At 59.8% G+C, this 53480-nt stretch carries 48 protein-coding genes, 1 tRNA gene and 2 rRNA genes (1 of these 51 only partly in view); 19 read left to right on the forward strand and 32 right to left on the reverse strand.

Annotated elements, in window-relative coordinates:
- From RNZ50_08945 to RNZ50_08955, 3 genes are all read left to right on the forward strand, one after another.
- Positions 1 to 2301 (forward strand): 23S ribosomal RNA (locus tag RNZ50_08945) (it extends 629 nt beyond the left edge of the window).
- Between the two features lie 186 nt (positions 2302 to 2487).
- A 5S ribosomal RNA gene (gene rrf / locus RNZ50_08950) occupies positions 2488 to 2602 on the forward strand.
- Between the two features lie 70 nt (positions 2603 to 2672).
- A tRNA-Met gene (locus RNZ50_08955) sits at positions 2673 to 2749 on the forward strand.
- 154 nt (positions 2750 to 2903) lie between these two features.
- Here the strand turns inward: RNZ50_08955 and RNZ50_08960 are convergent.
- Positions 2904 to 5018 (reverse strand): UPF0149 family protein, encoded by a 2115-nt coding sequence (locus tag RNZ50_08960; GenBank protein ID MDT8855138.1) that lies wholly within the window; start codon positions 5016 to 5018, stop codon positions 2904 to 2906.
- A 197-nt stretch (positions 5019 to 5215) separates the two neighbouring features.
- Here RNZ50_08960 and RNZ50_08965 point away from each other — a divergent pair, with 197 nt between their 5' ends.
- The 12 genes from RNZ50_08965 to RNZ50_09020 all read left to right on the forward strand — a co-directional run bounded on the left by RNZ50_08965 (position 5216) and on the right by RNZ50_09020 (position 22970).
- Positions 5216 to 6595 carry an exonuclease domain-containing protein gene (locus RNZ50_08965; GenBank protein MDT8855139.1) on the forward strand — a complete coding sequence of 460 codons (1380 nt, stop codon included), beginning with the start codon at positions 5216 to 5218 and terminating at the stop codon, positions 6593 to 6595.
- A gap of 412 nt (positions 6596 to 7007) precedes the next feature.
- Positions 7008 to 7538: a hypothetical protein gene (locus tag RNZ50_08970; GenBank protein MDT8855140.1), complete on the forward strand. Its 531-nt coding sequence runs from the start codon at positions 7008 to 7010 to the stop codon at positions 7536 to 7538.
- Between the two features lie 366 nt (positions 7539 to 7904).
- Positions 7905 to 8780, forward strand: coding sequence for a WYL domain-containing protein (locus RNZ50_08975; GenBank protein ID MDT8855141.1), 876 nt, complete (start codon positions 7905 to 7907; stop codon positions 8778 to 8780).
- On the forward strand, positions 8777 to 9397 hold the full coding sequence (locus RNZ50_08980; GenBank protein ID MDT8855142.1) for a DUF1819 family protein: 621 nt from the start codon (positions 8777 to 8779) through the stop codon (positions 9395 to 9397). The genes RNZ50_08975 and RNZ50_08980 overlap by 4 nt, the downstream gene beginning before the upstream one ends.
- Positions 9394 to 9996 (forward strand): DUF1788 domain-containing protein, encoded by a 603-nt coding sequence (locus tag RNZ50_08985; protein MDT8855143.1) that lies wholly within the window; start codon positions 9394 to 9396, stop codon positions 9994 to 9996. The genes RNZ50_08980 and RNZ50_08985 overlap by 4 nt, the downstream gene beginning before the upstream one ends.
- A 4-nt stretch (positions 9997 to 10000) precedes the next feature.
- Positions 10001 to 13522: a BREX system P-loop protein BrxC gene (brxC, locus tag RNZ50_08990; protein ID MDT8855144.1), complete on the forward strand. Its 3522-nt coding sequence runs from the start codon at positions 10001 to 10003 to the stop codon at positions 13520 to 13522.
- On the forward strand, positions 13522 to 17004 hold the full coding sequence (pglX, locus tag RNZ50_08995; GenBank protein MDT8855145.1) for a BREX-1 system adenine-specific DNA-methyltransferase PglX: 3483 nt from the start codon (positions 13522 to 13524) through the stop codon (positions 17002 to 17004). The genes brxC and pglX overlap by 1 nt, the downstream gene beginning before the upstream one ends.
- On the forward strand, positions 16997 to 19498 hold the full coding sequence (pglZ, locus tag RNZ50_09000; protein MDT8855146.1) for a BREX-1 system phosphatase PglZ type A: 2502 nt from the start codon (positions 16997 to 16999) through the stop codon (positions 19496 to 19498). Before pglX ends, pglZ begins: the two co-directional genes overlap by 8 nt.
- Positions 19499 to 19509: 11 nt before the next feature.
- Entirely contained in the window at positions 19510 to 20067 is a 558-nt protein-coding gene (locus RNZ50_09005; protein MDT8855147.1) for a hypothetical protein, read from the forward strand.
- Positions 19992 to 21617 carry a BREX system Lon protease-like protein BrxL gene (gene brxL, locus RNZ50_09010; GenBank protein ID MDT8855148.1) on the forward strand — a complete coding sequence of 542 codons (1626 nt, stop codon included), beginning with the start codon at positions 19992 to 19994 and terminating at the stop codon, positions 21615 to 21617. Before RNZ50_09005 ends, brxL begins: the two co-directional genes overlap by 76 nt.
- The gene (locus RNZ50_09015) at positions 21614 to 22669 is read left to right on the forward strand and encodes a DUF4236 domain-containing protein (protein ID MDT8855149.1); all 1056 of its coding nucleotides are present in this window, start codon (positions 21614 to 21616) and stop codon (positions 22667 to 22669) included. The genes brxL and RNZ50_09015 overlap by 4 nt, the downstream gene beginning before the upstream one ends.
- 46 nt (positions 22670 to 22715) lie before the next feature.
- The gene (locus RNZ50_09020) at positions 22716 to 22970 is read left to right on the forward strand and encodes a DUF262 domain-containing protein (protein MDT8855150.1); all 255 of its coding nucleotides are present in this window, start codon (positions 22716 to 22718) and stop codon (positions 22968 to 22970) included.
- A gap of 88 nt (positions 22971 to 23058) precedes the next feature.
- On the opposite strand, the gene istB (RNZ50_09025) is transcribed toward RNZ50_09020, so the two are convergent.
- Positions 23059 to 23820, reverse strand: a complete 762-nt coding sequence (gene istB, locus RNZ50_09025; protein ID MDT8855151.1) for an IS21-like element helper ATPase IstB — start codon at positions 23818 to 23820, stop codon at positions 23059 to 23061.
- 12 nt (positions 23821 to 23832) lie between these two features.
- Positions 23833 to 25371, reverse strand: a complete 1539-nt coding sequence (istA, locus tag RNZ50_09030; GenBank protein ID MDT8855152.1) for an IS21 family transposase — start codon at positions 25369 to 25371, stop codon at positions 23833 to 23835.
- A gap of 119 nt (positions 25372 to 25490) precedes the next feature.
- Between istA (RNZ50_09030) and RNZ50_09035 the strand changes: the two genes are divergently transcribed.
- Positions 25491 to 27401: a DUF262 and DUF1524 domain-containing protein gene (locus RNZ50_09035; protein ID MDT8855153.1), complete on the forward strand. Its 1911-nt coding sequence runs from the start codon at positions 25491 to 25493 to the stop codon at positions 27399 to 27401.
- Between the two features lie 12 nt (positions 27402 to 27413).
- Here RNZ50_09035 and RNZ50_09040 read toward each other — a convergent pair whose 3' ends face one another.
- Complete coding sequence (locus RNZ50_09040; GenBank protein MDT8855154.1) at positions 27414 to 27614, reverse strand: hypothetical protein; 201 nt, start codon at positions 27612 to 27614, stop codon at positions 27414 to 27416.
- 506 nt (positions 27615 to 28120) lie between these two features.
- On the opposite strand from RNZ50_09040, the gene istA (RNZ50_09045) reads away from it, so the two are divergent.
- Together istA (RNZ50_09045) and istB (RNZ50_09050) are read left to right on the forward strand one after the other, a co-directional pair.
- The gene (gene istA / locus RNZ50_09045) at positions 28121 to 29659 is read left to right on the forward strand and encodes an IS21 family transposase (GenBank protein MDT8855155.1); all 1539 of its coding nucleotides are present in this window, start codon (positions 28121 to 28123) and stop codon (positions 29657 to 29659) included.
- A gap of 12 nt (positions 29660 to 29671) precedes the next feature.
- A complete protein-coding gene (gene istB / locus RNZ50_09050; GenBank protein MDT8855156.1) occupies positions 29672 to 30433 on the forward strand; it encodes an IS21-like element helper ATPase IstB in 762 nt (253 codons plus the stop codon).
- On the opposite strand, the gene RNZ50_09055 is transcribed toward istB (RNZ50_09050), so the two are convergent.
- The 15 genes from RNZ50_09055 to RNZ50_09125 all read right to left on the reverse strand — a co-directional run bounded on the left by RNZ50_09055 (position 30368) and on the right by RNZ50_09125 (position 42229).
- Positions 30368 to 31756: a radical SAM protein gene (locus RNZ50_09055; GenBank protein ID MDT8855157.1), complete on the reverse strand. Its 1389-nt coding sequence runs from the start codon at positions 31754 to 31756 to the stop codon at positions 30368 to 30370. The genes istB (RNZ50_09050) and RNZ50_09055 overlap by 66 nt on opposite strands.
- Positions 31756 to 32385 carry a hypothetical protein gene (locus RNZ50_09060; protein ID MDT8855158.1) on the reverse strand — a complete coding sequence of 210 codons (630 nt, stop codon included), beginning with the start codon at positions 32383 to 32385 and terminating at the stop codon, positions 31756 to 31758. The genes RNZ50_09055 and RNZ50_09060 overlap by 1 nt, the downstream gene beginning before the upstream one ends.
- A 2-nt stretch (positions 32386 to 32387) precedes the next feature.
- Positions 32388 to 32675: a hypothetical protein gene (locus RNZ50_09065; GenBank protein MDT8855159.1), complete on the reverse strand. Its 288-nt coding sequence runs from the start codon at positions 32673 to 32675 to the stop codon at positions 32388 to 32390.
- Positions 32665 to 33411: a hypothetical protein gene (locus tag RNZ50_09070; GenBank protein ID MDT8855160.1), complete on the reverse strand. Its 747-nt coding sequence runs from the start codon at positions 33409 to 33411 to the stop codon at positions 32665 to 32667. Before RNZ50_09070 ends, RNZ50_09065 begins: the two co-directional genes overlap by 11 nt.
- Entirely contained in the window at positions 33408 to 34313 is a 906-nt protein-coding gene (locus RNZ50_09075; GenBank protein ID MDT8855161.1) for a hypothetical protein, read from the reverse strand. The genes RNZ50_09070 and RNZ50_09075 overlap by 4 nt, the downstream gene beginning before the upstream one ends.
- A complete protein-coding gene (locus tag RNZ50_09080; GenBank protein MDT8855162.1) occupies positions 34310 to 34903 on the reverse strand; it encodes a tail fiber domain-containing protein in 594 nt (197 codons plus the stop codon). Before RNZ50_09080 ends, RNZ50_09075 begins: the two co-directional genes overlap by 4 nt.
- 2 nt (positions 34904 to 34905) lie before the next feature.
- The gene (locus RNZ50_09085) at positions 34906 to 35967 is read right to left on the reverse strand and encodes a head decoration protein (GenBank protein MDT8855163.1); all 1062 of its coding nucleotides are present in this window, start codon (positions 35965 to 35967) and stop codon (positions 34906 to 34908) included.
- 182 nt (positions 35968 to 36149) lie between these two features.
- Positions 36150 to 36377, reverse strand: a complete 228-nt coding sequence (locus RNZ50_09090; protein ID MDT8855164.1) for a hypothetical protein — start codon at positions 36375 to 36377, stop codon at positions 36150 to 36152.
- 4 nt (positions 36378 to 36381) lie between these two features.
- Positions 36382 to 36744 (reverse strand): hypothetical protein, encoded by a 363-nt coding sequence (locus tag RNZ50_09095; GenBank protein MDT8855165.1) that lies wholly within the window; start codon positions 36742 to 36744, stop codon positions 36382 to 36384.
- Positions 36745 to 36876: 132 nt separating this feature from the next.
- Positions 36877 to 37125: a hypothetical protein gene (locus RNZ50_09100; GenBank protein ID MDT8855166.1), complete on the reverse strand. Its 249-nt coding sequence runs from the start codon at positions 37123 to 37125 to the stop codon at positions 36877 to 36879.
- Positions 37122 to 38162 (reverse strand): TIGR02594 family protein, encoded by a 1041-nt coding sequence (locus tag RNZ50_09105; GenBank protein MDT8855167.1) that lies wholly within the window; start codon positions 38160 to 38162, stop codon positions 37122 to 37124. The genes RNZ50_09100 and RNZ50_09105 overlap by 4 nt, the downstream gene beginning before the upstream one ends.
- A gap of 33 nt (positions 38163 to 38195) precedes the next feature.
- Positions 38196 to 38507, reverse strand: a complete 312-nt coding sequence (locus RNZ50_09110) for a phage holin family protein (GenBank protein ID MDT8855168.1) — start codon at positions 38505 to 38507, stop codon at positions 38196 to 38198.
- Positions 38504 to 39160 (reverse strand): tail fiber domain-containing protein, encoded by a 657-nt coding sequence (locus RNZ50_09115; protein MDT8855169.1) that lies wholly within the window; start codon positions 39158 to 39160, stop codon positions 38504 to 38506. The genes RNZ50_09110 and RNZ50_09115 overlap by 4 nt, the downstream gene beginning before the upstream one ends.
- Before the next feature lie 100 nt (positions 39161 to 39260).
- Positions 39261 to 41807 carry a phage tail protein gene (locus RNZ50_09120; protein MDT8855170.1) on the reverse strand — a complete coding sequence of 849 codons (2547 nt, stop codon included), beginning with the start codon at positions 41805 to 41807 and terminating at the stop codon, positions 39261 to 39263.
- 14 nt (positions 41808 to 41821) lie between these two features.
- Entirely contained in the window at positions 41822 to 42229 is a 408-nt protein-coding gene (locus RNZ50_09125) for a hypothetical protein (protein ID MDT8855171.1), read from the reverse strand.
- Positions 42230 to 42273: 44 nt separating this feature from the next.
- On the opposite strand from RNZ50_09125, the gene RNZ50_09130 reads away from it, so the two are divergent.
- A complete protein-coding gene (locus tag RNZ50_09130; GenBank protein MDT8855172.1) occupies positions 42274 to 42531 on the forward strand; it encodes a hypothetical protein in 258 nt (85 codons plus the stop codon).
- On the opposite strand, the gene RNZ50_09135 is transcribed toward RNZ50_09130, so the two are convergent.
- The 13 genes from RNZ50_09135 to RNZ50_09195 form a co-directional block, all read right to left on the reverse strand.
- Positions 42528 to 43088 carry a hypothetical protein gene (locus tag RNZ50_09135; protein ID MDT8855173.1) on the reverse strand — a complete coding sequence of 187 codons (561 nt, stop codon included), beginning with the start codon at positions 43086 to 43088 and terminating at the stop codon, positions 42528 to 42530. The genes RNZ50_09130 and RNZ50_09135 overlap by 4 nt on opposite strands.
- An 18-nt stretch (positions 43089 to 43106) precedes the next feature.
- Entirely contained in the window at positions 43107 to 43682 is a 576-nt protein-coding gene (locus RNZ50_09140; GenBank protein MDT8855174.1) for a hypothetical protein, read from the reverse strand.
- 8 nt (positions 43683 to 43690) lie between these two features.
- The gene (locus RNZ50_09145) at positions 43691 to 46129 is read right to left on the reverse strand and encodes a phage tail tape measure C-terminal domain-containing protein (protein ID MDT8855175.1); all 2439 of its coding nucleotides are present in this window, start codon (positions 46127 to 46129) and stop codon (positions 43691 to 43693) included.
- Positions 46126 to 46320, reverse strand: a complete 195-nt coding sequence (locus RNZ50_09150) for a hypothetical protein (protein ID MDT8855176.1) — start codon at positions 46318 to 46320, stop codon at positions 46126 to 46128. Before RNZ50_09150 ends, RNZ50_09145 begins: the two co-directional genes overlap by 4 nt.
- 41 nt (positions 46321 to 46361) lie before the next feature.
- A complete protein-coding gene (locus tag RNZ50_09155; protein ID MDT8855177.1) occupies positions 46362 to 46799 on the reverse strand; it encodes a hypothetical protein in 438 nt (145 codons plus the stop codon).
- The gene (locus RNZ50_09160) at positions 46796 to 47737 is read right to left on the reverse strand and encodes a phage tail tube protein (GenBank protein ID MDT8855178.1); all 942 of its coding nucleotides are present in this window, start codon (positions 47735 to 47737) and stop codon (positions 46796 to 46798) included. Before RNZ50_09160 ends, RNZ50_09155 begins: the two co-directional genes overlap by 4 nt.
- Positions 47738 to 47763: 26 nt before the next feature.
- Entirely contained in the window at positions 47764 to 48180 is a 417-nt protein-coding gene (locus tag RNZ50_09165) for an acyl-CoA transferase (GenBank protein MDT8855179.1), read from the reverse strand.
- Positions 48180 to 48809, reverse strand: coding sequence for a DUF6441 family protein (locus tag RNZ50_09170; protein MDT8855180.1), 630 nt, complete (start codon positions 48807 to 48809; stop codon positions 48180 to 48182). The genes RNZ50_09165 and RNZ50_09170 overlap by 1 nt, the downstream gene beginning before the upstream one ends.
- On the reverse strand, positions 48806 to 49117 hold the full coding sequence (locus RNZ50_09175) for a hypothetical protein (GenBank protein ID MDT8855181.1): 312 nt from the start codon (positions 49115 to 49117) through the stop codon (positions 48806 to 48808). Before RNZ50_09175 ends, RNZ50_09170 begins: the two co-directional genes overlap by 4 nt.
- 11 nt (positions 49118 to 49128) lie before the next feature.
- Positions 49129 to 50151 carry a major capsid protein gene (locus tag RNZ50_09180; GenBank protein MDT8855182.1) on the reverse strand — a complete coding sequence of 341 codons (1023 nt, stop codon included), beginning with the start codon at positions 50149 to 50151 and terminating at the stop codon, positions 49129 to 49131.
- A gap of 92 nt (positions 50152 to 50243) precedes the next feature.
- Positions 50244 to 50624 (reverse strand): head decoration protein, encoded by a 381-nt coding sequence (locus RNZ50_09185; protein ID MDT8855183.1) that lies wholly within the window; start codon positions 50622 to 50624, stop codon positions 50244 to 50246.
- Positions 50625 to 50725: 101 nt separating this feature from the next.
- The gene (locus RNZ50_09190; protein ID MDT8855184.1) at positions 50726 to 52177 is read right to left on the reverse strand and encodes a S49 family peptidase; all 1452 of its coding nucleotides are present in this window, start codon (positions 52175 to 52177) and stop codon (positions 50726 to 50728) included.
- Positions 52177 to 53480, reverse strand: a 1304-nt coding sequence (locus RNZ50_09195) for a phage portal protein (GenBank protein ID MDT8855185.1), incomplete at its 5' end; no start/stop codon positions are given. The genes RNZ50_09195 and RNZ50_09190, both read right to left, overlap by 1 nt.

The raw sequence follows: 53480 nt of genomic DNA on the forward strand, positions 1-53480 counted from the left end.
TTTGTATAATGGGTCAACGACTTGGTCTCACAAGCAAGCTTAAGCCGATAGGTGTAGGCGCAGCGAAAGCGAGTCTTAAATGGGCGATTGAGTTTGTGGGATCAGACCCGAAACCAGGTGATCTAGCCATGTGCAGGATGAAGGCACGGTAACACGTGCTGGAGGTCCGAACCAACACCCGTTGAAAAGGGTCTGGATGACGTGTGGCTAGGGGTGAAAGGCCAATCAAACCTGGAGATAGCTGGTTCTCCGCGAAAGCTATTTAGGTAGCGCCTCGGACGAATACCATCGGGGGTAGAGCACTGCATGGGTGATGGGGGCCCACAGCCTTACTGAGCCTAAGCAAACTCCGAATACCGATGAGTACTATCCGGGAGACACACGGCGGGTGCTAACGTCCGTCGTGAAGAGGGAAACAACCCTGACCTGCAGCTAAGGCCCCTAATTCGTGGTTAAGTGGGAAAGCATGTGGGACGGCCAAAACAACCAGGAGGTTGGCTTAGAAGCAGCCATCCTTTAAAGATAGCGTAACAGCTCACTGGTCTAGATAAGCTGTCCTGCGGCGAAGATGTAACGGGGCTCAAACCACGAGCCGAAGCTCAGGATGTGCAGCAATGCACGTGGTAGCGGAGCGTTCTGTGATATAGCTCCAGATCTGTTCTATCGATTGTCCGACGTGTGGCGATTGAGGGTGAATGCCCTCAAGTAGCGAAGCGATAGGGCGCGCGGTAGCGCAGATTGGGAGCTTTCTGTGAAGCCGGGCTGTAAGGCATCCGGTGGAGAGATCAGAAGCGAGAATGTTGACATGAGTAGCGACAAACAGGGTGAGAGACCCTGTCGCCGAAAGTCCAAGGGTTCCTGCTTAAAGCTAATCTGAGCAGGGTAAGCCGGCCCCTAAGGCGAGGCCGAAAGGCGTAGTCGATGGGAACCAGGTTAATATTCCTGGGCCGTGAGATGGTGACGGATCTCGAAGGTAGTCTGCCCTTATCGGATTGGGTGGGCTGCTCAGAGGTTCCTGGAAATAGCCTCTCTACAAGACCGTACCCTAAACCGACACAGGTGGACTGGTAGAGAATACCAAGGCGCTTGAGAGAACCACATCAAAGGAACTCGGCAAAATGCCTCCGTAAGTTCGCGAGAAGGAGGCCCCGTCTGTACGCAAGTATGGGCGGGGGGCACAAACCAGGGGGTGGCGACTGTTTACTTAAAACACAGGGCTCTGCGAAGTCGTAAGACGACGTATAGGGTCTGACGCCTGCCCGGTGCTGGAAGGTTAAAAGGAGGGGTGCAAGCTCTGAATTGAAGCCCCAGTAAACGGCGGCCGTAACTATAACGGTCCTAAGGTAGCGAAATTCCTTGTCGGGTAAGTTCCGACCTGCACGAATGGCGTAACGATCTCCCCGCTGTCTCTGATGTGGACTCAGCGAAATTGAACTGTGTGTCAAGATGCACACTTCCCGCGGTTAGACGGAAAGACCCCATGCACCTTTACTCCAGCTTTGCACTGGTATCAGGATTGTGATGTGCAGGATAGGTGGTAGGCATCGAAGCGGGGACGCCAGTTCTCGTGGAGCCTCCCTTGAGATACCACCCTTCGCCATTCTGATATCTAACCGCGGTCCGTCATCCGGATCCGGGACCCTGCATGGTGGGGAGTTTGACTGGGGCGGTCGCCTCCCAAATCGTAACGGAGGCGCGCGAAGGTAGGCTCAGACCGGTCGGAAATCGGTCGTTGAGTGCAATGGCAGAAGCCTGCCTGACTGCAAGACTGACAAGTCGAGCAGAGACGAAAGTCGGTCATAGTGATCCGGTGGTCCCAAGTGGGAGGGCCATCGCTCAACGGATAAAAGGTACGCTGGGGATAACAGGCTGATGATGCCCAAGAGTCCATATCGACGGCATCGTTTGGCACCTCGATGTCGGCTCATCTCATCCTGGGGCTGGAGCAGGTCCCAAGGGTATGGCTGTTCGCCATTTAAAGAGGTACGTGAGCTGGGTTTAGAACGTCGTGAGACAGTTCGGTCCCTATCTGCCGTGGGTGTAGGAGACTTGAGAAGAGTTGCCCCTAGTACGAGAGGACCGGGGTGAACGAACCACTGGTGGACCAGTTATCGTGCCAACGGTAGTGCTGGGTAGCTATGTTCGGACAGGATAACCGCTGAAGGCATCTAAGCGGGAAGCCCCCTTCAAAACAAGGTCTCCCTTGAGGGCCGTGGTAGACCACCACGTCGATAGGCCAGAGGTGTAAGAGCGGCAACGCTTTCAGCTGACTGGTACTAATTGCCCGATAGGCTTGATTTGATCCAGAAACAGCAAGGTTCACAACCGTGAACCCTGCCAGGATCGTCAAAAGCAGCACAAATGGACTTGGAACAAAACCGATGTTGTACACCCCGGAAAAACCGGATCAAACCCCCGCCGAAAAGCAGGGCAAGACCCGAAACCCCGGGGCGGTTGCGCAACAAACGCAACCGGTTTCTTCCTCGGATTGGTGGTCATAGCACGAGCAAAACACCCGATCCCTTCCCGAACTCGGCAGTTAAGTGCCGTCGCGCCAATGGTACTGCATCTCAAGGTGTGGGAGAGTAGGTCACCGCCAATCCTAGAAAGAAACCACAGCCTCTCAAGAAGGATCAAAGACACCAGGACCCAAACAAAAAGGGCCCAACCGTCGCGGGGTGGAGCAGCCCGGTAGCTCGTCAGGCTCATAACCTGAAGGTCGTTGGTTCAAATCCAACTCCCGCAACCAAATTACTTAAACAAAACAAATGCTTACCTTGTGGTATTCCGATACCACAGGGCGTTTTGCGTTTTACATCAACGCCACATCAACACCGGCACCGAAAAACGGCATTCGCACGCATTCGCGTGGATTCGCCGACATTGGGCTGCATTCGCGGGCATCAAGCGCTGGTGTTTTGGGCATGGCGTGCTGCGATCCACTGGCTCAGCAACTTAATTTCAGGTGCGCTGAAGCCCGTGGCGATTGCGTCTGAGACCCGTTCCATCATCGCCCAGTCGTCAGGGCCCGTCGATTTCGCAGGCCAGGACGATCTGAACTGGCCGCAGGCATAGCTGAAGCCTTTCGCCCAGTCGCGCATGGCCAGCTTGCTTGGCTTCGACATGGCGGCAGTAAACTGCGCCGGGTCGTTGGCCTGATCGACACACGCGTTCGCGCGCATCATGATGAGGTCGGCGAAGCGTTGGATCGTGCCGGGCTCAAGGTTTGCCATCGCGTTCCCGAGTATCTCAGGCAACCACCGGTTTGGCGCGATCAGCTTTGGAGCAAGGGTAATTGCCATCAGGAAGCCGTCTATCCAGTCCACTGTCACGGTTGAGCCTTTGACGAGGCGGGCCAATTCCCCCTTGCGTTCGGGCTCGGGTTCTTCTGCCTGATCCACGAACTCTTCGAGCGTGGCGTTCTGATTGACGTCCGGGTCGTCGAAAATCCAAGCTTCAATGGTCTGATCGTGGACATCAGCCATGACCGGTATCTTCTTCAGATCCCGACCTTCCAGCAGCGCCATGGCTGTGGCGGTAAAGCTTGGCGCATCCGAGTGACCGGCGGCCGCAAGAACATCGGCCGCCCGCCCTACCAGACGTGCCCAGAAGTCGCGCCGCGTTTCAAGCCACTTCCAGAGTGCCGTTTCAAGCGTACGCGGGCTGCGCTTGCCCTCTAGCACTTCATGCGCATGGTCGCTCTCCTCGAACCAGCTGCTCACGATTGCGTGGCGATTCCACCAGTCTTCGCTGGCATTGATCAGTTTGCCGCGCGCCTGTGCGGAAAGGCCGCCGATGCGTTCCGTGGCAGGCAAGGCAGCGATCAGAGCTTCTGTTGTCACGGCTTCCGGCCGCAGTTGTGAGAACCCGCACAATTCTACCATTTCGATGAGGCCCGGGACGGGCGGCAGATCGGCGGCAAGACCATCGGCCAGCGCGTGTGACAAGGTGCGTTCAAGCCAAGTGACCGGGACTTTCACCACGCCGGTCTCATCGGTGATGCGTTGAATCAGAGCTTTTTGTTCACGCGCCGAGCTGCACGGGATCGCATAGGCGTCCTTGATGCCGTAACCCTGTTTCAGCAGGAGCATTGCCGTTTTGCGGCTACCGCCGGATTGCAGCGCGATCATTATGCTCTGCGCGCCGCCGCCATCGGGCAGCGTAGCGATGACGCTGTGGATGGTCCATGGCCTGACCGGTGTGCCGTTGGCAGTTCCCGATCGCATGGCAGCCTTTAGGGCCTGATCTACCGCAGCACGTGCGTCGTCATCGGGCATCCAGCTGCGCAGCATCACCATCTTGCCGGTCACGTCGGACGATAGCCCACCCGCATAAGCCCGATCCGCGAGGGCTTTGGCGGCTGCGAGGCGGATTTCTGCTGCGGGATCAAGCAGCCAAAAACACGCCAGCCTGGTGTGGACAGGTTCGGGCCGTTCCACCGACCATGCGATGACATGCACGCGCATCTCGGCTGGCATCGCGGGAAACGTCTCGGTCAGCGCAGCGTGCAGCACGAGTGCATCACCGTCGGACTGCTCGATCAGATTGCGGAACAGGTTGTCCAAAATCTCATTTGCTTCGGCGCGGTCGTTCAGCGCTGGGGCGCTGTTCGCGGCATCGATGTCATCTGCAGTGAGTTCCAGCGCCTCTGGCGCTTTCAGCCCGTTCTGTGCCCAGGCACGCGCAATCACCAGTCGATGGAACGACCTCAGCCGGCCTTGACCGGCAGCCAGTTCGACAGCATCCCCGATGGCCGCCAGAAACGCCTCGCCCCGCTTCTTGCGGTTCTCCTGCGCCATGCGCGCCGCATCCAATACCGAACCCAGCATCTCTGTGAGCGGTTCAAGCTCCGGCGCGTCCTCGTCTGTCGCACAAAGGCGCGCGATCAGTTGCCCGCCCAGCGCGGGCCGGTGAAGCAGGGCAAAGCTTGCGCGATTAAGGACCTCGCGGCGGCCGTCGAAGTCATCGTGAAGCCGGGCGAGTTCCGCCAGTGTTGTTTCAAGCTGTCCCTGTGCCAAGCTGCCCATCCTCTGAATCGCGCTCTTCCGTTCCTGAATACCCTATTCGCCCATCCCGGCATTGTCACCGACCTGAAACACGACTGCAGCGATCACCCATTCTCCGCTCGACTACCCGTGCGCAGGCGAACAAATATTTTGATCTTCACGCAAAATATCGCTGCTGACGCGGGTTGGACCGCAAGCTATGCTTGTCCATGACCTTCGCATTTTACGATCTCGAAACCACCGGCCTTTCGCCCGCCTTCGATCAGCCCCTGCAATTCGCCGCCATTCTGACGGATGATGAATTCAGGGAGATCGAGCGGGTCAATCTACGTTGCCGGATCGCCCCGCATATCATCCCTTCGCCTTGGGCCTTGGCGGTAACTGGCGTGCGCCCAGCGCAGTTGCTGGACGCGGCTCTGCCGACGCTCTTCGAGTTTACGCAAGAGATCGGCGCGCTGATCAATCGCTGGTCGCCTGCGATATGGACTGGATTCAACAGCATCCGCTTTGACGAGGAGATGCTGCGTCAGGCCTTCTACCAAAACTTGCAGCTGGACATCTTCGCCACTCAGTTCAACGGCAATACGCGTTTTGATTTGCTGACCACCCTCTACCCCGTCTGGCATCGCCAACCCGACTTGTTTGAGTGGCCCGTCGATGAAACCGGGCGTGTGCGCTTCAAGCTTGATCTTATCGCGCCCCTGAATGGCTTTGCTGCACACAACGCGCATGACGCTCTTGGCGATGTCGAGGCGACTATCCACATCGCCCGCCAGATCGCACAGCGGGCCCCGTTGCTATGGGCGGAGTTGCTTGCCAATCGCGACAAGGCGGGGGTGCAGGCACGGCTTCAGGCGTTCCAGCCCATGGCGCTGATCGAACGCTTTGGCGGTGGGTTGCCGCGCGCCACGCTTGGCTGCTTCTGCGGCTATTCGGCCAGCAACCCGAACCAGGCGGCATTCTTTGACCTAGAGGTGGCCGATCCTGCCGATTTCCTGACCGCCGATGATGCGACGCTTTTTGCAGCGGTGGACGCCACGCCGAAGATTATCCGTTCCCTTTCGGTCAACAAGACGCCAGCGCTCCTGTCTCTCGCGACATCCACAGATTTGCAGTTGCGCCGTGCCGAGGTCATTGCCAACGCACCCGAGTTCCGCGCGCGTGTCGCACAAGCTCTGGCTGCGCGGTTTCCCGAGGATCCTGCAGCCCCGACGCCTCTGGTCGAGAAGCAGATCTTCGGTGGCTTCTACAGCCACGCCGACAAAGCTCTGCTTACAGACTTCCAGCGCGCGGACTGGCCGCAACGGCAGGAACTCGTGGCGGCGCTGAGTGATCCCCGCTTGCGCCAGCTCGGCCGTCGGCTGGTGGCGTTTCATGCGCCGCAGCTCCTATCCCCCGAAGATCGGGCCCAATTCGAGGATTGGCTAAACGAGCGCTGGTCCGCGCCAGATGCGCCGGAGACCGAGTGGATGACCGCAGACAAGGCCCGGCGCGCCCTTTATGAATTACGCGGCAGCGACGGGCTGGATCAGACGCTGATCAGCGAGATCGAAGTCTACCTGCAATGCTTTGATATAAAAGCGAGCTAGTGTTCCCCACCCGACACAAGATTCCCGATGGAAGCGGGGTATCGGACACGGGTTCAAAATCCCTGAGCGAAACTGTCAGATGACGGCTAGGAACCCTCTTTACCGCGTTTCTGCTATGCAGCTAAGGTCTGCAATCACGAGAGAGCCAAAAACCTTCAACAACGGGATGAGTTTTGAACGGGGTTTGTGGCAGCGTCAATCTGGGTGGTTTGCGCATGTTCCAAAAACGGGGGTTTTTTAACGTATTTCAAGTGTCAGAAATACCGAATTTGCAGACCTCCAACCAAATATGGCCACGAATGCTGTCATTCAGAAGTGGGCATTAGTGTCGGCGGTTTTTAGGAATTTTGGTTTTTTGTTCAGCCCAATTCATGTAGGTAAAGATGGTATCAGGATGCAATGGAGGGGGGCAATGTTAAATACGCAAGATTACAAGGCACAAATCTTAGACGAGATGGCTTGCAGATTTGAGGCCAATCATAACTCTTTGGCAGATGCATACGCACTGATCTGGGCAATAGATGTCTACGCATCGCTCGTGTGGTTCGAGACTGGAAAGAAAGGAAAAGAATGTAAATTCAAGGACGCCATCCAAGCACAATGTGAAGAATTTGGAATCATTCGGAGTGCGTCGAACGCGATCAAGCATATTGAAAGAGGAGATAAAGATGTAGTGGTTTATTCGATGGGAGATATTCGAGCTGGGTCAGGGCCTAGTTTTCACTCTTGGTTCGCAAATGGCGGCAACTCAGAACCCAGCGTGGCAATCACCATGAACTGGGAACACGATCCTGATACGAACGAGTTTAGGGATGGCGCTGGCAAAATCATGGTAGCGCCAGAAAGCCACTGGAAAACGCAGTATCTAAGGCGTCTTTACCGTCCCGCTATTGAAGCAATTGAAGCCAAATTGAAAGAGCTTCAAAAAGTCTGTCCGACATAGCGCTGAGTTTAGGCGTTGCAAAGCCTGCATTCTGCGCATCACTGCCCTTAACGCACATCGCAGCATCGTGCACTTGGCTCACTGCTGCCGTTCTCTGCGCTTGCGAAGGCCTCCCAAAAACGACCGTTTTTGAACTGCTTCCTCAAAACGGACTTTGGTGTACTTGCAGCGAACTCACACTTTGTCCGCATACCGGCCCTTTGGACCTTCATCCGAGCAACTGAGGGCACATCAAAGGCAGACCGGGAACCTTGTGTCAGGTGTCGAACAATAGCGTTCATCGAACGTTCTCTCATCTGAATAATTTTATTGCGAGGGACTACTTTTTAGGTCTATATTCGCTGAAAGTGATCGGAAGGGAAGTGCGTGCCGCAAAAAAAGGTCAAACAGCTGAACTGGGGCGCGGAGCGGCGCAACGCGTTCATCGAGTTTCGGGTGTTCTGGCATGGACGGATCAACCGCTCAGACCTGATGGAGACATTTGGCATTTCGCTTCAGCAGGCCTCGCTCGACTTGAGCGGTTATTCCGAGCAGTGGAAGCGCAACCTCGTCTATGACAAGAGCCAGCGCGCCTATGTCCGGCGCAAGAATTTCACGCCGCATTTCATCACGCCCAGCGCCGAAGATTATTTCGCCCAGTTGCGTGCTGTCGATCAGGGTCTGGTCTCACGTGAACAGAGCTGGATCAGCGTGTTTCCCGGCTATGGTGCGACGCCAACGCCTGCACGCGGTGTTGCGCCAGAGACCCTGCGCGACGTGCTGGCCGCAATCCATGAACCCGCAGCCCTTCAAGTGACCTATCAGTCGATGTCACGACCAGAGCCCAGCGCGCGCTGGATCGAGCCGCATGCGCTGGCCTTCGATGGCTTCCGCTGGCATGCGCGCTCGTTCTGCCAGAACGACCAGGTGTTTAAGGATTTCCTGCTATCGCGGATTGTCGAGATTGGTAAGCGGGGGCCGGTCACCGCCGATCAGCAAAGCGACACAGCGTGGCACAGCGAAGCGGTGCTCGAAATTGGGCCGCATCCAGACCTCTCGCCAACGCAGCGTCGCGCTATCGAGATGGACTACGGCATGCAAGATGGCCGGGCTCAGATTCCCGTGCGCCGTGCACTCCTGTTTTATGCATTAAAACGCCTCGGACTCGACACGGATCCGGCTGCGCGGCGACCTCAGGATCAGCAGATTGTGCTTTTGAACCCCGAAGTGCAGGCGCGTGAAACCACGGTGACTTCTGTATGACGCGCGCCGATCCGTCACACTACAAGATGTCCTTCTCGACAGGCGGTCTCTTCCTGAACGAAACGCTGGCGGTCGCGCGGCTGCACGTGGCAGGTGAGCCTTGGGCTGTAACAATCAGCCGTGCGCTTGCCGAGGGGGCAACCTCGCTGCCCAAGGCGGCCTCTCAGCGCCGCACTCTGCGCGAAATCGTGAATCGCCTTTCGACGCTCACTGACATGGAGCGCGACTACCTTCTCGCCGAGGCGGATCGCGGCGATCAACTCGCCTTGCTTTGGTTGGCCACCTGCCGTGCTTATCGTTTCGTCCGTGAATTCGCGACCGATGTTCTGCGCGAGCGATATCTGTCGTTTCAGCTTGATCTGCCTTTGGAAAGCTTCGACATCCTTTTTGCAGCCAAAGCGGAGTGGGATGATGGCCTGGCGAGCATCAGCCCCTTAACCCGCGCAAAACTTCGGCAAGTTTTGTTTCGGATGATGCGCGAGGCACATGTCATATCGAACGACAGCAGGATCCAGTCTGCCATCGTCTCTTCTCGGCTCAGGGCCATGCTCGAGCAGGACTGCCCTGCTGACCTTGTGCTGTTTCCGGGGCTTGCCCGTGATGGAGGTGCTTCGTGAACAAACCTACCAGCCCAAAAGAGCGTGCAGAACATCTCTTCAAAGTTGTCACCAGCCAGCGGTTTCTGACCAAGCAGGGCCTTGGCAATGAGGTGCCGTTTTTTATCTGCCCCTACCCCGCAGAAGAGGGGCTATCGATGAATGAGGATCGGCTGGATCTGGTGACGCGGATTACACATTCAGGGATCGCCGTGCTGGACCTCAGTCTGTACGATCTTTCTCTCGCCATCTTAGAGGAGCGGGGCATTCTGGATCAGATCCTCGAGATTGAACGCGATACAGACAAGCGTGAGGTTCGGGAACTGCTGCAGTCGGTGCTGGACCCCAAGGCCAATTTGATCCCGAGGATCGCGGAAGCCATTGAGGCAACACCACACGACGTCATCTTTTTGTCGGGCGTTGGCGAGGTCTATCCCTACATCCGGTCGCACAACGTGCTGAACAATCTGCAAAGCACAGCCAAGGACAAGCCGACCGTTCTGTTTTTCCCGGGCAGCTACACTCATGCGCTTGCAACAGGGGCCTCGCTCGATCTCTTTGGGCGCCTGCATGACGACAAGTATTACCGGGCTTTCAACATCCTGAACTACGAGGTTTGATCCTATGACGATTTCGATGCGTGACATTTTTGAAAAGCCCGTCGACCGCGCCATTGACGGCGTCATCAAGGCTGATGATGAGGCGAGCCTTCGGGTTGAACTCGACGAGTATGTCATCACCGGCGAAATCGGGCAGCGGCTCGAACAGTTCCTCGAGGCCTACAATAATTACAAGACTGCTAACGGCGTCTGGATATCTGGGTTCTTTGGCTCGGGTAAATCGCACCTCCTGAAGATGCTTGCCCTGCTTTTGGAGAACAGGGAAGTCGAGGGGGTGAAGGCATTCGACATCTTCGCCGAAAAGCTGAAGGATGAGCCGATGCTGGCCGGCGCGTTGCGCAAGGCCGTTTCGATCCCGTCAAAATCTATCCTGTTCAACATTGACCAGAAGGCTGATGTCATCTCGAAAACTGACGTCGATGCTCTTCTGGCGGTGTTCCAGAAGGTGTTTGACGAGATGTGCGGTTATTATGGCAAGCAGCCCCATATCGCACAGTTTGAGCGCCAGCTGGATGAGCGAAACCAGTTCGAAGCCTTCAAGTCAGCGTTTCAGGAGATCTCTGGCAAGCCTTGGCAGACGCGCGGCCGGGAAGAGGCTCTGCTTGAAGGGCGCAGTATCGCCGCCGCTTTTGCGCAGGCGACAGGTACGGATGCCGCTGATGCCAAGGATATTCTTGCGCAGTACCGCAAGGACACGCGGGTTTCGATCGAGGATTTCGCCAACACGGTAAAAGCCTGGATCGACCGCCAGGTCCCGAACTTCCGCCTGAACTTTTTCGTGGATGAGATTGGGCAGTACATCGCCGAGAACGTCAAGCTTATGACCAATCTGCAGACCATTGCCGAAAGCCTGAACACGAAGTGCAAGGGCCAAGCCTGGGTGATTGTGACGTCGCAGCAGGACATGGAAGCAGTCATCGGGGACGGCAAGGCATTTCAGTCGCAGGATTTCTCCAAGATCATGGCGCGGTTCGGCGTCAAAATGCCCTTGAACTCGGCCGATGTGGCAGAGGTGATCCAGCGCCGACTTCTGTTCAAGAGCGATGCAGCCCAGATCATGCTGGGCAATCTGCATGACAAGGAAGAGAGCAATCTCAAGACATTGTTTGACTTTTCGGATGGCTCGATCCGCTTGAAGAACTACCGGGATCGCAAGCATTTCATCGCGAGCTACCCGTTCCCACCCTATCAATACACGCTGTTCCAGATGGCGATCACATCGCTCTCGCAGCACAATGCATTCGAGGGCAAGCACAGCTCGGTCGGGGAACGCTCAATGCTGGGCGTGTTCCAAGAGGTAGCCAAGGCCCTTGCAGACCGCCCGGTTGGGGGGCTTGCGACCTTCGATCTGATGTTCGAGGGGATCCGCACAGCGCTGAAATCTGCGGTGCAGCAGTCGATCCAGATCGCTGAAAAGAACCTTGATGATCCGTTCGCGGTTCGGGTTCTCAAAGCCCTGTTCCTTGTAAAATACGTCAAGGAATTCAAACCGTCGGTTCGCAACATCAGCATTTTGCTGCTGTCGGAATTCGAAGCCGATCAAGTGGGCCAGCGCCGCAAGATCGAGGAAGCTTTGGGGGTTCTCGAGCGTAACACCTATATCCAGCGCAACGGCGAGGTCTATGAATTCCTGACCAATGAGGAGAAGGACGTCGAGGCCGAGATCAAGGCACTTGATGTCGATCCGACAGAGATCAGCAAGGAGCTGGAAACCATCGCTTTTGACACGATCCTTCGACACCGCAAGATCAAGCATCTGGCCACGGGCTACGAATACGCTTTCAGCCGCAAGCTCGACGATCACCTACTGGGCCGGGAATACGAGCTCTCGATCAACATCATAAGCCCCTTCAATGACGATGCCGCAGCACCCGATGCTGTTCGCATGCGCAACATGGGGCGCGAGGAACTGGCCATCGTGCTGCAGCCAGATGTCCGGTTTATTCGCGATCTGACGCTGTTCCGCCAAACCGACAAGTTCATCCGGCAATCACGCAGTGGCTCGCCACAGCCTGGCCGTGACCGGATCATTCTTGAAAAGGGCGAGCAGAATGGCCGCCGCGCGAAAGACCTTGAATTGCGGCTTCGCAAGCTGATGGCCTCTGCGCGCCTCTTCGTGCGCGGTGACGAACTCGACATCGGAGGTGACGAGCCTCAGGATCGCGTCGTGAAGGCGTTCCAGGCGCTCGTTGACAAGGTTTACGTCAACCTGACGATGTTGCGCGGCGTGAGCTATGTCGAGGCAGACATTGCCAAGGCCGCCAGCCCGACAGGTGGCCTTTTCGGAGGCGCCGGGACTGGTCTGACCGAGGCGGAACAGGATGTTCTAAACCACGTTCAGGGTCAGGCCCGCAACGGGGTAAAGGTATCGGCCAAATACTTGACCGAGCGATTTGGTGCGAAGCCCTATGGCTGGCCCACAGTGGCGACGCTTTGCCTTGCGGCCAGCCTGTCCGGAAAGGGCAAGTGCGAAGCCCGCTCGGACGGCACCTCTTTGGAAGGCGCCGATCTGGCGCGGGCCTTAAACAACAGCCACATGCTGGGCAATGTCCTTCTGACCCCGCAGCTGGAATTCACCTCGTCGCAAATCAAGGCCGCGAAGGACATGTACAAAGAGCTGTTCGGCCTGCCTGCTGACGGGTCGGATGCACGGGTTCTGGGGGCCGAATGGGCGGACAGCATTCGCAAGCTCGCCGATGAACTGAACCAGCGTGTCATCGAAAAGTTCAAGTATCCGTTCCTCGTGGCGCTTGAGCCCTTTCGCGATCAGATCGTCGCCATGATCGGCAAGCCTGCGACCTGGTACATCACCGAACCGGTCAAACAGGAAAATGCGCTGCTCGATGCCAAGGAGGGCATCCTCGACAAGATCCGCAGCTTCATGGGCGGGGCGCAGCTTGAAATCTATGACGATGTCCGCGACTTCTTGCAGACACAGGATGCCAATATCGGCTATGTCGATGCCGCCGCCGGGGAAAAGCTGCGCGCGGCGCTGCGCGATCCCGACTGCTACAAGGGCACCGCGATCCAGTCCCTGAAATCTGACCTATACGCCCTGAAGGACAAGGTCGAACTTGACGTCCTCAAGGAACGCAAGGCGGTGATCACCGCCGTGGATGAGTGCGCCAGTAAGGTGGCCCAAACGGCAGAGTTCCTCGCTCTGACGCCTGATCAGCAGGACACGATCCGCCACCGCTTGGACAACCACCGCGCTGGTCTTGAATCCGTCACCATGATCCCGATCTTGCGGGACCGGGCGAATGGCGCGCGCTCCAGTCTGATGCAGCAGGTGCTGGCGGACATCTCGCGGATGGTACAGGCCACCACGTCACCGTCGCCACCTCCGGGCTCTGACGACCGGCAAGCCCCGGCCCCCAAGCCCCCGAGCTATGTCAACGCGTCCGACATCAAGGTTGCGTACCCGCGAACCTATCTGGCCGAAGAAGCCGATGTCGACGAATACGTGAATGAACTGCGAAAGACCCTGATGGCACAGATCCAGCAGGGCAAGAAGGTGATCGTCTGATGGATACCAACGCTCTCAAGAAGTTTGCGCAATCGGCGCGCAACCTGTCAATCGATCAGGTCACTGCAAAACTGGCCCTTGTCCTTGATCCATCTTCGCCCGTGCGGCGCGAACACGCAGCTGCGATCAAAAAACTGGATGCCGCCATCGCGCAGAATGGCAAGCAGCAGGTCATCGAACAGGTCGCCTATACCTGGTTCAACCGCTTCACCGCCCTGCGCTTCATGGATGCCAACGGCTATACCAACCCGCGCGTCGTCTCGCCCGCCGATGGGGCCACGCGCCCTGAGATTCTGTCCGAGGCGCTGGCGGGCAACCTGCCCGATGGCGCGCCGGATGCCATTGCCGCCCTGCTGTCCGGGCGCACGCCCTCGAACGATCCGCAGGCCGAGGCGTACCGGCTGCTGCTGGTCCATGCCTGCAACCAGTGGCACGGCCCCATGCCGTTTCTGTTTGAGCAGATCGACGACTTCACCGAACTGCTGATGCCCGAGGATCTGCTGTCGCAAACCTCCATCCTGGCCGAGTTGCGCAAGGTGATGACCGAGGGCGCTTGCCGCGATGTCGAGATCATCGGCTGGCTTTATCAGTTCTATATCTCCGAGAAAAAGGATCAGGTCTTCGCGGGCCTGAAAAAGAACATCAAGATCACTGCCGAGAATATCCCCGCCGCGACGCAGCTGTTCACGCCGCATTGGATCGTGCGCTATCTGGTGGAAAACTCGCTGGGGCGGCTGTGGCTGCTGAACCGGCCCGCCAGCACGCTTGCCTCCAGGATGGATTATTACATCGCCCCGGTTGAGGCCGAGACAGACTTTCTGCGCATTGCCCGCCCCGAAGAAATCCGCATCTGCGATCCGGCCTGCGGGTCGGGGCATATGCTGACCTATGCCTTTGATCTGCTCTACGCGATCTATGAGGAAGAAGGGTATGAGGCCGACACGATCCCGGCGCTGATCCTGACCCACAACCTGACAGGGGTAGAGATTGACGACCGCGCGGGTGCGCTGGCGGCGTTTGCGCTGGTGATGAAGGCGGCGGCGAAACTGGGGCGGCGGCGGTTCCTGCGGATGGGGGTGACGCCCGACATCTGCGTGTTGCAGAATGTGAGCTTTACGCCCGCCGAGATGCAGGACGTGGCCGCCGTGGTGGGGCGCGATCTGTTCACGGGGGAATTGCGTGAGACGCTGGGGCAGTTCGAGCAGGCCAAGAACTTCGGTTCGCTGATCGTGCCGAAGCTGCGCGATCCGGCAGAGGCGCTGCGGGTGATCGCGGCGCGCGACTTTGCGGGCGATCTGCTGTTGCGCGACGTGCAGGCGCGTGTTGTGGCCGTGCTGAGCATGGCAGAGGCGTTGTCGTCGAAGTATCATGTGGTCGTGGCTAATCCGCCTTATATGGGCGGAAAAGGTATGAACGGGAAACTTCAGGAGTTCGCAAAGAGAGCTTATCCTGAAAGCCGGTTTGATTTGTTCTCTGCTTTTATTGAGCGTGGGTACATTATCGGCTCCAAACATTCTTACGTGGCGATGGTTACAATGGAGAGCTGGATGTTCCTCTCTTCATTCGAGACGATGCGGTTTAAAATGCTATCAGAAAGTACCATGAACACGATGCTTCACATGCCATACCTCGGCAAAGGCGGGACAAGCATGGGTATTAGTTTTGGCACGGTTGCTTTTGTTTCGCGAAAGTTTGTAGAGCCTGAATTCAAAGGTAGTTTCTTCTGTCTGCGCTATTTTGAATCTGACAAAAATGGAGTGCCTATTGAGTTTCCGCCAATAAACGAAAGAACTTCGAGCGCATGTGCGAAGGATCTGAGCGTCATCCCTGGGAACCCATTCGCCTATTGGGTAAATGACGCAACAACCAGCGCTTTCCAAAGAAAGCTTATTAGAGACTACGGCGACACCAGACGAGGCTTGCAGACAGGCGACAAGGAACGCTTCGTAAGACTTTGGCACGAGGCTTCCGCGGACCGGATCAATTTTAATGCCAACTCGCGCGGAGAATATCTTGCATCGAAAAAGAAATGGGGCCGCCTGAATAGTGGCGGCCCATTCCGGAAGTGGTACGGGAACTTTGACTCAATCATCAACTGGAAGAATAATGGGAGCGAGATCAAGAGTTTCCCCAGATCTATCGTTGCAAGTGAACACCTCTATTTTCAGGAGGCAATATGTTGGGGCAAGGTCACGAGCATCTCGGATACATTTCGAATGCATCCAAGTGGAATAGTTCCGGGTGATCTTTCATCGTTCTACTTCGGCGCCCCTATAGGTGTTTCGCTTTCTTACTTGAATACCAAGGTTTCCCAGTATTTTAAGGCTTTTATCAACCCTACGTTGGCAAACAACGTGGGAGACTTGGCGCGAGTACCTGCTTGGGAGCCTGTTGAGGCAAGGCAGCCAGAGTTCGAAAAAAAGGCCAGCATCTTGATCGAAAATCATCGGTCCGACTGGGACGCCTACGAAACCTCATGGGATTTCACCATGCTCCCGCTGCTCCACCCCGACCACCGCGCCGAGACGCTGGAGGCCAGTTACACCACCCTGCGCACCCATTGGCAGGGCATGACGGATGAGATGCAGCGGCTGGAGGAAGAGAACAACCGCATCTTCATCGACGCCTACGGTTTGCAAGACGAGCTGACCCCCGAGGTGCCGCTGAACGAAATCACCCTCACCTGCAACCCCGCCTATCGCTATGGCGGCAACGCCAGCGACGCCGACCGCGAGACCCGCCTGCGCGCCGATACCGTGGCCGAGTACCTGTCCTATGCCGTGGGCTGCATGTTCGGCCGCTACAGCCTCGACGCCCCCGGCCTGATCCTCGCCAATCAGGGCGAGACGCTGGCCGACTACCTCGCCCGCGTTCCCAACCCCAGCTTCATGCCCGACAAGGACAACGTGATCCCCGTGCTCGACGCCGACTGGTTCGCCGATGACATCACCGACCGCTTCCGCCAGTTCTTGCGCATAAGTTTTGGCGAAGACACCTTCCGCGAAAACCTGCGCTTTATCGAAGACGCGCTGGGCCGCGATATCCGCAAGTATTTCACCAAGGATTTCTATGCCGACCATGTGAAGCGCTATAAAAAGCGCCCGATCTACTGGCAATTCGCCAGCCCCAAGGGCAGCTTTCAGGCGCTGATCTACATGCACCGTTACCGCCCCGACACGGTGTCGGTGCTGCTGAACGAATACCTGCGCGCCTATCTGTCCAAGCTGGAGGCCGAACGCGCGCGGCTGGACCAGTTGGCCGACGACGCCAGCGCCAGCCAGGCCCAGCGCACCAAGGCGCTGAAGGACGCAAGCGCCATCGCCAAGCAATTAGACGAGCTGAACGAATGGGAGCGCGAGGTGGTCTTTCCGCTGGCGCAACAAAAGATGGAGATCGATCTGGATGCCGGGGTCAAGGCGAACTACCCCCTGTTTGGTGCCGCATTGAAGAAGATCCCCGGGCTGGAGGCCACGGATGAGTGAGCGCATCCACGCCAGCCTTGCGCGGATGTTCGACGAGCACCGGCTGGTGTTCTGGTACGACACCGCCCGCGACATGCGCGAGGCGTTCGACAGCTTTGCGTTGGACGGGGTCGAGAAGGTCGAGATTAAAAGCAACGAGTTCGGCCTTAAATTCCGGATGCTGCGGCAGGAACCGAAGCAGCGGTTCCTGATCTACAAAGACGGCCCCGAGCCGCCGATGGCCGATAACTGGCTGCTCGACCTTCAGCTTGCGACGGTGGTGTTCAAGGCCGACCAGGCGGCGATCTGGATGGCCGAACTCGGCCTGCCCACGCAGTTCGAAAGCGTGGTGCGCGAACACACCGAGTTTTACCGTGCCAAGGTCCGGGTCGATGCGCTGAAACGGTTGATGCAGGCGTCGGACACCCAGACGCAGATGCGCCTGCGGATGCTGGCCGTCTGCGCCGGAGCTGAGGGTGGCCTTGATACGGTGATCGAGGCGCTGCTGGGGGAATTGGCAGCGGGCAAGGACGACGCGCTGCGCCTGATCGAGCGATCCGGGCTGACCGAGATATTCTGGACGCAGGTCGGGCAGGCCTATGGTTATCGCTCCCACGAGCCGGATTTCGAGGATTTCGCGATTTCCCTGTTCCAGTCAGCCTATACGCGCGCACTGGCCGAGGATGGACCGCTGAACGCCGAGGCGCTGCTGGTCTTTCGCCGCTGGAAGAACAACCGGCATTGGGCGGGGGCGTTCGAGGAGCTGTCCGCCCGGTATCAGGACCTGCTGAAAATCCCCGCCGACCTGCTGAAACGCGATTTCCGCGGCGTGGTCGCGACCGACCACTTTGAGGAGATCGACCGCCACATCATCCGTCAGATCGTGCAGGCCATGTCGACCCAGACCGTGAGCGCGCCCGAGGTTCTGACATGGGTGCGCGAGCGGCGTCAGAGCCACTGGTATCCGAAGTACGAGGACATCTATCAGGCCATCAGCTTTGCGACCGAATTCCAGCAGGCGATGGCCGAGGCGAACCTTGGAATGACCAGCCCGGCCGAGGGGGTGCGGCGCTATGTGACGAGCTGGTACAAGCTGGACCAGCTGTACCGCAAGTTCATCTACCACATGCAGAAAAGCGGTCAGGCCTCGCTGCTGGCCGATCTGCATGACTCGGTTGAGAACCGCTACACCAACAGCTTCGTTCTGACGGTGAACGATGCCTGGCAGGACCAGATCGCGGGCCTGAGCGAGTGGAAGATCCCCGGCTTTGCCTCGCAGGCCGATTTTTATCGGGATCAGGCCGCTGAGTATCGGCGCAAAGATCAGAAAGTTGCGGTCATCATATCGGACGCGCTGCGTTTTGAGGTGGCCGAGGAATGCCTGCGCCGCATCCGCGCGCTGGATCGGTTCGATGCAGAACTGAAGCCGATGATCAGTTCGCTGCCCAGCTATACCCAGCTCGGCATGGCCGCGCTATTGCCACATAACGGACTGGCGATGGCAGAGGACGGTAGTGGCGATATCTTGGCGGGTGGTGAGAACACCAAGGGCACCGCCGCGCGAGAAAGGCTGCTTGCGGCTGGTCGGAAGGGCGACAGTGCCAAGGCCCTGAAATTCAAAGATGTCATGAATATGCGCACGGAAGAGGGAAAGGCGCTCTTCCGCGATCATCATATTGTCTACATCTACCACAATCGCATCGACGCGATCGGCGATGATCTGAAAACCGAGGAGCAGTTGCCCGAGGCGGCAGAGGACGCAATCGAGGATCTGACCAAGCTTGTGCGCAAGCTGACCTCGGCCAATTTCTCCAACATCCTGATAACAGCGGACCACGGGTTCCTGTATCAGCACCGCGTGCTCGATGAGAGCGATTTCGCGATTGCCGATCCGCAGGGGGCTGAGATCCTGTTTCGGAATCGCCGTTTTGTGATCGGTCGCGGGCTCAGCGCGACCCAAGGCATGAAGCATTTCACGGCCACAGGCCTTGGCCTGTCCGGCGATCTGGAGGTTCTGATCCCGAACTCGATCAACCGAATGCGGGTGAAAGGCGCTGGCAGCCGCTTTGTTCATGGCGGGGCTGCGCTCCAGGAAGTTGTCATACCCGTCATCCGGGTCGGCAAGCAGCGCGAGGCCGACGTGGGCCATGTCGAGGTGCAGATCTTCGTGACGGGTCGCAGCCTGATCTCTTCGGGCCAGACGGCTGTGGCACTCTATCAGGTTCAGCCAGTTTCCGAGAAGATGCGGTCTCGGGAATTGCTGGTGGGCATTTATGCGACCGACGGCACGCTGATTTCGGATGAGTACACGCTGCTCTTCGATTTCAGGTCGGAGAATGCCCGCGAGCGCGAGATGCCGCGCAAGTTCCTGCTGTCGCGGGATGCCGACCGTTTCAACAATCAGGATGTCATTCTGAAGCTGCGCGAACGCGTGGGAAAGACCAGCCATTATCAGGACTATGCCAGCCACCGTTTTCAGCTTCGGCGCGGCATCACCACTGACTTTGATTTCTAAGGAGCCTGCGGATGAGTGACCTCGACGCCAAGATCAACGAACATTTTGCGGGATTTGTCGTCCGGAAAGACCTCGTAAAAGCGGTCAAAGGCAACGCGATCGTGCCGACATATGTGCTAGAATACCTGCTTGGCCAGTACTGTGCGACCGATGATGAGGCGTCGATCCTGACCGGCATCGAGACGGTGAAGGAAATCTTGCGCAAGCATTATGTCCACCGCAGTGAAGCCGGGCTGATCCAGTCGACCATCAAGGAAAAGGGCCGTTACAAGGTTATCGACCAGGTCAGTGTCTCGCTGAACGAGAAGACCGACAGCTATGAAGCTGTGTTTGACAATCTTGGCATCAAGAAGGTCGCTGTCGACAGTGGCACGGTGAAGGCGCACCCCAAGCTGCTCGTGACCGGGGTGTGGTGCATTGCTGACGTGCAATACGAATTTTCGGAAGATCCCGGATCTCGCCGTGGATCCTGGAGTCGATCAAGCCGATCCAGATCGCCAAGGTTGACTATGACCATTACCGCGAGGTCAGGAGCGCCTTCACGACGGATGAGTGGATTGACCTTCTGATGCAAACCATTGGCTTCAGGCCGGAAGCCTTCGGTCGGCGCAGCAAGCTGCTGCAACTGCTGCGGCTGATCCCTTTTGTCGAGCGAAACTACAACCTGATCGAGCTGGGGCCAAAGGGAACGGGCAAGTCCCACATTTATTCAGAATTCTCGCCCCATGGGCAGCTGATTTCAGGCGGAGAGGTCAGCATCCCGAAGCTTTTCGTGAATAACTCGAACGGGCGTATCGGGCTGGTCGGCTATTGGGACGTCGTTGCCTTCGACGAATTTGCCGGACGCGAGAAGACCGCGAACAGGGCGCTGGTCGACATCATGAAAAACTATATGGCCAACAAGTCCTTCTCGCGGGGCGTCAACCCAATGGGCGCGGAGGCCAGCTTCTCGTTCGTGGGCAATACCGACCACAATGTGCCCTTCATGCTGAAGAACAGCGATCTCTTCGAGGCGCTGCCAAGCCAGTTTCACGATTCTGCGTTCATCGATCGTCTGCACGCTTATCTGCCCGGCTGGGAGATCGACGTCATCCGTGGTGAGATGTTCACCAAGGGCTATGGCTTCATTGTCGACTACCTGGCCGAGATCCTGCGTCATCTGCGGTCAGAAGATTTTTCGAACCGGCCAGACCAGTTCTTTCAGGTCAGCGAGAAGATTTCGACGCGAGACCGGGATGCGATATACAAGACGATGTCGGGCATGCTGAAGCTGCTCTTCCCTGATGGCAGCCAGACCGAGGCCGAGGTTGAGGAACTGCTGCGTCTTGCCATGGAAAGCCGCAAGCGGGTGAAGGACCAACTCGCGCGGATCGACAGTACCTACCCGGACGTCGATTTTCATTACGTTGGCTCTGACGGTGCAAGGCGGAGGGTCAGCACGGTCGAAGAGGAGGAATATCCACAGTTCTATCACCTCAAACCAGCTCTTGACCCAAAGGACCAGGGAAACGCCACCGGGGCCACGCCCAGCGCTCATCAGCCATCTGAAGACGATGCGCGTGACACTGCAGCGGTTGCTCCGATTTCACCCAAATCTCTGCCCGCCCCAAAACTAGCTGAGGGCCACCATGTCTTTGCGGAAAACCGAAAGGGCGTGAGCTACGACAAGCTTTTTGGGCCTTATATCGATGGGGCCAGTCGCATCATCGTGACCGATCCGTACATTCGCCTGTTTTACCAGCACAGGAACATGATGGAATTCGTCGAGATGGTGATCCGCAGGAAGCCTCCGGAGGATCAGATCAAGGTTCACCTTGTGACAGGGCCCGATGAGGGCAACATCTCCCGTCAGCGCGAATTGCTCGAGTCAATCACCACGGCCTGTACAGGCACTGGTGTCGAGTTCAGCTGGGCTTTCGATACTTCTAGTACCGCCCATGCCCGCGATATTGTCACCGACACTGGCTGGAAGATGGTGTTGGATCGGGGGCTCGATATTTTCCAGCCGCCTATCAAAACGGAGGGTTTTTCCCTTGGGGACCGGATTCAGGAGCACCGGATGCTCAAGGGCTTTTATGTCACCTACGTGCGTTTAGCTCCTGATAGGGAAGGGGCATGAGTTTCCGCTTCTGGCGCCGCATCCGTCTGGCCCCCGGGGTCACGCTGAACCTGTCGAAATCAATGGCATCGCTGTCGCTGGGCCCGCGCGGCGCGAAATACACTATCAGCCCAAACGGAAACCGCATGACGGCAGGATTGACCGGGACCGGGCTTTTCTACACCGTCCATGACAGTAAGCGTGCTGAGCGAGGCGAGGCCGCACCTGCGCCAGCTGTGCCGCAGCGCGACCGGTTGAAGCTTGGCTTCTTTCAACGTCTGATGACGCCAGTAGTGGAGCGGAGATTCATTGATGGCATCCGCGCGCTCAATGATGGTGATCAGGACGCGGCACTGACCGCTCTGGAAGAAGCAGGCGACCTGCCCGATGCTGCCTGGATGGCTGGAATGATCCGGCTCCGCCGCGAGGAGTTCGACCGAGCAGAGGCGCATTTCCAGCATGCACTGGGCATGGTCAATGATCTGGGCACGTTATTCGCCAAATACGAGATCGCCGCGCAGGCCAGCTTGCCAATCACGAAGGATATCTTCGCGCATGTATTCCCGCGCGAGCGCGGCACGCGATTGGCACTTGTGGAGATTGCGCAACTGGCGGACCGGTCGCGTGATGCCATGGCGCATCTGGAACGGCTTATGGAACTGGACCCGACAGACCCAGTGGTGTTGGTGTCTTTTGCTGAACTGGCACTCGACACACCTGATGACCGCGCATTGATGGAGAGGGTGGTGCGCGCCACGGTGAATGTCGAAAACGAGACCCCGGTCGACACCGCGATCCTGCTTTATCGCGGCAAGGCGCTGGCCAAGTTGGGCCTGCCCGATGCAGCGATCGATGTGCTGACCTTGGCAAATCGCCGCCATAAGGACCGCCCCGAGGTATTAATGCGGCAGATCCGCTATGATCGCGCGGTTCTCTATGACCAAGTAGGCCGCAAGGCACAGGCAAGGCGCGAGTTCGAACGTCTATATGCCGCTGACCCGAACTATGAGGATGTGGCAGAGCGGCTGGGTTTTGCAGCAACTACTGCGACATTTAGTGGAGATCGGATATAAGGCACCGCAAACCTGTGGCCACAACGATTTTGGGAGACTTGGAAAGATGAAAGCCAGCGAAGCAAATATGCTCGAGTTCCTGAAGCGCTCGCCCCAGTTTGTCATTCCAATCTATCAGCGAACCTACAGCTGGACCGAACGCGAATGTCAGCAGCTCTGGGACGACATCATGCGCGCGGGACAACGGTCTGATGTCCTCGCTCATTTCGTGGGGTCGATCGTCTATGTGCAGGCTGGGCTTTATCAGATTATCAACCAATCACCGCTTCTGGTTGCGGATTTCGCGGAGAATGGGCGCTGATTTCGCGCGATCGTGGGCACGCGTTTCGCGCCATTCTGGGCAGTCATTTCACGGGATCGTGGGCAGGCTGGCCGACGCTTTCATGGAGTCAGGCTTGAACGATTTGGTCAAGCTTTTTTGTGACGGCGGAGCGCCTGCGCAGGCTTTCACCTGAGAGGGTGAGGCGGTGTGCGTTGTGAACGAGGCGGTCGAGGATGGCATCTGCGAGCGTTGGGTCGCCGATGGCTTCGTGCCACTGGTCAACGGGGAGTTGGCTTGTGACGATGGTGGAAGCGCGGCCGTGGCGGTCTTCGAGGATTTCCAGCAGGTCACGGCGCTCCGGGGCGGTGAGGACGGCGAGGCCCCAATCGTCAATGATCAGCACATCCATGCGGGCGATGGTTTTGAGGATGCGTTCATGGCGGCCATCGCCACGGGCCAGAGCAAGGGCCTCGAACATGCGCGGCGCACGTTGATAGAGGACGGGCCGCCCATCCCGGCACGCCTTGTGGCCAAGGGCGCAGGCGATCCAGCTTTTGCCCAAACCGGTCGGCCCGGTTATCAGCAGGTTCTCGTGCCGGGCGATCCAGCCGCCATCGGCAAGATGCGCCATGACACTGCGGTCAAGACCACGTGGGCTGCGCAGGTCCAGATCCTCGACGCTGGCATCTTGGCGCAGAGCCGCAAACTTGAGCCGGGAGGCCAGTTTCTTGGTGTCGCGCTCTGCAGCCTCGCGGTCGACCAGCAGGCCGAGACGCTCTTCGAACGAGAGGGCGTCGAAGGCGGTTGACCTGCGTTGTTCTTCGAGCGCCGATGCAATGCCGGTCAGGCCGAGCGCCAACAGTCGGTCGTGGGTGGGATGGGTCAGCATTTTAGTCCTTTCTCAATGGTAATAGCTGCCGCCACGAATGTTGGCGTGCTGGAGGGGGGCGACCTCTTCGGAGCCTTCCAGGAAGGCGCGATCGAGGCCGGTCTTGAGGATCGAACGAATGGAGGTGACGGTGCGGGCCCGGATGGTCACACCCCGCTGGCAGGCCGCATCAACGCGCTCCGGCCCATAGGTTTTGACCAAGGCCAGCACACCCAGGCAGGTGCGGAACCCCTGTTCAGGATGGGGGCGGTCAGCCATCACCATCTCGCAAAAGGCGGCGACGGCGGGGCCGGTCTTGGTTGCCTGCGCCAGCATTCTGGCCGGGGTCCATTCGGCAAAGCGACGATGGGCCGATGGCATATGGTCGGCCACGGTGACATGGCTGCGCCGCCCCGGGGTGCGCACGTGGCTCGCAACCCTCTGACCACGATGGAATATCTCGACCGTCTGGCCGCTTGTGCGAACATCGACCTCTTGTTTGATCAGCGCGAAGGGCACGGAATACCATGAGCTGTCGACCTCAACGTGATAGTCGGGTGCCACGCGGGCGCGCTTCCAGCGGGCGAAGACATAAGGTTCGGGCGGTAGGGGCTGAAGATTGGGCCGATCCAAAGTGGCAAACAGATCGGCGCGGCTGGCGCCATAGCCGCGCATCACGCGCATGTTCAACTCGTCCAGCAGCCGCCGGATCGCCACGTTCAACTCGGCCAATGAGAAGAACCGGTGGTTCCGCAGCCGCGCCAGAATCCAGCGTTGTGCCACTTGGACAGCCACTTCCACCTTCGCCTTGTCCCGGGGTTTGCGCGGCCGGGCGGGCAGAACGGCGGTGCCATAATGCGCCGCCATCTCGGCATAGGTCCGGTTCAGCCCCGGATCAAACCGGTCTGCCTTGATCACGGCGGACTTCAGATTGTCCGGAACCACCGCCTTTGGCACGCCGCCCAGAAAGGCGAACATCCGGATATGCGCGAGGATCCAATCTTCCAACCCCTCCGATGCCACCGCCTCGGCATAGGTGTGATTCGATGCCCCCATTGCCGCCACGAACAGCTTCATGGCCCGCGCTTCGCCGGTCGTGGGGTCGATCACGTCGATGGTGTCGCCGGCAAAGTCAACGAACACCTTCTCGCCGCCCACATGTGTCTGGCGCATCGTCGGGCGCACCCGACCCTTCCAAGCCTCGTAATGCGTGCAAAACCAAGTATAGGCAAAACCCCCGGGGTGCGCGGCACGGTATTCTTCCCAGAGCAGCATCCGCGTCACCCCAGGGCGGCGCAACTCGCGGTCAATCTCCGCCCAGTCGGGCACAAGCCGCTCCGCGTCCGGCACCGTGGGCGGGGCTGGAAACAAAAGAAGTTCAAGGCTGTCGTCATCGATCCCCTCCGGCAAGGGCCACGTGAGCCCGGCATGACGCGCCCGTTGGGTGTAGCTTCCGACGCTCCCCTTGCTCAGACCGAGGGAAGCGGCAATGGACCGCTCGCTCAGGCCTTGCCCAAGCTTCAATCGCAAAACATCTCGTATCCGGCGCATGTTCAATCGTCCTGTCGGCATCAAGCCACCCCTTCATTCCTGAAGGCGCAACTATCCTCAATTTGCCGACCAGACCTGCCCGCGATCCCGCGAAATCAGTGCCCAGCTTCACGCGAAATGACTGCCCATGATCCCGTGAAATCGATGCCCACCATCAAGCGAAACACGCACTTCTGGTAATCGATGGGCAACAACGACTGACCTCGGTCATGCTCATTCTCGAGGCGCTGGCGCGGGCGCTGGGCGATGAAGAGCCGGTAGACGGGTTCTCGAGCGAAAAGGTACGCAGTTACTTCCTGCTCAACCCGCTTGAGAAGGGGGACCGGCGCTACAAGCTCCTTCTGACCCAAGGTGACCGCGCGACCCTGCTGGCCATCATGCAGCAAAAACCTATGCCCGATGATGGGTCCATGCGGGTGATGCAGAACTTTGCTTTCTTTGAAACCCGGATCGCGGGAATGAATGGAGATCTGAAAGCGCTCTGCGAGGGGCTGGCCAAGCTGATGGTCGTGGACATTTCACTGACCCGCGATCAGGACAACCCGCAGCTTATTTTCGAGAGCATGAACTCTACAGGCCGTGAACTGAGCCAGGCGGACCTGATCCGCAATTTCGTTCTGATGGGGTTGGAGCCGGACCATCAAAGCCAGATATATGGGGACCACTGGCACCCAATGGAGGTCAGCTTTCCCCAAGACGGTTATGGCGCGCACTTTGACGCCTTCATGCGGCATTACCTGACCTTGCGGACTGGCGAGATTCCGAACCTGCGCGACGTCTATACCGCGTTCAAGGACTATGCTCGTGAACCCATAGTGGCGACGGCAGGAGTGGATGCACTTGTCGAGGATATTCATGCCTTTGCCCGGCATTACAGTCGTATGGCGCTGGGGAAAGAACCTGACCCAGACCTCGCCGTTGCATTCCGGGATCTGCGAGAGCTGAAGGTCGAAGTTGCCTTTCCGTTCCTGCTCGAACTGTATCACGACTTTGTAGCAGGCCTATTGCCAAAGCCTGATTTTCTGCGTGCCGTTCGCCTGATCGAAGCCTACGTTTTTCGACGCGCCATCTGCGCCATTCCCACGAACTCATTGAACAAGACCTTCGCAACCTTTGGCCGAGTATTGCGGAAGGACTGCTATCTGGAGAGCATCGAAGCGCACTTCATGACCATGCCCTCGTATCGACGCTTTCCCGATGACGAAGAGTTCCGCCGCGGCATGGCCCTTCGCGATCTCTACAATTTCCGTAGCCGGTCCTACTGGTTGCGCCGTCTCGAAAACTTTGATCGCAAAGAGCGCGTTGCTGTCGATGAGTACACGATCGAGCATATCATGCCGCAGAACGAGAACCTATCGTCTGCCTGGCGCAATGCGCTCGGGCCGGACTGGAAAAGGGTGCAGGAAACCTTGCTGCATACGGTCGGGAACCTTACGCTCACAGGCTATAACGCCGAATATAGTGATCGGCCGTTTCCCGAAAAGCGGGACATGCATGGCGGCTTCCGAGAAAGTCCTTTGCGCCTGAACGAGGGCTTGGGTGCGATTGATACCTGGAATGAAGATGCAATCGCGAAGCGGGCTGAGCGACTGACCGGCATCGCGGTCAAGGTCTGGGATGCGCCACGGCTGTCGCCTTCGGTCCTCGAAGGCTATCTGCCCCAAGCGGACAGCACAGCGGAATACACGCTGGCGGACCACCCGACTGTTGATGAGGGCGGATTGATGCAGCCACTGTTTCAGGCGCTGCGTCGGGAAATCTTAGCGCTTGATCCCTGCATGACCGAGGAGATCGTCAAATCCTATATCGCCTTCAAGGCGGAAACGAATGTGGTCGACGTCGTGGCGCAAGCGCGGCGGCTACGATTGTCGCTGAACATGAAGTTTCACGATCTTCGCGATCCAAAGGGGATCACTCGGGACATGACCAGCATTGGCCACTATGGCAATGGCGATGTCGAGGTTGCCATCAAGGACTTGGACGAACTGCCCTATGTGATTGGTCTGATCCGCCAGTCGCTGGAGCAGCAGATGGTGAGTTCTGAGGAATAAGCCTGGTTCTAGTCAGACGCAATTAAACCAGAGCATTGCGGTTTGCAGCAGGTGGTCATAGTCGCCCGCCATGGCCTCGGCCATAAAGGTGGCGATTGCGTCATCGGGCAGCTCGGCCTGCTGTGCGGCCTGGCGGCAACGGCCGAGAACGGCAAAGGCGTTGCCGTCACGGCCGGTTAGTTCGACAGCGATGTGGGGGTATTTTGGGGACATGGTTTGGTTTCCTCGCGGTAGTTAAAGCGACAACAGGCGTGATCGGCGTGCATAGTCCAGTCGTATTTCAACGAGTTCAAAAGGGCGCGATGACATGCCCGCGCCTGTTCGCGCAGCACGGCGTAGCGTAATCTGCGAGCCAGCCTATGATCAGTGCGCCTTCCGGCAACTTGGCCACCTCGTCGGCCAAGCGCGCCTGCTGCGGACGGCTACAGTCCACAACAGGCGCGCAGGCGCTAGGCGGGGTCTCAGAACTCACCATTGCGCAGGCGCTCAATAAGATCGTCGCGACTGCGAGGGCGGCGGGTATCTATTTCCAGATTTTATTAACTCGGCGGTGAAGCCAGCACCCCAACCTGCGTGTTTCGCTTGATGGTGGGCATCGATTTCACGGGATCATGGGCAGTCATTTCGCGTGAAGCTGGGCACTGATTTCGCGGGATCGCGGGCAGGTCTGGTCGGCAAATTGAGGATAGTTGCGCCTTCAGGAATGAAGGGGTGGCTTGATGCCGACAGGACGATTGAACATGCGCCGGATACGAGATGTTTTGCGATTGAAGCTTGGGCAAGGCCTGAGCGAGCGGTCCATTGCCGCTTCCCTCGGTCTGAGCAAGGGGAGCGTCGGAAGCTACACCCAACGGGCGCGTCATGCCGGGCTCACGTGGCCCTTGCCGGAGGGGATCGATGACGACAGCCTTGAACTTCTTTTGTTTCCAGCCCCGCCCACGGTGCCGGACGCGGAGCGGCTTGTGCCCGACTGGGCGGAGATTGACCGCGAGTTGCGCCGCCCTGGGGTGACGCGGATGCTGCTCTGGGAAGAATACCGTGCCGCGCACCCCGGGGGTTTTGCCTATACTTGGTTTTGCACGCATTACGAGGCTTGGAAGGGTCGGGTGCGCCCGACGATGCGCCAGACACATGTGGGCGGCGAGAAGGTGTTCGTTGACTTTGCCGGCGACACCATCGACGTGATCGACCCCACGACCGGCGAAGCGCGGGCCATGAAGCTGTTCGTGGCGGCAATGGGGGCATCGAATCACACCTATGCCGAGGCGGTGGCATCGGAGGGGTTGGAAGATTGGATCCTCGCGCATATCCGGATGTTCGCCTTTCTGGGCGGCGTGCCAAAGGCGGTGGTTCCGGACAATCTGAAGTCCGCCGTGATCAAGGCAGACCGGTTTGATCCGGGGCTGAACCGGACCTATGCCGAGATGGCGGCGCATTATGGCACCGCCGTTCTGCCCGCCCGGCCGCGCAAACCCCGGGACAAGGCGAAGGTGGAAGTGGCTGTCCAAGTGGCACAACGCTGGATTCTGGCGCGGCTGCGGAACCACCGGTTCTTCTCATTGGCCGAGTTGAACGTGGCGATCCGGCGGCTGCTGGACGAGTTGAACATGCGCGTGATGCGCGGCTATGGCGCCAGCCGCGCCGATCTGTTTGCCACTTTGGATCGGCCCAATCTTCAGCCCCTACCGCCCGAACCTTATGTCTTCGCCCGCTGGAAGCGCGCCCGCGTGGCACCCGACTATCACGTTGAGGTCGACAGCTCATGGTATTCCGTGCCCTTCGCGCTGATCAAACAAGAGGTCGATGTTCGCACAAGCGGCCAGACGGTCGAGATATTCCATCGTGGTCAGAGGGTTGCGAGCCACGTGCGCACCCCGGGGCGGCGCAGCCATGTCACCGTGGCCGACCATATGCCATCGGCCCATCGTCGCTTTGCCGAATGGACCCCGGCCAGAATGCTGGCGCAGGCAACCAAGACCGGCCCCGCCGTCGCCGCCTTTTGCGAGATGGTGATGGCTGACCGCCCCCATCCTGAACAGGGGTTCCGCACCTGCCTGGGTGTGCTGGCCTTGGTCAAAACCTATGGGCCGGAGCGCGTTGATGCGGCCTGCCAGCGGGGTGTGACCATCCGGGCCCGCACCGTCACCTCCATTCGTTCGATCCTCAAGACCGGCCTCGATCGCGCCTTCCTGGAAGGCTCCGAAGAGGTCGCCCCCCTCCAGCACGCCAACATTCGTGGCGGCAGCTATTACCATTGAGAAAGGACTAAAATGCTGACCCATCCCACCCACGACCGACTGTTGGCGCTCGGCCTGACCGGCATTGCATCGGCGCTCGAAGAACAACGCAGGTCAACCGCCTTCGACGCCCTCTCGTTCGAAGAGCGTCTCGGCCTGCTGGTCGACCGCGAGGCTGCAGAGCGCGACACCAAGAAACTGGCCTCCCGGCTCAAGTTTGCGGCTCTGCGCCAAGATGCCAGCGTCGAGGATCTGGACCTGCGCAGCCCACGTGGTCTTGACCGCAGTGTCATGGCGCATCTTGCCGATGGCGGCTGGATCGCCCGGCACGAGAACCTGCTGATAACCGGGCCGACCGGTTTGGGCAAAAGCTGGATCGCCTGCGCCCTTGGCCACAAGGCGTGCCGGGATGGGCGGCCCGTCCTCTATCAACGTGCGCCGCGCATGTTCGAGGCCCTTGCTCTGGCCCGTGGCGATGGCCGCCATGAACGCATCCTCAAAACCATCGCCCGCATGGATGTGCTGATCATTGACGATTGGGGCCTCGCCGTCCTCACCGCCCCGGAGCGCCGTGACCTGCTGGAAATCCTCGAAGACCGCCACGGCCGCGCTTCCACCATCGTCACAAGCCAACTCCCCGTTGACCAGTGGCACGAAGCCATCGGCGACCCAACGCTCGCAGATGCCATCCTCGACCGCCTCGTTCACAACGCACACCGCCTCACCCTCTCAGGTGAAAGCCTGCGCAGGCGCTCCGCCGTCACAAAAAAGCTTGACCAAATCGTTCAAGCCTGACTCCATGAAAGCGTCGGCCAGCCTGCCCACGATCCCGTGAAATGACTGCCCAGAATGGCGCGAAACGCGTGCCCACGATCGCGCGAAATCAGCGCCCATTCTCCGCGAAATCCGCACCCCAACCACCACCATTCCCGTCAGATGCCAAATCGCGGCCATCATGATCCCCATGTTAAACGCGAATTCATTGGCGCAGGATTGTGCAAAGAAGTCGCCCTCAAGGAACATGCAGGACCCTTTGCAGAGCTGGACAACCGGGCAGGCCATGCATTCGGGGCGGAAGGCAAAATGGGTGGCGGTGTTGAGCGCAATCTGGTCAAACGCCTCCACATGGCCAATCTTGTGCGCGCCCTTGGCGCCGGTGTTCTGGCAGGTCATGACATTACCGCGCAGATCGACGGCGATTGTGTCTTCGCGGTCCATACCGCATTTCTGGCCAAGGGCTTCGATTGGGCGGCGTCGCTGGATGGAGGCGTAGAACTCGTCAAGGCGTGCGCCTAGGCCAAAGGCGTTTGGGTCCTCGACGAGCGCCTCAAAGATTGACCTTGTGAGGCTGTTCAACTGCGCAGGCTCGAAACGCCCCGTACCAATGGCCGTCGCCGCATCATAAACATTCACCACACCTTCCAGACCCACAAAGACATCCGAGCCAACCTTACCTGCGAACCAAGCCTTCAGCGCGCCGAGATCATGATGTGCACGTGTCAGCACCGCATTGAAGGACGTCGTGTCCGGGCGCTCAGTCAGCAAAGCCTCAATCCAGCGGCGTTTCTGGGGATCCGCGAGCGGATCAGGCCCCCGCAGATGCTGGCCGGGCCCGTCATGCGAGATCGTGATTGCGATGTCGTGCGCCGCGATGAAGTCCAGCTTTTCACGTGAGAGGAGTGAGCCGTTGGTAATAATGGAGAAGCGTGCTGCCGGGAACCGCTCCGCCAGCGCCGGGATCAGCCGCCTGATCTTGGCCCAGTAGAGAAACGGCTCACCGCCCCAAAGCTCAATACTTTCCGGGGCATCGGTGATCCAGCCGTCGAGCTGGACCAAAAAGTGCTCCACATCCACCAGTTTCGAGACAGTGGCATCCGCAATCTGGAACGCCTGATTGCAATAGCTGCAAGCATAGTTGCACGACAGACCCAGCTGGATTTTCAGAATACGGGGCGCGCGGGATTTACCGAGGGGCCTATCTTTCGCCACCCGCTGCACGGGCGCGAAGATGCCGGGCTCGACTGGCAGGGGCAGCCCTTCGGCCTTAGAAGTGTGGGGGTTGTAGCGCATGGTGTGACGGCCACCGTCACGCGCCTCAAGGGTCAGATCAAACCACATCAGTCAAATAACCTTTCTTCAAGATCGCTGGGCAAGGTCACGCGGAAGTTTGCGACGACCTGCACATGCGGAGCATTCCCCAAGTGGGGATGCTGGTTGTGGGGGATATGAGAGGGGAAGAAGACCGAGAGCCCCGGCCTTGGATTGACCGAATAGCCGTGGCGGTCCTCAAACGGCAGACGGCCTTCGTCGAAGTAGCGCGAAGGATCCTCGATCACAAAGCGCGGAGAACCTGCGCTGTTGATCGGTTGTCCCGCGCCGCCACCCGTCAGGAAGTGGACGCAGGTCAGATCACCCTCGCGGCTGTCTTTGTGGGTGGAGATGAACGCGCCGGGCTGCAGGACCAGCGCGCGGTTTTCGCAATGATCGGGATCAAGACATTGTGCCCAAGGACCAAGCATGGCTCTGGCACAGGCAAAGAGATGCGCCTTCAATGCAACACCGGCTGTGCTGCGCTCCAGAATGCCACGAACGCGTCGCTTGGCAGCGGAAGGGTTGGCCCCGTCCTCCAGCCCTGCAACGGCAATCGCCTCATCAGCCAATTGCCGGTTCACTGCCCAGTCGATGGGAGCCTCAAAAAAGGCGATGCGCGTTGGCCATAGATCGAGCGATGTGTTGCGAACTTCCATTCTCAACACCTGCAATTGCAGTTGCAGTTGAACGTCTTGCGGTTTGCCGTGACTGACACAGCACCTGACGTCCCGCCGCCGGAGAGGCTTTCGACGTAGCAGTTGCCCACATAAGCGCCAGCATAACTGCTTGCGCTGCCCGACACAGACGCACCAGCCGAAGGTGTACCATTTGTAATGGTCACCGCTGTGATGGTCCCAGATCCGATCGCAGGCTTATTGGCAATGCGCGACCAATCCACTGTACCGCTGTCATCAATCACGATGGTCGTTCCAACCTTATACGCCATGCGGGTCTCCTGTTGCTTGATGTGCCAGGATCTCTGCGAGCCCGGCTTTGCAGTGAGAGTTGGGAAGAGTGAGCGAACACAGAACCGGAATGCACATCCGCTCTTCGCCCTCAAAATAGGTGCTGTCGTGAGGCACATGGCCCTCAAAGACGATCATGGACCCCGCCTTCGGCTCCACGGCGTACCAGCCGCCGACATAGGCGTCCGGGTTTTTGCAGGGCCAGAGCCGCTTGCCAACATTGGCAGGATCGTAGAAACGCACGGCCCCGCGATGGAGCGATGTCTCGGGGCAATCGGCGTCGAGCACCACCCGCGGATAATAAGTGCAGACGATATCGGTCTGCATATGGGTATGGGCGTTGATGCCCACATTCTCGCGCGAACTGCGGCGCTGCCAGAAGGTGTCCGACATCATCTGAATGTCGCCCGCATGATCATAGCCGTAGGCCAGCTGCAGATATTCCCGCACTGCCGCTGCCACCATTTGCGCCAACACAGCAATGGCCGGATCGTGCCGATCCATTAGAAAGTTATGGCGCAGATGGCCCAGATGATTGGTCTGATCGCCAATGTTACGGCCGTCGCCCGCGTCTTGTATCCGGTTTGCCGCAGCGTCCTCAGCCGCCAGCGCAAAAAGCCGGTCGTTATAGCCCGGCGGCATCTCCCAATGCTTGTGCATGACAAACGCCGGATAGATCATCTGCAACTCGGTGCTGGTCGCTATTTTGAGGCTCATGCCACCACCTCAACGCGCAGCTTGCCAATGGCCGTGTAATGCTCAGTGTTGATCTTGACCGCGATCACATCGCCAACCGCAAGGCCTCGGGCCTCGACGCTGATCACGCCATGCCCATTTGCATCCGTGGTGACGCGGCGGCGCGGCAAATAACCGGCATCGGCCTCCAGCTTGAAGGTGGCGGACCGCATGACGGTGCTGCCGTTCGAGGTCCAGACCAGCTGGAACGGCACATCAACCCGACCATCTGGCGCGACCGTGACCACCTCAGTTGTGACTGCGTGGAAGTAGAATTGCTTGAACCAGACGCCATCCTTGGGAATGGTTGCATCATCAATCCGCCCGGCAATCACCGTGCCGTTCAACAAGATTGGGTCGGTCTGACACAGCACCTCAATGCGGGCCTGATCAAAGGGCACCTCAAACGGCAAAAAGACCACCAGCGCATTGGCAATGCCCTCACGGGCCCGATGCCGGAACGACAAATCGATCTTTTCGCGGGCGGATTGCGCAAAGCGGTTGCGCCAGGACAGGGGTCTTCCGCCCTGACCAACCGCGATATCCAGCAAGGAATAATCGACGATCTCATCAACGCCGTTCATACCATCAGCAAAGATGTAGGACCGTCCCTTGTAGATCGCCCCGGCGTCAGTACCCGGCAGATCAGGGATCAGGGTTTCATTGTACGAAAGATCCACAAAGCCCGCCTTGTTGCCAAAGGCAGGCGGAACCTCAAGGAGTGCCTTTAAATCCGCCCAAGACATAACACCGGCCATGCCAGTGCCGGATCCTGCAGGCACGCGTTCAAAAACAGAAATCCCTGCATAATCCGGCTTGATATCAACCGCGTAATGCAGCGCCCCGCCGCAATTGGTGATGGCAAAGAGTCCGATCTCGATCACGGTGCATTCCTTTTCAGCTGCTCGACCTCTACCGCGAGGTCCTTGATGGCCTCGACCAGCAGGCCGATGAGATTTCCATACGCGAGGCGCAACACGCCCTCGGCCTCGACCACGGCTTCCGGGGCCACGCGCTGCACATCCTGCGCGATCAGACCCATCTGCCGTCTGTCCGAGCCCCGCATTTGGAAGGTCACGCCGGTGAGGCTTTTCAGTTTGCCTAGTGCATCCGGGATCGGGGTGATTTCAGATTTGAGCCGCAGATCGGAGGTGGTGACAAAATCGGGTGCGGTCACTGCGCCTGTGAAGCTTGCGCCCACCAACTGCGCAAAAGCGCTGGCCTGGATCCCGTCCAGAATATCAGCGTTCAGGCCCGATCCGGGTCCATCTTGGGCCAGCACCTTGGCAAAGAGCTCGGCGTCGCTCAGCGCTGCGGTTGTCACATCGACGATGCTCTCCACGCCGCTTGTGCTTTTCTTGAGATAGAGCTTTCCATCGGTCACGTTGACCGCCAACTCACCAGCAACCAGCTGAGCTGTCGTTGGCACGCGCCCTGCCACGGTGGTGCGTTTGACCAAGAGCGTGTTGGCCATGATCAGAACGTGCCCCCGTCCAGCGCAATGCCGTTGATCGTACCGCCGGTGATGGCGACAGCGTTTGCGGCTTGCGTGGCCATGCTGCCAAGCCCGAGATTTGCGCGGGACGTCGTCTTGTTGGGCAGGTCTGCGAGGTTTGACGCGGCAGCCAGCTTGCCTGCCAGCGCGTTGGTCACGGTGGAAGCAAAGTTAGGATCATCGCCCAAAGACGCTGCCAGCTCGTTCAGCGTGTCCAAAGCACCCGGGGCCGCATCAATCAGCGCTCCGATGGCCGCCGCGACAAACCCTGTCGTCGCCAGCTGCGCGGTGTTGGTGCCAGAGGCTGCGGTTGGTGCTGTGGGTGTGCCGGTCAGGCCCGGCGAGGCAAGCGGGGCTTTGGCATCAAGCGCTGCCTGAAGACTGGTCACCTGCGAGATCGTGTGGCTGTGGGTTGAAGGCGTAAAGCTGGTGGGCTTGCCGGTAACGCCCGCCCAAGGCACAGCGTCGGCCAGTTCGGCCGTATCGACCTTGCCATTGCTGTTGGTGTCATAGGTGGCCGCCAGCATATCGCCGGGACCAAAGGCGACGATGGCCTGCTGCACAAAGGCCGTGGTTGCGAGTTGGGGTGTGCTGGTTCCGGTGTTGGCGGTCGGTGCGACGGGCACGCCCGTCAGGGCAGGCGATGCCAAGGGCGCTTTGGCGTCCAGCGCTCCTTGTAGCCCGTCCACGTTGGCAATGATGTGGTTGTGGCTATCATCGACCACGGCCGCCGTGAGGATCACATTGGCCGCGCCATCAAAGCTGATCGCGCCCGAGAGATCACCAGCCAGTGCAATTGTCCGCGCGGTCGCAAGCTTGCTTGCCGATACGGCATTGGCCGATGCGCCGAGTTTGCCGTCTAGCGCACCCTGCAAGCCCGTCACATCGCCGATGATATGGCCGTGCACAGCATCGGCCTTGGCGGCAAGCCCCGCATCAAATTGCGATTTGCGCACGAGATCCGTCGCGGCACTGGCGTCTTGGGCAGATTTTGGAACGAGGGTGAAGGTTTTGGAGCCTGCCACCGTCTGCGCACCGGTCAAGGCAACAAAGGACCCCGCACCCGCAAGGGCCGCGATGGTGGTTGCATTGCCGGTGCCATCGTCCCCCTTGCCAACATAAAGCGTATCATCAACCTCGTTATGGGCAAGCTCGCCCGATTTAAGCGCTGCAGGCGCGCCTGCCACGCCGGAGCCGCGGCGCTTGAGCTGGATTGTGTTGGCCATCAGAAAAATCCTCCGTTGATGGGCGCGTCGGTGGGCAGAATGGTCACGCCAGGGTCACCCTGATTGCCTTGCGCGCCTTGAGGTCCGCGCAAACCGTCTGGCCCGGGCAGACCCAGCAGGTGGACAGACACCGGCGCTGTGGCCAAGCGCAGGGTGATCGGCGACAGCGCCGAGACGCGAATACGAATGGGTCCGGTCTGGAGCCGTAAATCGAGCGCGGCTGTCATGACATCAAAGTCCCCGTGTCACCGATTGCTGAACCGGGATTTCCAGCGAGAAGCCAAGCGGGCGCTCCGGGGTGAGATCAGTGCGGACAAAATCCACAACCACGCTGCCGGGAATGAGGGCAGCCGTCACATCCGCTGCCACCACAATCTCGAGGGTGTAATCATCGATGCGTATGAGGCTGCCGGTTGCGCTCAAAAGGGTGGCAATCACCTCCAGTGCTGCCAAACGCATCCGCATTTGGGCTGCCAAGACGCATGCCTGCGGAAAGAGCGCGGCATCTGCTTGCAACTGCAAACGATACTCATAGCCAATTAGAATGACTGGACCTTCCAGCGTGGAGACCCCGCCTGTCGACAGCCCCGTCATGGCCGCCACCCGCAAAGCCGCGCGCCGGTCTCATTATGGGTCAGGATTTGGAATGCAGTGCCATCCGTCAACTGATCGGCGCGCGAAGGCAGGATGGGCATGGCCCAATCGCAATCGGCGGGGGCGCGCAGATCAATCCCGCATCCAGCGAGCAAGACGGCGCTTGCGCTCAGCGTCAGGCAAAACCTCAAGCTCATGGCGGATGTCCTTTGCAATGGTGAGAGAGCGAATGCGGGCTTCTGCCTGTTTGACAGCAAGATGTGCGCGCGCCTGCGCCCGACCTTTGGCGAAGGCAATCCATAGGGCTGAGATCGTAATCGCCGCTAGCGCCAGACCCAAGCGCAGCCGGGTCCCCAAACGGAGCAGTGTGCCTAGGATCATGGCGTTTTCCCCAACCGGTGATCCTCGATCCGGGCGGCACGGGATTTAACCGCAAAGACGATGATGGCGAGGAAAAGCACGGCACCCAGTAGGGGGAGGATCGTGGCTGCATGCGCCCCAAGCCCGACCAAGTCCAACACCCGGGTCGCGAGATCGCGCCCATCTTCGGCCTGTGTGATCAGAGGCGCCAGATCGGTCAGGGCAATCCCCGCTGATCCGGCAGCACCAAGCGCAATCTGCGCATTGGCGGCGGTGACAATGCGCGAGGCGTTGGGCTGGCCAGAGGCGCGTTCAGGGCTGACCGCGCGCGGCTTTGCAGTCTCAAGGGCTGCGACAAAAGCGGCGTCAATCACCGGCTCCAGCGGCAGGCCGTGGTCAGCGCGAAAGGCCAGAACAGCGCCCCTGGTGCGACTGCCCATCACACCATCAACCGCGCCCACTTCATGATAGCCAAGATCGCGCAACATCGATTGCACCGCCTTGATCGGGGGCGGACGACGTGAGGCGGAAGCTGGCGCGCGGCGAAGGCCGATCAGCTTTGAGACCGGATAGCGCTGCACGCTGACCGCATCACCCTGATTGCCGCCCAAGGCAAACAGCCACTTGCCTTCAACACAGTCGATAAAAAAGACATGGCCCTGCCAAGCCGAGGTGCCACGCGGGATGATGCCGATATCGCCTGGACGCACTGCTGCGAGATCCACAGCCTCACCCCAATCCAGATAGGAGCGCGCGGTCAGTTTGCGGGAGGAGCGGATCCCGGCTTTCTCAAGGCAATGCCCCACAAAGGCCGCACACCAGGCCACGTCGTCATGCTCGACCCAATCTTGGCCGATGGTGGCGTACATCTCAATGATCTTGGGGTTGTTTGCGGCCCCCGGTCCTTCGGTGGTGCCGATGTAGCTTCGGGCGATTTCAAAAGCGGTCATGTCTTTGTCCCATGCAAAAGGAAACACCGCCCGAGGTTGGGCGGCGCTTGGCGGTGTGATTGTTGTTGGAGCAGCTTGGAATCTGCGCCACTGGGATGGACGCAGCACAGCTGAAGGCTGAGACCCCGCCCGCCCCGTGCGTTACTTCTTGCGGCCCAGCCAGGACGCCAGCAGCGCCTCAGCCCCGCGGGGCCCAAGATAGGCGAGGGTTGCCACAAAGCCTGTCGAGACGGGTTGCGCGAGGCCGATGTAATTCGCCGCAGCCTCGCCAATCAGCGCCATACCAACGGCAACGGGGATTTCCCACAGGAGCTCCTTGCCAAAAAAGCGGCGCCGTCCGAGTTTCACCTCGCCTGAATGCCACATCAGCCGTCCGGTCAGCGCACCGATCAGGGTGGTGACAGCGCCGCCGAATACCGAATTGATCATGTCGATAAACCCACCATCATTCATCGGCGTGCCTCCTCTATTGCCGCAACCCGCGCGGTCAGTTCTTTGACGGCCTCAATCAGAAGGCCTGTGATATTGCCGTAAGCAACGGACAATTGTCCTGTCTGATCTTCCCGCACGACCTCGGGCAGAACCGGTTTCACCTCTTGCGCCACCACGCCGATCTGGCGGGTCCCATCCATAGTGAAGCGCACGCCGCGCAGAGCGCAAACCAGCGCCAGCGCATCTGGGATGGTCTCAATGTCAGATTTCAGCCGCGCATCTGACGAGGAGACGAAGTTTGGGGCGGTGACAATTCCGGTGAATGTCGCCCCCGTGAGCGCCGCCTTGCCTGCAATCGTGGCGTCATAATCCACTGCGGCTTTTGTCGCCATTGTGCCAAGCCCGAGGTTTCCCCGCGCCTGCGCCGTATTTGCCAACCCTGCCAGATTGCCTGCAGCATCCAAAAGTGCGTCCCAGCCTGTGTTTGTGGCATTGCGCCGCCGCAGCACCGGCGGCGAGGCAGAAGTGTCGACCCAGAGCATACCCGCAATTGCTGCGGTCGGTGCCGTCGCCCCGGCGCTCGTGGAGTGTAAGGCGGCGATCACCTCGTTGATCCGGGCGCGCACAGCGGCTCCGGCATCATTGGTGATTGCAAAACTCGATGTCTGGGGCATTCAGGGCTTTCCGTTCTGTATCAAGTCTTCTTGCGGGGTTTCGCGTTGGGGGCGCAGCCCACAGGCAGCGAAAGCGCGCGCGTTGTGAACGCAAAGCCCCTCAGGCGACCTCATCGGCATAAAGCCGCAGTTGGGAGACGATGGGCGTATAGGACGCATCCTTGGTGGAGAGATAGGCCCGGGCCTCAACAGCGCGGGCTTCGATTTCATGGTTGTCGAGCCGACCCCAAGGGCCCCAATTGGGGCTGCTGTTTGGGTCGTCATCAGTTTCGCGGATCTCGAACAGCACGTCGATTTCAGCCCCGGCCGCGCCGTCAAAGTCGGCCCATGTGTCCATGAGTGCTGTGCGCGCATCGATCCGGTCGTTCAGTGCCAAGGCTGCAACGCCGATCTCAGAACGCAGCCGCACGCGTTTGACGGCCCCAAGATCGAGCCCGGCAGCAAAATCGTATTGCCCCTCCATTGCCGTGACCTGTGTGACGCCGCCAGTTGTTGCGGTCGTCAATGTCAGGTTTGAGCCCACAACCTGCAGACCCGTCTTTGCGCCCACGAACCCAGGATCGGCCTGCAGATAGGCCAAGGTCGAGAAGGCCAAGACCTGCGCGCCTTTAGTAGACACGCGAGTTTCCGGGCCCGCTCTGCCGCCACTGTCCTCTGCCCTGATCAGGTATGTCCCGGGCTTCAGAGGCACCACGGCAATAGCCTCACCGCCACCGACCCGGTCCATCGAATAGCTGTCCGACCAAGTCGCCGTGACTTCTTTCGAATGGCGGATCACGATATTGCCACCAACCCGCACATCAGGATCAACGGAGCGGGCCCATTTCAGGATGGCAAGGCCACCCGCGGTCTGCAGCGTGAGGCTTTCCAGCCTGGCTGGAGGTGCTGTCAGGCCGAGGACCTCAACTGACGCGGTTTGCCAGACCGACGACACGCCCAGCACCGAGATCGCTTTCACCCGGAATTGCCACCCCCCCGGCGCAATATCGCGGATCTCAAGGCTGGTGCCATCGGTGCGGCCATAATCCAGCCAATCAGCGCCTACACTCTGCCGAGCCTGCAATTGATAGCCAGCAACAAAGCCTGAAGGGGCTGCCTCCCAGGCAACGCGCGCCAGAACCTTGAGCCCGCCACCATCGCGGGTGATATAAAGATCCTCTGTAACCGTGGGCGGCCCCGGCGCTGGAACATCATAAGCATTTGGAAGCGCCGTGCGCGGGGCCGCGGCATAAATCTGTGCCTCGCTTGCAGCCCAGTCGTAAACCAAGAGCGAGGTTTCGCGCAGGACCAGTTCTGGCAGCAGCAGTGCCGCATCACCCGAGGCCGCAAGATCAAGACTGACGCCCTGCACCTCAAACGGTTTGGCAGCAAAGCCCCAACGGGCGTAGGACAGTGTCACCACATCACCGACTGTGGCCGCCCAAGCGGACAGCTTGCCCGACAGTCGCACCGTCATTTGACGCCGCGCACGCTCCAGCTCGATCTTGGCCAGCCGCTGCGCCATCGCAGCAGAGATGGTGAAGGGCAGCGAGATATCGCGCCATTTCTGCTCGCCGCCGTCTTCCGCCAAATAGGCAGCACTGGCATAGGCTGGAAAGTCATCGGGCTGCCAGTCATTCTCGGGGCTTACGAACTGTCCGCGCACCCCGTTGAAGTTTGACGACATCGTCACGCGCGTGGCCAAGGTCAAACCGGCCTCGCGAACATGATCTGAGGTCAGCGCCACGGACGGTGCGCGCCAGGCCCCTGCGTGAATGCGCCAAGCCCCACCCGAGAAAGCGCAGCGTCCGGCGAAGGATGTCAGCAACCCCTCGATAATGGTTTTGGGAACCTCGGAGAGCGTGATGACACCGTTGCAGGCATAGCGCGGTTCCGTCCCACCCCCTGCGAGTGCCACCGGCTCGTCGCAGATGTTGGCCGCCTCAATCAGGGCCATCTCATCAATGCCGTCAAGTTGCCCGATCCGTGCGCCAATGCCCCATGTGGTGTTTGACATATAATCGGCCAAGCAAAGTGCGGGGTTTTCGCAATAAACAGACGCTTGGATGCGCGGATCCCAAATGTCATTCTTGCCCTCAAGATCCACTGTGATGTTTGGAATGCCGCCCGGGTAGGCGTCTTGGTCATAGGTCAGCCGCAGATGGATTGCAGCGCAGCCCCGCAAGCGGTGGTTCTCGGTCCATTTGTCAGGCAGTGCTGCTTTCAGCCCCGCAAACGCGGTCTGGTTGGCATCGCCCAGCTTCTTCTCGATTGTTACTTTGCCCGCCCAGCGACCTTGCGCAGCCCCCGCAGCATTCAGCGCGACCTCGCCTTCAAAATAAACAGCGCCGATGGAGTTAACCCGGTGCGTCGCCAGCACGATCACCAAATCAAGATATGTGTTGTCTGACCCTGAGGAGTTCAGAAACACGATAACCCCGCCCTTGCGGGTGCGGCCGTACACCAGATCGCGCGGCACCACGGGTTCGCGGATGGTCACCGTGCGGTTTTGCAGCGTCGCCTGCGGCTTTGGCATCAAAGCCTGTGCTGCATAAGACAACAGCAGCGTACCACCGATCCGGATCAGGGCCGCGCCAATACCACCTGCGGCCAATACCCCACTGATCGCCCCCGCTACGGCGACGACGGCTGAGACGATGAAGGGCATGGGGTTATCCCGTGTTATGTTGGCCAGGCAAGCCGGCAAGACGTTAAAGCTGCAAAAGAAAGCCCCTCTGGCGTGATGCCAACGGCCGTGGCGCCAATCACCACGCCAAAACCAAGGCCTGTGTCCGCCAGCACAATATCGCCCCGCTGGGCCAGCAGCGGCGTCTCGCGCGGCGCACCGAGCAGTGCGTGCCCCATGTCTTCCAGCGAGGCCCAGCCAAGACGACGCATGATGCGCGCGCCGCCAAGCGCAGTGCTGTAGCGTCCGCGCCAGAGGGCCGCCACATCCTCACCGCCGGTCAGGGTCATGCGGGTCTCAAAAGCAAAGGTTGGGCAGTCGTGGAGGCCCCAAGCGAAGGTTGTTACACGTGCTGCGTCGATCGCTTCTGCGAGGTGGCGTTCCCAATTTTCGATGTGAGGCATCATTTTTCCTTGCCCATCTAAGCGTGGCGCGCCAATTTTGCGGCATGCGCGCCTTTGATTTTCCTTTTGAGACTGTCGAGATCAGCTGCCCTGTCTGCGGTCGCTTCGGGCGCTATTCCAAAGAACGTTTTGTGGAGCGTGTTGGTGCGAATACGCCGCTGCCCACAGCGCTCGACATCATTGCCGAAGATTGCCCCGAAGACCGGCCGAGCCTCACGAACATGCAGGGCCGCTGCCGGGCCAGCTATCCACAGCTTATCCAGATGAATAGTCCCTCAAACCCGGCCAACTCCGCAAATTAACCGCGTCCCCAGGTAATCTCCCGGTCTTGAATGGCGGTGACATATTCAAAGCCAAGATCGCCTGGATACAGCACCTGCTGGCTTTCATGGGTATAGCGCCAGGTCCGCGTCACGGTCAGGTCGATCAACCGGCTTTCATAGCTGATGGTAATCGCGCAGCTGTCAGCATCATCCTTGATTTCTGGTACATCAAGACGGCCCGAGAAGGCCTGCACCGGATCGGCGATGATTTGGCCTGATTCAGACAAAAGCCCGAGCCAGATCCGGCCTGGCAAACCTTGCCGCGCCTCTGCAATGGCCATTTGCACCAGATCGAGCGGTACGCCAGACAACGAGACCGCCGTGCCACCCGCCACGACCTCGCCGGTTTCATCAAGGGCACCGATGCCCAGAAGCGATCCCGCGCCAGCCCAAGTTTGGCCGTTCCAGCCGATCTCGCCCAGCCCCGACCAAATCCGCACCCAGCCTGTGGCGAATTGGCCCTCAAAAAAGATAACCGGGCGAAGGTGTTGCTCTGCCAGCGCCGCAGCAAAAGCGGCGGTTACATCTCGGCTCATGTCAGATTTCCTCGCAGTTCAAAGCGCCTCTCGGGCTGAGATCGTAAACCGGTGCTGATCCGCCCGGCCAATGACCGTCGGCACCGGCGCCGTTAGCCGAAGAAGAACGGACGGGGCATTCAGGCCAATCGGCGTGCCAACCTGAACAACAGCGCGCAAGGACGGCACAAACGCCAGTTCGGCCTCGCTACCCACTGGCGTCACATCCGCCGTCAATTGATAAAGCCGTGTCGTCGCGTCCAATCCCAACTGGAAAAAATCCCCTGCGCGCAGGCCGAGTCCCCAGCCTGCCGTGTGTAGCGTTGCGCTGCCCGCCGCCTGCATCTCAGTAACATAAGGATTACCCGCCCCCGCCAGCACCTCAATCGTTGGGTCGGGAAACAGGAACCGCCCCCGCAAACCACCCAAAGCGGCAAAGAACGCAGACAGGCTGCGGCCATTGGCGCCTTGCGTCACCGCCATTTCAATCTGGTACTCCCACCATGATGCGCCCCAGTCTTGGATTTGCGACGTGCCGGTAAAGGGTGAGCGTGCCTCGGCCACGGAAGTAACCAGCTGCCGCTCAAGTGCGGACACCAGCACCAGCGGCAACACTGGAATTGTCATATCGCCTGACCCCGCCGCCGCCCGTCCGCGACGCTTTGCTTGGCGATGCGCGCGATTTCGGGCAGCGCCGCGCGCAGGCGGGCCTCAATCTGTTCGGCCACGCCAATTTGTGCGCCGCGCGCGTCAATTGAGATCGACATGTTTGGTGCCGCCCCGCCTGCGCCATAGCCCGCTGCCTGCCTACGGCTCAACACCCGCTCGCCACGCTGCAAGATTGCGGGCACCTCATCGGGTTTAAGGCCCGCCCAGCCTCCGGCATGCATCCGCGGGGCTGCTGCAAAGGCCAGCGCTGGAACCCTGCGGCTGGTTCCGCCAGTCCCGACCATGCCGCCTGCATGCAAAACCGAGCCAAATATATCTCCACCCCCAAAGACCCCAGACAGCGCGTTGGCGATCGGCCCCAGAACCGCGCGCTTGAACGCCAGCGTGGCCAGATCAGCAAGGATGGAAGACACCAAGGACTTGAAGTCGAACTTGCCGGTGGTGATAAATTGCTTGAACGCAGTTTCAGCCGATTGAAAGCCGCTGACCAAAGTGCTGCCAAGCCCCTTGCCCCAGTCCATCGCCTGCTTGGAATAGTCCGCCAAGGATTGTGAGACGGCCGCCCAACCAGTTTTGGCCACTTCAGCGGCGGCCTTAACCGCCCCACCTGCAGAGTTGGCCGCGTTTGTGGCACTGTCCAAGGCATCCGCAACGCCTGAGGCCGAGGCCTGTGCCTCATCAAGCGCATCAGCGCCTGCAGCACCACTGCCGCTTACGGCATCTTTGAGCGCCTGCCAACTTGCAAGCGGCGCTGTTGCCCCTGCGGCAAGATCGCTCGCGGCCTGGCGGTAGCCGTTCGCGGTCGCAAGCGCGTCAGTGGCAAGGCCGCTCAGACCAAGATCAGGGGCGGTCAGGGGATTTTTGGCAAAGGCGCGCTGGAACGCTTCTGCCGCCGCCGTGCCCGCCTCGGCTGAGGCCCCGGCAAAGGGGTTTGCAATATCGCCAAGGCTGATCTCGCCAATCTGACCAAAGGCTGTCTCGATCCCAACAGCTGCCAGCGCATCCCGGATTTTGCCGGTAAAGGCGTCAATTTGCCCGAGGGCCCCGTTCAGCATTGCCTCAATGCCGTCGAGCATGCGGTTGGCCGCTGTGAACACCAGATCGCCAATCACGCTGGGCAGGCGCGACCAGATCTCTTTCACGGCCAGAAGAGCGCCTTCAAAGGTGTTGGCTGTCGCATTGCCAAACCCCACCACGCTTTCAATTGCGGACGCCATGCCCATGGCCGCGTCCGCCTTCAGATCATAGAACATCGCGGTGGCCGCGGCCCCAGCCGAGCTGGCCGCCATTTTGATCCGGCCCCAGACCTCGACCGCGACGTCGTTCAATAGCCCCATCGCGGCGCCAAAGCCGCCAGCACCCGCAACAAGCCGAGTGAACCAATAGACCAACTCACCTGCGCCCACGATCAGCGCGCCAATGCCGGTGCGGATCAGCGCGCCCCGCACGACCACAAGGGCTGTGGCAAGCCCGCGCACCGACAGCGCCGCTATGGCCATTGCTGCAACCCAGCGCCCGGCAAGGAAGGTGGCAAAGGTCGCCGCATAAGCGCCAAGCCGTCCCAGATTGTCGAAAACACCCGCAATCGCTTGGCCCAGCGGTCCCGTGGTTTTGGACACCGCCGCCAGTGCGTTGGCCACCGCCTCAAGGGCCGGGGCCGCTGCCACCGCCAGCTGGTTTGACACCCCTCGCCAGATTAGACCCAGCCGTGAGATTGCATCATTGGTGCGCTCAATCTGATCTGCGTCCTGTTCGGAGACAACAATGCCAAAATCAGTCACGTCAGCGGTGGCTTGGCGCAGCGTGGCGGTATCAATGCGCGTAAACACCAAGGCTGCGCGGTCGCCAAAGAGCTGTGACGCAACCGCCGCGCGCTCGGCCTCGGGCACAAACTCTGCCAGCCTGTCTTGGATCAAGGCAATACGTTGATCAAGCGGCAGGCTTTGCAGCGCGCTGACAGACAGACCAAGGCGGTCAAGCGCTTCGACGGCAGGGCCAGCACCTGCCGCTGCCTGGCTCAGACGCCTTGTCAGCTGCACCGTGGCCTGCTCGACATTGCCCATCGAGACGCCAGAGAGATCAGCGGCCCGGTCCAGCACTTGCAGGCTTTCCACCGTGGTGCCCAGAGATTGCGCCATTTTGGCCTGCGCATCGACGGTTTGCAGGCCAGAGCGGATCATGGCCACCCCCGCCACCACTGTGGCCGCAGCCATAACGCCCGCCGCAAGGGCCGCCCGGCGTGATAGCGCCGCAAGCCGCGCATTGGCCAGATCCATCTCTCGGCTCAGCCTGCCAAAGCCGCGGCTGCCCGCATCGCCCACACCTTCCAGCTCGGCGCGCACTTGCCGTCCGCCGCTGGCCGAGAGGCGCACAGAGACCCGTTTTTCGGTCATAGCCCTTGTTCCATTCTCTCGTTAAGTTTCTGAACCATCACCGCCTCTACAGCCGGTAGCATCTCGGCCACAGCCAGCGGCGAAAGCCCAAGCGCAGAGGCCAGCGCAAAGGCTGCCGCCATGTCCCAGCCAATCACCGCATTGCCTGACGGCCCTTGCGCCAGCCGCAGCTGGCCGCCCAAGCGCTGCACCAGGTCCCAAACCTGCCAGCCCTCATAAGTCTGCGGTGCGTTTACGCGGCTGGGGCAGTCGAGGCAGTCTTGCTCACAGGCGGCGCAATAGGCGTCACCCCCGCCGAAGGACCACTCGGCAAGGGCGCAAAGCCGTTTTTTTCCGCATCAATCAACAGACCTTTGGCAACATAGAGGGTCTGAAACGCCTCAAACACCGGCCAGAGATCAAGCAGGGCATCAATGGCCGCCTCAGAAGGTGCAAGTGGCGCGCCGCTCGCATCGCCCACCCCCTCCCAATCGAGAATGGCCAGGCGGGCAAGCGCTTTGGCAAAGGCCACGGCGCGTTCATCATCACTGGCACCAGTGGCAAGGTCTTGGATCGCAGGGTCCGCGCGCGCGGCCACCATCAGCGAGGTGGTCAGCGGGCGCAGCTGCAAACGCAGGCTTGCGATGAGATCAAGCCATCTTGGCCCGTTGGAAAGGTTGAGTTCTATCATGCATAGCTCGCGACTGAGTTGGTGAGGACAATGGTGCAAAGCCGTGCAGGCGTCGTCCCCTTCGCCGCCTGCCAATCAAACGAGGCCTGAATGCCCTGCGGCCCTTGGATCTCGATCCGGGGCCGGGGCAGATAGACCGCATGGGCGGTAAAGCTGAGGCTGGCACTGGCCCCAAGGCTGTAGCTGAACTCCAACTCGCAAGGCGCGCCGTCAATGGCTTGGGTCACCAGCGCGCTGTCAGCAAAGCGCACGTCAATCTTACCCGTCAAAGCCGCCATCGCCGGATCCGCCCCATCGATCTTGCCATCTGCTCGGATGGTCTCCACCCGCTCAAGGTTGTTGGCATAGGTAATCTCTGCCGAGACCACATGGCCAAGGGCTGTGCCATTGCGCTTGATGGAGCCGTTAAAGTGGCCAAAGCGCTGCAGCGCGATTGCGGCGGGCGTACCCGCACCTGATGCGGTGGCAATCGTCTCGCCCTGCGCGATGATCTTGGCCGTCGCTGTCAACAGCCCCGAGCGCTGCATGGTCCAGCTCAGTTGATCCAGCATGCAGCCCGAATACATCGCATAGCGCGGTACCTCCGGCATGCCGGTTTCCACCGAGAAGCTCGGCAGCGCCCAAGACCCTGAGGTGAAGGTGTGCGTTTTAGGCGTGGTGCCGCTGGTGGCGGGCGCGCCAAAGGCGGCCTTGAGCCAAAACCCGAGCGCCTCGATATCAATCGGCACCGAGACATCACCGTCCGCCGTCACCGCATCTTTGATCGGGGCCAGCGGATCGCGACCATAGCCCAAAAGGTCCGAGGCCAGCAGCGGTTGCTCAGCCCCTAGCGAGGTACTGGCAAAGGGCATCAGCTTGAACCCCGCGGTTGGGGCGGTGCCATAAATAGTCTCAAACGCCAGCGCCATCTGCGCCCGCGCGCCTTGCGCTCGTGCCATGGGGGTCTCCTCATTATGATGGGGTGTCAGGCCAGTGGGCCGGTGGTGGTGTAATGCAGGACGATGGTGATCACCGCCGCCTTCAGGCTCGCCGCGCCCTCAACGGGCAGATCGACCGGGCGCGGCGCTTCCGCTTCAACCCAATCGCAGAGGCCACCAAGCGTGTGGTCGCCAGAGATCACAGCGCCAATCTGGCCGCAAAGTGTGGCAAAGCCCGCATCACGGGCCACACCCTGCACGATGACCTCCAGCTCCGCGCGATGTTGGAAGTGATATAAAAGCGGCGACAGCGTCACCGCCGGATCGCCCGGATCGCCATCACGCAAGATTATGAGGCCAGAAGTTGGCACGCGTTCAGGCAGGACCTCGCCGCGCAGAACCGGCACGAACGGGATCAGCCGCAAGAGATCCGCAAGAGCGGTCAGGATGGTTTCGCGTGTCATCAGACTTTGCCCTCAACCCAGTTCGCTACAATCAACCCTGGCACGCGGTCCACGGCCCGCCCTGCATCGCGCGCCAGATCAAGGCGTTTCGCCAGCTTTACCTGTGGCACCAACAAAAAGATCGGCATGGTTGCGATGCCGCGCCCGGTCTTTGACTTTGACGCGACACCCAACCCACGGCTGTTCAGCCGCCCTTCAGCCACCAGCAAACTCGGCCCCCGCCTGCGATAGATAAACCGCAACTTCAGTCCTTGCTTGCGTTCCCATTCACCCGGAGTGATCCGGCCACCACGGGCTGATTTGCCCGCAGCCGCTGTAGGGATCGCCAGCCAAAACCCGTCCTTGGACCGGATCAACGGGCCGGTGTCATGCGCGCGAATGATCACCGGCGCTTGCGACCACACCAAAGCGGCCGCACTCAGGCTGTCACCAGATTTGGGATAGCTGGCGAGCCGGATCGAGTTTGCCAGCCGCCGCCCAAGACCGGCCCCGGTGATCTGAGCGCGCCAAGCGGTCTTCAGCCCCGTTCCAGCCTCATACATGGCGGTTGAGACAGCTTTTTCGCCTGCTTTGATCTCGGCGGCCATCGCCGCGATCAGATCAGGCGCAAGATCGAGTTTGATCCTCATGCTAGGGCCGCCTCAATTGTCCAAATCAGCCGGTCGCGGTCGCGCACAGGCTTGCCTTGAATTAGAAACGTCTCATCGCCGATCTGGATTTGCTCTTGCGAGCGGGGATTGGGCAGCTCTCGCACGCGCACATCAAAGCGGAAGGTCTCGGACCAGAGCCTTGCCGCCCCAAAGTCCGTGATGCTGTCTGCACTGCGGGTAATGATGCGGAGCTTGGTGAACTGGCCTTCGCAATCACGATACCACGCCTCTTGGGCAAGGTTGGGATCCGCAAAGAGCAGATCAAGGGCCATAGTAAATGCGTGCATGACGACAGCCCTTAAGTCGAACTCGTCAGCCGGATCGCCATGCGCGGCCGCTTGTTGACCGGCAGGATCGAGCTTTCCGTCATCAGATCAATCCAGCGGCCCTTCTCATCAAGATGCTGGCGGGCGTAGAGGGGCAGACCAATGGTATTGGCCGCTTCCAAGAGATTGGCCGGCCCGCCATAGGTGGTGAAGGTATCAAACGTGCCCAAGGGAAAGGCAATGCCGTCGCCCGCCGGGATCAACCGTTCTGCCGTCCCATTCGAGAGGGTGACAGAGCCGTTGTACTCTTCAAAAAGAACGCCTGCGAAAGGAAACGCGCGGCGCATGTCCTCGCGCAAGGGCTGCCCGCCCGTTGCGGAGAAGAACTTGTAGGCTTCTTCGGTTTTGGGATGGCTGATCAGCTTGTCAAAGAACTCCGAGCTGACCAGCGCATGCGCGGTGGTCATGGTCTCGCCCAAAAGGTTGTCCTCAATCGCGCGCAACACAGAGCGGACCTTGCCTTGGATATTGGTGGTGGCGGTGCCAAAGATGAAGTCGATGGCGAGTTGCTCAAGGCCAAACTCGGTGAAGTAATTGTAAAGCGTGGTGCCAGCACCATCCTTCACAATGCCGCGCAGCGCATTCATCTCCATATATTCGCGAGTCTGGGCATGCTTGCGCCGCATCAGCTGCAGCTTGCGGTTCATCACCTCAACCAGCGGGTCGGCTGCGTCCGAGACGCCGAGTGCGGGCATGCCCTGAATATCCGAGGGCAGGATCACATCATCATGCGGGATCCAAGGCAGCGCGAACGAGCGCATGGAACGGGCTTCACGATTGCCGACGGTGGCAGGGGCGCCGAGGGGGACAGAGGGCAGGAGGCTCAACACGCCTTGATGCTGTTCGATCACGATGGCGCGTTGCGAGACACCCTCAAAGCGAAAGAGGCCGATCTGGCCGAGCCGGGTGTAAAGATTGGGCAGGATATTGATCGCCTGCGTCATCTCGGCGAGCGAATAGCCGCCCGCGTCAAACGGGTTGCGGGTGAGGGTCATGGGAAACTCCAGCAAAAAGGGTGGGGATAGCCTTGGTTTGGGGATCATGGGCAGCGAAGCCGCCCGGCTGATGCGCCGTTGCGCGATCTGGATTAAGCGGTATCGCGCGGAATGATGCCAAGGGCTGCGAGCTGGCCGTGCTTGGTCGCGGTTTTGGCGGCATCATCGACGGTGGCGTCAAAGACGAGGGCGGCTTTGGAGACGATGGCGGGGCCGCGCGCGATGATAAGGCCGGTGCCATCTGCGCCAGAGGCATCGACCGGGTAGAGCAGCATGGCGGCAGCTGTCTGCGCGCCATCCGTACCGCCGGAGGTGGCCAGCTTATATTTACCGCTGGCGGTGATGCGGCCCAGCACAGCACCCACGGGATAGGTGGTTCCTGCCAACAGAATGACAGTTTCTCGGGTATAATTTGGGTTCAGCTCATATTTGAGGATATCGCCCAGGCTGGGCGGTTGGGTCAGGACGGTCATGTCGGGGATCCTTCTGGGGATGGAGGCATAAGCAATTTACCGCTGGGCAGGAGCGGCGGAGTCTTAACATGGTCGTGGGAGTATGGCGGCTGTGGGACCGCTTAGCGTTTTGCGCCGGAGGCAGCGGCGCGTTTGGCTGCGGCAACAATAGGGCTTTCACTGTTCGAAGAAACTGCCGGGGCGGGGGTGATTGCCACCACATCCCGCGCATCGGCTGCGGCCGCCGCGTGCTCCAACACTGAACGGCGCAGCGCCGCAGGCGTGGTGCCCTCCCTCAGGGCTTTTGCTGCATCGATAGTAACGCCAAGCCGTCCCGCTTGCGCTGCGATCTCGGTGATCTCTGCCGCTTCAAGGCGAAGCTGGGCGGAAAGTTCGGCCCGCAGGGATGTCTGGAGTGCGGAGGCCGGGTCAGCTTTTGGTGAGTTTGATGCTGCGGGAGGGGCTGCGAGCGATTGGGAAACAAGGGCTGTAGTGGGTGGCACTTCGGGATCTGTGCCGCCATTTGCGGCAATATCACTCTGCGTTTGGCTGTCTTGAGCTTCATCGGGGACGGGTTCGGTCTGTGGCAAGGTGTCGTTGCGCATGAGAGGATCCTTTCGGGATTGAATTTGGGCCGTGGTGGCCACGCGGGATGAGACGGATGCGCGGATCGGAGACAAGCTTTGTCGAAAACTGGCAAACCCACGCGCAAGATCGATGACTTCGTCGGCAAGACCCGCCGCCACAGCCTCGGTCCCGCGAAAGCTGGCGGCCTCGGTGGCGAGTGCGGCTTCTGGGCTAAGCTGCGCGCCGCGCCCCGCTGCCACCGTTTCCGCAAAGAGAAACCGCAGCACCTCGATTTCGCGCTGAATGTCGTCTTGGATATCAGCGGGCAGGGGTGTGTAGGGATTGGCATCAACCTTGTGCGATCCTGCGTGGATCAGCGTGACGCGCACCCCGTCTTGATCAAGCTGACCGCTGAGATCGGCGTGCATCACCACGACCCCGATGCTGCCCACCGCCCCGGTGCGCGGCAGCAGAATGCGGTCCGCCTGACTTGCCAGCGCATAACCGGCCGAGAAGGCGTGTTCTGCCACAAAAGCCCAGATGGGTTTGATGGCGCGAATTGCACGAATACGATCTGCAAGGTCAAAAACACCCGCAACTTCGCCACCAAAACTGTCAATTTCCAATGCGAGGCCGCGCACGGACGGGTCGCTTGCAGCCGCCTCGATCTGTGCTGCTATCCCTTCATAGCTGGTCTGGCCCGAGGACTGTCCGATCCAAGCCCCACGATGGATCAGCACGCCGGAGACCTCGATCACAGCAATGCCATCCACCACCGCGTAGGGGGCCTCACCCTGCTGGCGGTAATCGTCCAGCATCCCACCTGCTAGAATGCTGGCGCGCGCTGGCGGAACGACGAGGCCTTCCAGACCGCCGTTTTCGTCACCAATATCGACCTGCCGCCCAAGGATGCGTGGTCCAAGGCCGGAAAGAAACGCCATGGCTTTGGAGGGCTCAACCAGCAGCGGCGTGTTGAAGGCGCGCGCGGCAATGCGGGCATGCAGCATCATGTCTGGTCCTCAGGCTTGCTCGAAGGGTCTTGCGCGTCATCGGTTTCATCTGTTGGGTCGCTGTCGTCGTTTTCGTCTCCATTTTCATCCGGGCCCGGCAAAGCTTGCACACCTTGCGCGGGCGATCCGGGGCGGCGGAAGTCGAGGCCGAGCAATCGCTCGCGGCTGCGTTCGGCGGCGATTTCGCGGTCGACCTGTTCTGCGTCATAGCCGCGCTCGGCGATGGCTTGGGTGCGGGATTTGAGCCCTGCCTCGATCTGAGCGATTTCGGCATTGGCATCCTTCAGGGGATCAACCCAATCCCATTTGGTCGGCAGCCAGTTGGCCGCAAGCAACTGTGACCGGTTGGCCTCATAGCCGGGCAGAACCAATGCGCCCGATAGCACTGCAGCGTCCATCCAGCGCGCATAGACAGGACGGCAAAGTTGAAAGACCATCACAGAGTGCTGCCAGGCCGAAACGCGACGCCGAAATTCGATAAGGGCTAGTCGCGAGTTCGAAAAGTTCCCCTTCACCATGTCATTGGTCAGATAAGGATAAGGAATGCCCAGCGCCGAGGCGACCTGCAGCAGCGTGCGGTATTGGAACGGCTCGTAGGTTGCCCCTGAATCTGCAGGCTGGCCCACGGTCACATCCTCGCCCGGATCCAGCCGCACGACCTGGCCGGGGCTAATTTCGAAGCCGCCCAGCATGTCGTCATCCTCGGACGGCAGCAGGGGGTTTTCTGGGGCAGGGGAGGTCACAAACATCGCATACATCGCGGCGACCTTTTTGCGGTCCAGCTCGGCATCGTCGTATTGATCGAGCAAAAACAGCTTCACGATGGCCGGTGCCAGCTTCGAGACCCCACGCAGTTGCCCCGCCTCAACGGGGTCGATCACATGGATCACCTCGCTTGTTGGAACCTGCACGATCTCCCCCGCCAATCCCAGATCGGTGCTGTCGCCGGGGTGCCGTCGAAGGAAGTGATAGGCCACACGGCGTCCAACCCGGTCGAATTCAATCCCCTGACGGATAGCATTACCGTTACCAGCCATTCCCGTTTGGTGCTGCGGCAACATCTCGGCGGGCAACATTTGCAATTGCAGTGGCACGGAAAGCCCATCGTTCGCACGCCGTGGCCTGATCCTGAAGAAAACTTCGCCCGCCAGAAAGACTTCGCGCGCGGCTCGCCGCTGCAGCCCGTAGAAATCTGTCAGACCTTCGCTGTCTGCTTCATCTGTCCAAGCCAGCCAAAGACGCTGCAGCTCTTCCTTGCGCGCCGCATCCGCAATTTGCGAGATTGGTTTGATCCCGTCGC

This window comes from Paracoccaceae bacterium Fryx2 (assembly GCA_032334235.1).
Taxonomy (GTDB): Bacteria; Pseudomonadota; Alphaproteobacteria; order Rhodobacterales; family Rhodobacteraceae; genus JAVSGI01.

What these genes read in the sequence shown, in the direction of transcription:
- RNZ50_09165 (MDT8855179.1), bottom strand. Translation starts at nt 48,180, where the DNA reads ATGACACGCGAAACCATCCTGACCGCTCTTGCGGATCTCTTGCGGCTG.
- istA (MDT8855152.1), bottom strand. Translation starts at nt 25,371, where the DNA reads ATGCCGACAGGACGATTGAACATGCGCCGGATACGAGATGTTTTGCGA.
- RNZ50_09020 (MDT8855150.1), top strand. Translation starts at nt 22,716, where the DNA reads ATGAAAGCCAGCGAAGCAAATATGCTCGAGTTCCTGAAGCGCTCGCCC.
- pglZ (MDT8855146.1), top strand. Translation starts at nt 16,997, where the DNA reads ATGAGTGAGCGCATCCACGCCAGCCTTGCGCGGATGTTCGACGAGCAC.
- RNZ50_09110 (MDT8855168.1), bottom strand. Translation starts at nt 38,507, where the DNA reads ATGAATGATGGTGGGTTTATCGACATGATCAATTCGGTATTCGGCGGC.
- RNZ50_09180 (MDT8855182.1), bottom strand. Translation starts at nt 50,151, where the DNA reads ATGACCCTCACCCGCAACCCGTTTGACGCGGGCGGCTATTCGCTCGCC.
- RNZ50_09115 (MDT8855169.1), bottom strand. Translation starts at nt 39,160, where the DNA reads ATGCCCCAGACATCGAGTTTTGCAATCACCAATGATGCCGGAGCCGCT.
- RNZ50_09005 (MDT8855147.1), top strand. Translation starts at nt 19,510, where the DNA reads ATGAGTGACCTCGACGCCAAGATCAACGAACATTTTGCGGGATTTGTC.
- RNZ50_09160 (MDT8855178.1), bottom strand. Translation starts at nt 47,737, where the DNA reads ATGGCACGAGCGCAAGGCGCGCGGGCGCAGATGGCGCTGGCGTTTGAG.
- brxC (MDT8855144.1), top strand. Translation starts at nt 10,001, where the DNA reads ATGACGATTTCGATGCGTGACATTTTTGAAAAGCCCGTCGACCGCGCC.
- RNZ50_09130 (MDT8855172.1), top strand. Translation starts at nt 42,274, where the DNA reads ATGCGCGCCTTTGATTTTCCTTTTGAGACTGTCGAGATCAGCTGCCCT.
- RNZ50_09095 (MDT8855165.1), bottom strand. Translation starts at nt 36,744, where the DNA reads ATGACGGGGCTGTCGACAGGCGGGGTCTCCACGCTGGAAGGTCCAGTC.
- RNZ50_09100 (MDT8855166.1), bottom strand. Translation starts at nt 37,125, where the DNA reads ATGATCCTAGGCACACTGCTCCGTTTGGGGACCCGGCTGCGCTTGGGT.
- RNZ50_09040 (MDT8855154.1), bottom strand. Translation starts at nt 27,614, where the DNA reads ATGTCCCCAAAATACCCCCACATCGCTGTCGAACTAACCGGCCGTGAC.
- RNZ50_09060 (MDT8855158.1), bottom strand. Translation starts at nt 32,385, where the DNA reads ATGGAAGTTCGCAACACATCGCTCGATCTATGGCCAACGCGCATCGCC.
- RNZ50_09155 (MDT8855177.1), bottom strand. Translation starts at nt 46,799, where the DNA reads ATGATAGAACTCAACCTTTCCAACGGGCCAAGATGGCTTGATCTCATC.
- RNZ50_09175 (MDT8855181.1), bottom strand. Translation starts at nt 49,117, where the DNA reads ATGCACGCATTTACTATGGCCCTTGATCTGCTCTTTGCGGATCCCAAC.
- RNZ50_08970 (MDT8855140.1), top strand. Translation starts at nt 7,008, where the DNA reads ATGTTAAATACGCAAGATTACAAGGCACAAATCTTAGACGAGATGGCT.
- RNZ50_09135 (MDT8855173.1), bottom strand. Translation starts at nt 43,088, where the DNA reads ATGAGCCGAGATGTAACCGCCGCTTTTGCTGCGGCGCTGGCAGAGCAA.
- RNZ50_08965 (MDT8855139.1), top strand. Translation starts at nt 5,216, where the DNA reads ATGACCTTCGCATTTTACGATCTCGAAACCACCGGCCTTTCGCCCGCC.
- RNZ50_09090 (MDT8855164.1), bottom strand. Translation starts at nt 36,377, where the DNA reads ATGACAGCCGCGCTCGATTTACGGCTCCAGACCGGACCCATTCGTATT.
- istB (MDT8855151.1), bottom strand. Translation starts at nt 23,820, where the DNA reads ATGCTGACCCATCCCACCCACGACCGACTGTTGGCGCTCGGCCTGACC.
- RNZ50_09185 (MDT8855183.1), bottom strand. Translation starts at nt 50,624, where the DNA reads ATGACCGTCCTGACCCAACCGCCCAGCCTGGGCGATATCCTCAAATAT.
- RNZ50_09070 (MDT8855160.1), bottom strand. Translation starts at nt 33,411, where the DNA reads ATGAGCCTCAAAATAGCGACCAGCACCGAGTTGCAGATGATCTATCCG.
- RNZ50_09120 (MDT8855170.1), bottom strand. Translation starts at nt 41,807, where the DNA reads ATGCCCTTCATCGTCTCAGCCGTCGTCGCCGTAGCGGGGGCGATCAGT.
- RNZ50_09125 (MDT8855171.1), bottom strand. Translation starts at nt 42,229, where the DNA reads ATGCCTCACATCGAAAATTGGGAACGCCACCTCGCAGAAGCGATCGAC.
- pglX (MDT8855145.1), top strand. Translation starts at nt 13,522, where the DNA reads ATGGATACCAACGCTCTCAAGAAGTTTGCGCAATCGGCGCGCAACCTG.
- istB (MDT8855156.1), top strand. Translation starts at nt 29,672, where the DNA reads ATGCTGACCCATCCCACCCACGACCGACTGTTGGCGCTCGGCCTGACC.
- istA (MDT8855155.1), top strand. Translation starts at nt 28,121, where the DNA reads ATGCCGACAGGACGATTGAACATGCGCCGGATACGAGATGTTTTGCGA.
- RNZ50_09145 (MDT8855175.1), bottom strand. Translation starts at nt 46,129, where the DNA reads ATGACCGAAAAACGGGTCTCTGTGCGCCTCTCGGCCAGCGGCGGACGG.
- RNZ50_09170 (MDT8855180.1), bottom strand. Translation starts at nt 48,809, where the DNA reads ATGAGGATCAAACTCGATCTTGCGCCTGATCTGATCGCGGCGATGGCC.
- RNZ50_09055 (MDT8855157.1), bottom strand. Translation starts at nt 31,756, where the DNA reads ATGTGGTTTGATCTGACCCTTGAGGCGCGTGACGGTGGCCGTCACACC.
- RNZ50_09015 (MDT8855149.1), top strand. Translation starts at nt 21,614, where the DNA reads ATGAGTTTCCGCTTCTGGCGCCGCATCCGTCTGGCCCCCGGGGTCACG.
- RNZ50_09080 (MDT8855162.1), bottom strand. Translation starts at nt 34,903, where the DNA reads ATGGCCAACACGCTCTTGGTCAAACGCACCACCGTGGCAGGGCGCGTG.
- RNZ50_09190 (MDT8855184.1), bottom strand. Translation starts at nt 52,177, where the DNA reads ATGCTGCATGCCCGCATTGCCGCGCGCGCCTTCAACACGCCGCTGCTG.
- RNZ50_08980 (MDT8855142.1), top strand. Translation starts at nt 8,777, where the DNA reads ATGACGCGCGCCGATCCGTCACACTACAAGATGTCCTTCTCGACAGGC.
- RNZ50_09065 (MDT8855159.1), bottom strand. Translation starts at nt 32,675, where the DNA reads ATGGCGTATAAGGTTGGAACGACCATCGTGATTGATGACAGCGGTACA.